Annotated in this window: 53 protein-coding genes (2 of these 53 running past the window's edge); 28 read left to right on the top strand and 25 right to left on the bottom strand. The window is 65.0% G+C overall.

Features of this window, described 5'->3' with window-relative positions; all coding sequences use genetic code 11:
* Positions 1–991 carry the 5' portion of a coiled-coil domain-containing protein gene (locus FOY53_RS13190; RefSeq protein WP_146589564.1) on the bottom strand. 86 nt of this gene lie to the left of the window's left edge, so the window shows 991 of its 1077 coding nt (coding positions 1–991); it begins with the start codon at positions 989–991; its stop codon lies off the left edge, out of view.
* 186 nt (positions 992–1177) lie between these two features.
* Positions 1178–1636, bottom strand: coding sequence for a MarR family winged helix-turn-helix transcriptional regulator (locus tag FOY53_RS13185; protein WP_146589562.1), 459 nt, complete (start codon positions 1634–1636; stop codon positions 1178–1180).
* A 111-nt stretch (positions 1637–1747) separates the two neighbouring features.
* On the opposite strand from FOY53_RS13185, the gene FOY53_RS13180 reads away from it, so the two are divergent.
* Together FOY53_RS13180 and FOY53_RS13175 are read left to right on the top strand one after the other, a co-directional pair.
* Positions 1748–2176, top strand: coding sequence for an Ohr family peroxiredoxin (locus tag FOY53_RS13180; RefSeq protein WP_146589560.1), 429 nt, complete (start codon positions 1748–1750; stop codon positions 2174–2176).
* Positions 2177–2300: 124 nt separating this feature from the next.
* Positions 2301–3116, top strand: coding sequence for a cyclase family protein (locus FOY53_RS13175; protein WP_146589558.1), 816 nt, complete (start codon positions 2301–2303; stop codon positions 3114–3116).
* Positions 3117–3162: 46 nt separating this feature from the next.
* On the opposite strand, the gene FOY53_RS13170 is transcribed toward FOY53_RS13175, so the two are convergent.
* From FOY53_RS13170 to FOY53_RS13150, 5 genes are all read right to left on the bottom strand, one after another.
* Positions 3163–6087 (bottom strand): error-prone DNA polymerase, encoded by a 2925-nt coding sequence (locus tag FOY53_RS13170; RefSeq protein WP_146589556.1) that lies wholly within the window; start codon positions 6085–6087, stop codon positions 3163–3165.
* Positions 6088–6157: 70 nt separating this feature from the next.
* Positions 6158–7066: a metal ABC transporter permease gene (locus FOY53_RS13165; protein ID WP_146589554.1), complete on the bottom strand. Its 909-nt coding sequence runs from the start codon at positions 7064–7066 to the stop codon at positions 6158–6160.
* Positions 7063–8268 (bottom strand): metal ABC transporter permease, encoded by a 1206-nt coding sequence (locus FOY53_RS13160; protein WP_146589552.1) that lies wholly within the window; start codon positions 8266–8268, stop codon positions 7063–7065. Before FOY53_RS13160 ends, FOY53_RS13165 begins: the two co-directional genes overlap by 4 nt.
* A complete protein-coding gene (locus FOY53_RS13155) occupies positions 8269–9063 on the bottom strand; it encodes a metal ABC transporter ATP-binding protein (protein ID WP_146589550.1) in 795 nt (264 codons plus the stop codon).
* A gap of 3 nt (positions 9064–9066) precedes the next feature.
* Positions 9067–10026 (bottom strand): metal ABC transporter solute-binding protein, Zn/Mn family, encoded by a 960-nt coding sequence (locus FOY53_RS13150; RefSeq protein WP_146589548.1) that lies wholly within the window; start codon positions 10024–10026, stop codon positions 9067–9069.
* A 200-nt stretch (positions 10027–10226) separates the two neighbouring features.
* Between FOY53_RS13150 and deoC the strand changes: the two genes are divergently transcribed.
* From deoC to rlmH, 4 genes are all read left to right on the top strand, one after another.
* Positions 10227–11249, top strand: a complete 1023-nt coding sequence (gene deoC, locus FOY53_RS13145; RefSeq protein WP_146589633.1) for a deoxyribose-phosphate aldolase — start codon at positions 10227–10229, stop codon at positions 11247–11249.
* Between the two features lie 50 nt (positions 11250–11299).
* Entirely contained in the window at positions 11300–13639 is a 2340-nt protein-coding gene (locus tag FOY53_RS13140) for an aldehyde dehydrogenase family protein (RefSeq protein ID WP_146589546.1), read from the top strand.
* A gap of 279 nt (positions 13640–13918) precedes the next feature.
* Positions 13919–14293, top strand: a complete 375-nt coding sequence (rsfS, locus tag FOY53_RS13135) for a ribosome silencing factor (protein ID WP_146589544.1) — start codon at positions 13919–13921, stop codon at positions 14291–14293.
* Complete coding sequence (gene rlmH, locus FOY53_RS13130; RefSeq protein WP_146589541.1) at positions 14294–14764, top strand: 23S rRNA (pseudouridine(1915)-N(3))-methyltransferase RlmH; 471 nt, start codon at positions 14294–14296, stop codon at positions 14762–14764. It begins immediately after the preceding gene.
* 85 nt (positions 14765–14849) lie between these two features.
* Here rlmH and FOY53_RS13125 read toward each other — a convergent pair whose 3' ends face one another.
* Positions 14850–15653, bottom strand: a complete 804-nt coding sequence (locus tag FOY53_RS13125; protein WP_146589539.1) for an undecaprenyl-diphosphate phosphatase — start codon at positions 15651–15653, stop codon at positions 14850–14852.
* A gap of 215 nt (positions 15654–15868) precedes the next feature.
* Here FOY53_RS13125 and FOY53_RS13120 point away from each other — a divergent pair, with 215 nt between their 5' ends.
* From FOY53_RS13120 to FOY53_RS13060, 13 genes are all read left to right on the top strand, one after another.
* On the top strand, positions 15869–17302 hold the full coding sequence (locus FOY53_RS13120; RefSeq protein ID WP_146589537.1) for an NAD(P)-dependent oxidoreductase: 1434 nt from the start codon (positions 15869–15871) through the stop codon (positions 17300–17302).
* A gap of 94 nt (positions 17303–17396) precedes the next feature.
* Entirely contained in the window at positions 17397–17831 is a 435-nt protein-coding gene (locus FOY53_RS13115) for a GFA family protein (RefSeq protein ID WP_372835939.1), read from the top strand.
* A gap of 2 nt (positions 17832–17833) precedes the next feature.
* Positions 17834–18259 carry a GFA family protein gene (locus FOY53_RS13110; protein ID WP_186766602.1) on the top strand — a complete coding sequence of 142 codons (426 nt, stop codon included), beginning with the start codon at positions 17834–17836 and terminating at the stop codon, positions 18257–18259.
* Positions 18256–18819, top strand: a complete 564-nt coding sequence (locus FOY53_RS13105) for a hypothetical protein (protein ID WP_146589535.1) — start codon at positions 18256–18258, stop codon at positions 18817–18819. The genes FOY53_RS13110 and FOY53_RS13105 overlap by 4 nt, the downstream gene beginning before the upstream one ends.
* Positions 18820–18833: 14 nt before the next feature.
* The gene (gene gltB / locus FOY53_RS13100; RefSeq protein ID WP_146589534.1) at positions 18834–23369 is read left to right on the top strand and encodes a glutamate synthase large subunit; all 4536 of its coding nucleotides are present in this window, start codon (positions 18834–18836) and stop codon (positions 23367–23369) included.
* Positions 23370–23527: 158 nt separating this feature from the next.
* A complete protein-coding gene (gene mtgA / locus FOY53_RS13095) occupies positions 23528–24274 on the top strand; it encodes a monofunctional biosynthetic peptidoglycan transglycosylase (protein ID WP_146589533.1) in 747 nt (248 codons plus the stop codon).
* A gap of 208 nt (positions 24275–24482) precedes the next feature.
* On the top strand, positions 24483–25148 hold the full coding sequence (gene fzlA, locus FOY53_RS13090) for an FtsZ-binding protein FzlA (RefSeq protein ID WP_146589532.1): 666 nt from the start codon (positions 24483–24485) through the stop codon (positions 25146–25148).
* Between the two features lie 75 nt (positions 25149–25223).
* The gene (queG, locus tag FOY53_RS13085; protein ID WP_146589531.1) at positions 25224–26252 is read left to right on the top strand and encodes a tRNA epoxyqueuosine(34) reductase QueG; all 1029 of its coding nucleotides are present in this window, start codon (positions 25224–25226) and stop codon (positions 26250–26252) included.
* The gene (locus tag FOY53_RS13080) at positions 26249–28234 is read left to right on the top strand and encodes a hydantoinase/oxoprolinase N-terminal domain-containing protein (protein ID WP_146589530.1); all 1986 of its coding nucleotides are present in this window, start codon (positions 26249–26251) and stop codon (positions 28232–28234) included. Before queG ends, FOY53_RS13080 begins: the two co-directional genes overlap by 4 nt.
* A 142-nt stretch (positions 28235–28376) precedes the next feature.
* Positions 28377–28826, top strand: a complete 450-nt coding sequence (gene msrB / locus FOY53_RS13075) for a peptide-methionine (R)-S-oxide reductase MsrB (protein WP_146589528.1) — start codon at positions 28377–28379, stop codon at positions 28824–28826.
* On the top strand, positions 28823–29329 hold the full coding sequence (gene msrA / locus FOY53_RS13070) for a peptide-methionine (S)-S-oxide reductase MsrA (RefSeq protein WP_146589526.1): 507 nt from the start codon (positions 28823–28825) through the stop codon (positions 29327–29329). The genes msrB and msrA overlap by 4 nt, the downstream gene beginning before the upstream one ends.
* Before the next feature lie 441 nt (positions 29330–29770).
* Positions 29771–30115 carry a hypothetical protein gene (locus tag FOY53_RS13065; protein WP_146589524.1) on the top strand — a complete coding sequence of 115 codons (345 nt, stop codon included), beginning with the start codon at positions 29771–29773 and terminating at the stop codon, positions 30113–30115.
* A 331-nt stretch (positions 30116–30446) separates the two neighbouring features.
* Entirely contained in the window at positions 30447–31352 is a 906-nt protein-coding gene (locus FOY53_RS13060) for an SH3 domain-containing protein (RefSeq protein ID WP_146589523.1), read from the top strand.
* A 158-nt stretch (positions 31353–31510) separates the two neighbouring features.
* Here the strand turns inward: FOY53_RS13060 and FOY53_RS13055 are convergent, their stop codons facing one another.
* Positions 31511–32887: a hypothetical protein gene (locus FOY53_RS13055; protein WP_146589521.1), complete on the bottom strand. Its 1377-nt coding sequence runs from the start codon at positions 32885–32887 to the stop codon at positions 31511–31513.
* Between the two features lie 488 nt (positions 32888–33375).
* Between FOY53_RS13055 and pnp the strand changes: the two genes are divergently transcribed.
* Positions 33376–35520: a polyribonucleotide nucleotidyltransferase gene (pnp, locus tag FOY53_RS13050; RefSeq protein WP_146589519.1), complete on the top strand. Its 2145-nt coding sequence runs from the start codon at positions 33376–33378 to the stop codon at positions 35518–35520.
* Positions 35521–35686: 166 nt separating this feature from the next.
* Here pnp and FOY53_RS13045 read toward each other — a convergent pair whose 3' ends face one another.
* Entirely contained in the window at positions 35687–35902 is a 216-nt protein-coding gene (locus tag FOY53_RS13045; protein WP_146589517.1) for a hypothetical protein, read from the bottom strand.
* A 95-nt stretch (positions 35903–35997) separates the two neighbouring features.
* Here FOY53_RS13045 and FOY53_RS13040 point away from each other — a divergent pair, with 95 nt between their 5' ends.
* A complete protein-coding gene (locus FOY53_RS13040; RefSeq protein WP_186766600.1) occupies positions 35998–36909 on the top strand; it encodes a LysR family transcriptional regulator in 912 nt (303 codons plus the stop codon).
* A gap of 200 nt (positions 36910–37109) precedes the next feature.
* Here FOY53_RS13040 and FOY53_RS13035 read toward each other — a convergent pair whose 3' ends face one another.
* Positions 37110–37796, bottom strand: a complete 687-nt coding sequence (locus FOY53_RS13035; RefSeq protein WP_146589513.1) for a response regulator transcription factor — start codon at positions 37794–37796, stop codon at positions 37110–37112.
* 154 nt (positions 37797–37950) lie between these two features.
* Between FOY53_RS13035 and ribA the strand changes: the two genes are divergently transcribed.
* The 3 genes from ribA to FOY53_RS13020 all read left to right on the top strand — a co-directional run bounded on the left by ribA (position 37951) and on the right by FOY53_RS13020 (position 40643).
* On the top strand, positions 37951–39042 hold the full coding sequence (ribA, locus tag FOY53_RS13030; protein ID WP_146589511.1) for a GTP cyclohydrolase II: 1092 nt from the start codon (positions 37951–37953) through the stop codon (positions 39040–39042).
* Between the two features lie 84 nt (positions 39043–39126).
* Complete coding sequence (locus FOY53_RS13025) at positions 39127–40128, top strand: LLM class flavin-dependent oxidoreductase (RefSeq protein ID WP_146589509.1); 1002 nt, start codon at positions 39127–39129, stop codon at positions 40126–40128.
* Positions 40125–40643: a L,D-transpeptidase family protein gene (locus FOY53_RS13020; RefSeq protein ID WP_146589507.1), complete on the top strand. Its 519-nt coding sequence runs from the start codon at positions 40125–40127 to the stop codon at positions 40641–40643. The genes FOY53_RS13025 and FOY53_RS13020 overlap by 4 nt, the downstream gene beginning before the upstream one ends.
* On the opposite strand, the gene FOY53_RS13015 is transcribed toward FOY53_RS13020, so the two are convergent.
* The 10 genes from FOY53_RS13015 to FOY53_RS12970 all read right to left on the bottom strand — a co-directional run bounded on the left by FOY53_RS13015 (position 40631) and on the right by FOY53_RS12970 (position 48512).
* Positions 40631–41017, bottom strand: coding sequence for a YbhB/YbcL family Raf kinase inhibitor-like protein (locus FOY53_RS13015; protein WP_146589505.1), 387 nt, complete (start codon positions 41015–41017; stop codon positions 40631–40633). The genes FOY53_RS13020 and FOY53_RS13015 overlap by 13 nt on opposite strands.
* A 73-nt stretch (positions 41018–41090) precedes the next feature.
* Positions 41091–42116 carry a permease gene (locus tag FOY53_RS13010; protein WP_146589503.1) on the bottom strand — a complete coding sequence of 342 codons (1026 nt, stop codon included), beginning with the start codon at positions 42114–42116 and terminating at the stop codon, positions 41091–41093.
* Entirely contained in the window at positions 42109–42480 is a 372-nt protein-coding gene (locus FOY53_RS13005; protein ID WP_146589501.1) for an ArsR/SmtB family transcription factor, read from the bottom strand. The genes FOY53_RS13010 and FOY53_RS13005 overlap by 8 nt, the downstream gene beginning before the upstream one ends.
* A gap of 98 nt (positions 42481–42578) precedes the next feature.
* Complete coding sequence (locus FOY53_RS13000) at positions 42579–43775, bottom strand: BatD family protein (protein WP_146589499.1); 1197 nt, start codon at positions 43773–43775, stop codon at positions 42579–42581.
* Entirely contained in the window at positions 43769–44419 is a 651-nt protein-coding gene (locus tag FOY53_RS12995; RefSeq protein WP_146589497.1) for a hypothetical protein, read from the bottom strand. Before FOY53_RS12995 ends, FOY53_RS13000 begins: the two co-directional genes overlap by 7 nt.
* Positions 44419–45354, bottom strand: coding sequence for a vWA domain-containing protein (locus tag FOY53_RS12990; protein ID WP_146589495.1), 936 nt, complete (start codon positions 45352–45354; stop codon positions 44419–44421). The genes FOY53_RS12995 and FOY53_RS12990 overlap by 1 nt, the downstream gene beginning before the upstream one ends.
* Entirely contained in the window at positions 45351–46304 is a 954-nt protein-coding gene (locus tag FOY53_RS12985; RefSeq protein WP_146589493.1) for a VWA domain-containing protein, read from the bottom strand. Before FOY53_RS12985 ends, FOY53_RS12990 begins: the two co-directional genes overlap by 4 nt.
* Entirely contained in the window at positions 46301–46678 is a 378-nt protein-coding gene (locus FOY53_RS12980) for a hypothetical protein (RefSeq protein ID WP_146589491.1), read from the bottom strand. The genes FOY53_RS12985 and FOY53_RS12980 overlap by 4 nt, the downstream gene beginning before the upstream one ends.
* The gene (locus tag FOY53_RS12975; protein ID WP_186766599.1) at positions 46675–47520 is read right to left on the bottom strand and encodes a DUF58 domain-containing protein; all 846 of its coding nucleotides are present in this window, start codon (positions 47518–47520) and stop codon (positions 46675–46677) included. The genes FOY53_RS12980 and FOY53_RS12975 overlap by 4 nt, the downstream gene beginning before the upstream one ends.
* Positions 47517–48512 carry an AAA family ATPase gene (locus FOY53_RS12970; protein ID WP_146589487.1) on the bottom strand — a complete coding sequence of 332 codons (996 nt, stop codon included), beginning with the start codon at positions 48510–48512 and terminating at the stop codon, positions 47517–47519. The genes FOY53_RS12975 and FOY53_RS12970 overlap by 4 nt, the downstream gene beginning before the upstream one ends.
* Before the next feature lie 197 nt (positions 48513–48709).
* On the opposite strand from FOY53_RS12970, the gene gph reads away from it, so the two are divergent.
* Both gph and FOY53_RS12960 read left to right on the top strand, forming a co-directional pair.
* Positions 48710–49369, top strand: a complete 660-nt coding sequence (gene gph / locus FOY53_RS12965; protein WP_186766598.1) for a phosphoglycolate phosphatase — start codon at positions 48710–48712, stop codon at positions 49367–49369.
* A 146-nt stretch (positions 49370–49515) separates the two neighbouring features.
* Complete coding sequence (locus tag FOY53_RS12960; protein WP_246107386.1) at positions 49516–49938, top strand: NUDIX hydrolase; 423 nt, start codon at positions 49516–49518, stop codon at positions 49936–49938.
* Positions 49939–50105: 167 nt separating this feature from the next.
* Here FOY53_RS12960 and FOY53_RS12955 read toward each other — a convergent pair whose 3' ends face one another.
* Positions 50106–51341 (bottom strand): cytochrome-c peroxidase, encoded by a 1236-nt coding sequence (locus FOY53_RS12955; RefSeq protein WP_246107385.1) that lies wholly within the window; start codon positions 51339–51341, stop codon positions 50106–50108.
* Positions 51342–51410: 69 nt separating this feature from the next.
* On the opposite strand from FOY53_RS12955, the gene FOY53_RS12950 reads away from it, so the two are divergent.
* Positions 51411–51920: a tetratricopeptide repeat protein gene (locus tag FOY53_RS12950; RefSeq protein WP_146589625.1), complete on the top strand. Its 510-nt coding sequence runs from the start codon at positions 51411–51413 to the stop codon at positions 51918–51920.
* A 145-nt stretch (positions 51921–52065) separates the two neighbouring features.
* Here FOY53_RS12950 and FOY53_RS12945 read toward each other — a convergent pair whose 3' ends face one another.
* Complete coding sequence (locus FOY53_RS12945) at positions 52066–52416, bottom strand: hypothetical protein (RefSeq protein ID WP_146589481.1); 351 nt, start codon at positions 52414–52416, stop codon at positions 52066–52068.
* Positions 52417–52546: 130 nt separating this feature from the next.
* On the opposite strand from FOY53_RS12945, the gene FOY53_RS12940 reads away from it, so the two are divergent.
* On the top strand, positions 52547–53275 hold the full coding sequence (locus tag FOY53_RS12940; RefSeq protein ID WP_146589479.1) for a Crp/Fnr family transcriptional regulator: 729 nt from the start codon (positions 52547–52549) through the stop codon (positions 53273–53275).
* Between the two features lie 46 nt (positions 53276–53321).
* On the opposite strand, the gene FOY53_RS12935 is transcribed toward FOY53_RS12940, so the two are convergent.
* Together FOY53_RS12935 and FOY53_RS12930 are read right to left on the bottom strand one after the other, a co-directional pair.
* Positions 53322–55598, bottom strand: coding sequence for a DEAD/DEAH box helicase (locus FOY53_RS12935; RefSeq protein ID WP_146589477.1), 2277 nt, complete (start codon positions 55596–55598; stop codon positions 53322–53324).
* A gap of 148 nt (positions 55599–55746) precedes the next feature.
* A protein-coding gene (locus FOY53_RS12930) for an ABC transporter permease family protein (protein ID WP_246107384.1) crosses the window boundary here: on the bottom strand, positions 55747–56028 show its final stretch. Its footprint extends 1044 nt past the window's final position; 282 of the gene's 1326 nt are visible here — the last part of the coding sequence; the start codon falls outside the window, past its right edge; the stop codon is at positions 55747–55749.

Raw genomic sequence — 56028 nt, 5'->3', positions numbered from 1 at the left:
CGAGCACTTCGCGGGCAAAGACCATGTGATCCTCGTGCTTTTCCATCATGTCGGCCATGCGCTGGTTGGTGGCGGTGCCGATCGCGGCCATGGCGCTTTGCGCCTCCTGATCGGTCTGCACACCGATTTCGTTGATCCGGTGCGCCACGTCCTGCTGCTGTGCCGTCTTCAGCGACTTGGACAGGGCATCATACAGCACCACGCGCTGCTTGGTGTCGGTCTGCAGCTTGTTGATCAGCACCATCTGTGTGGCCGCCTGGTTCTGCAGGGAATCGATCCAGGTCTTGCCCTTTTCGATATAGCGTTCAAGCGTCTGGGATTTTGCCAGTTTCACCTGTTCGTCCTGCACCATCGCGTTGTAGGTGCGGTTCAGATCGGCCAGTTCGGTTTCCAGCTTGGTGCGCGCGGCGGCGTCCTGCTCCATGGAAATGCGGCTCTCGAGGTCGATGATCCTCGGATCCAGCGCCAATATCTGCGCCTTCACCGATTCAAGCGCGCCGACAGTGCTTTCGCGCTCGTCGAGGGTTTCACTCAGATTGCTTTCCACCCGGTCTTTCTGCTGGTTCAGCAGCTGCAACTGACCTTCGAGCAATCTGACGATCACATCCGACTTGCCGATCAGGTCCTGAAGCTTGTCGTCGATGCTGGCCATGCGGATGCGGTCCTGCCGCATGGAATCCGACTTGCCCTTGGAAAAGATGCCGACAAAACTTTCCCAGCCGGTCTTGTTGCGCATCTCGTCAAAATCGCGGGAAAAGGCCGAGGTCACATCGTCCAGTCCCATGATCAGCTCGGCGATATTGGCGTTCATCACGTTGGTGTGGCTGTGCACATCGTCCAGCGTGGCATTTTCAATATCTATCGTGACATCGTCGCCGGTCTTCATTTTCGCACGTGTCGTTTCGATCCGGCTGGTCAGCTCGGAAATCTTGGCCTGGGCCTCGGCGACCTGGGCCTGACTCTCGCGGACCTGGGCTTCAAAATCTGACATGGCTGGGGTCTCCTCCTGGGGCAGTCGCAGCGGGCGCGTCGGGCCGCGCCGGACTGACATGGGTAATGTTATGTCGATTTACATCTGGCGCGGTCTAAAAATTCTTATTGCGATCCTGCCCTGAAACAAAATCGCATCGCAATGTATTTTATGGGTCGGGCGACGCCACCGGCCGACTGCACGGGGCTATGTCTGTGTCAGCCCCAGCCGCAACTTGCGCAGCTGTACCTGCAGGTTGTGCAATTCACTGAGGCTCAGTCCGGTGGCGGCAGCGGCGCAGTCGGGCACATGCGCGGCCTGCTCCTGTTGTGCGCGCCCCGCAGCGGTCAACCCGACCGAGACCCGCCGTTCGTCCGTGCTGTCACGGAGGCGCTGCAAAAGCCCCCGGCCTTCCAGACGCTTGAGCACAGGCGTCAGCGTGTTGGAATCAAGCCCCAGCCTTTGCCCGATCTGGCCAACCGTCAGCGGCGTTTCAGCCCAGAGAGTCACCATCACCAGATATTGTGGATAGGTCAGGCCGAGCGGCTCAAGCAGGGGCGTGTAGACCCGACCAAACGCGTTGTTCGCGGCATAAAGGTCAAAGCACATCATATGCTCCAGCCTTTGGGGCGCTCTCCTGCCGGTGCTGGTGGGGGGGGTGCTCATGGTTCAGAAATATATCCTGTGCGATGCATCCGCAATCCTTGACCTTTGTCGTCGACGTGTCATCTCTGTCGTGTGCGATATAAACGTACACGATCTAATTGAGGAGGCATCATGCCGACCAAAATCATCTACAGTACCGCTGCCACGGCGACAGGCGGCGGCCGCGACGGACATTCGCAGACGGACGACGGCACATTTTCGGTGGATCTGACGGTGCCCAAGGAAATGGGCGGCCCCGGTGGCGATGGCCCGAACCCGGAAAAGCTGTTTGCGACCGGCTATGCCGGCTGCTTCCTTGGAGCGATGCGGTTCTATGCGGCACAGAAAAAGCTGACGGTTCCGGACGATGCCAAAGTGCATGTCGAAGTTGGAATCGGCCCGCGCGAAGATCTGGGCTTTGGCCTGGATGTGAAGATCAAGGTCGAGCTGCCCGGTGTCGATCCGGAAACCGCCAAAGACATTATCGCGGGAGGCCACGGTGTCTGCCCCTATTCCAATGCCGTCACCAAAGGCCTGAGCGTCACGCCCGAACTGGTCTGACGTCACGCGGTATGGTGACTGCTGTTCCCCCGCCCGCCATTGCGCCGGGCGGGGTTTTTTTATCGAATCCCCGGTTTCTGGTTTAAGCTGGTTGCAGGTTCAACCAACCTCGGGAGGAAATCCGATGTGTGACGCCTGTGTGATGTCTGCCGTGAAAGAGCGTATGCTGTCGCGGCGCAGTTTCTTCCAGAATGCCGGACTGGCCGGTGCGGCGGCGGCGCTGGGTGCGGTCGGCGCGCCGACGGCGGCCCGGGCGGCGGCCCACTCAGGGCTGACCGATCTGACCCATACGCTGTCGGCGGAATTTCCAACCTTCTTCGGCACCCCCGGCTTTGCGGCGGAACAACTCTACAAGTTTGAAAAGGACGGTTTCAACCTGTTCAACCTGACAGTGAACGAGCACACCGGCACCCACGTCGATGCGCCACTGCATTTTTCGGCCGACGGCATCTCGGTGGACGAGATTCCGGTGATGTCGCTGATGGCGCCGCTCTGTGTCATCGACATTTCGGCCCGCGCGTCCGAGGACGCCGACACCACCTTGACGCCGGACGATCTGCAGGCCTGGATCGACGCGAACGGTCCGATCCCCGATCAGGCCTGCGTGGCGCTGTATTCCGGCTGGGGCGCCAAGGTGAAAACCGAAGGATTCCGCAATTTCGACGGCACCGCGATGCATTTTCCCGGCTTCCACGTCGAAGCGGCGCAGATGCTGCTCGAAACCGGTGCCGCGTCGATCGCTTCGGACACGCTGTCGCTGGACCCGGGAATTTCGCCGGATTTTGCCACCCATTATGCCTGGTTGCCGCAGGGCCGGTTCGGCATCGAATGCATCGCCAACCTGGACAGGGTGCCGACGGCGGGCGCGACGGTGTTCATCGGTGCGTCCAAACATGCAGGCGGCAGCGGTGGCCCGGCTCGGATCCTGGCGGTGGTCTGATCGCGGCGCCGGACGGGGGCGTCGGGCCTGACGCCCGCCTGCGGGTTCACTCCGGGGTCCAGGGCGCTGCGCCGTCCTCTGGGGTCAGCAGGTGCCGCAGCAGGGCCAGCGGATGGCGGCGCAGGGTCAGGCGCATGGCGACGTAATCCTCGACCACCTGTTCGCCCTCGGTCATTTCGGGCAACAGCGCGGCAGGCTCGTTCATCATCTCGCCGCCCATATCCCCGGCAAAAAGCGGCAGCGGGGCATCGCCGACAAGCGCCCTGGCCTCCCACAATGCCTCGCGGCGGGTGAGGCCGATGTCGGCGAACACATCCGCCTCGGCCAGCCGGGCCAGCACCGGCGGGGTCAGGCCCGCCCGGCGCCAGACGTCACGCACGGTGAGATACCCGTTGCCGCGCGCCGCCGTCAGCCAGGCGGCATCCTCCTCGCGCAGTCCCTTGATCTGGCGGAAACCCAGCCGCAGCGCCAGCCCGCCGCGCCCGTCGGGTTCCATCGCATTGTCCCAATAGCTGTCGTTGACGCTGACGGGGCGCACCTCGACGCCGTGTTCGCGGGCGTCCCGCACGATCTGCGCCGGGGCATAGAACCCCATCGGCTGCGCGTTCAGCAGGGCGCAGGCGAACAGTTCGGGATGGTGGCACTTGAGCCAGGCCGAGGCATAGACCAGCAGCGCAAAGCTCGCCGCGTGGCTTTCCGGAAAGCCATAGGAGCCAAAGCCCTCGATCTGGGAAAAGCAGCGCTCGGCAAAATCGGCCTCGTAGCCGTTGGCGCGCATCCCGCGCAGGAACCGGTCGCGGAATTCGCTGACGCTGCCGTGTTTCTTGAAGGTGGCCAGAGAGCGGCGCAAGCGGTCCGCCTCGGTCGGGGTAAAGTTGGCGCCGATGATGGCGATCTGCATCGCCTGTTCCTGAAACAGCGGCACGCCCAGCGTCTTGCCCAGCACCTGCCCCAGCGCGTCCGAGGGGAACGAGACGGCCTCTTCTCCGTTGCGCCGCCGGATGTAGGGATGCACCATGTCGCCCTGGATCGGGCCGGGGCGGATGATCGCCACCTCGATCACCAGATCGTAGAAGTTGCGCGGCCGCATGCGGGGAAGAAAGTTCATCTGGGCCCGGGATTCGACCTGGAACACCCCCACGGAATCGGCGCGGCACAGCATGTCATAGACCTCGGGGTCCTCCGGCGGCAGAGTGGCAAGGGTGTAGGTCTTGCCATAGTGCCGGCTCATCAGGGCAAAGGCCTTGCGGATGCAGGTGAGCATGCCAAGCGACAGCACATCGACCTTGAGGATGCCGAGGCTGTCGATGTCGTCCTTGTCCCAGCAGATGACGGTGCGGTCCTCCATCGTGGCATTCTCGATCGGCACCAGTTCGTCGAGCCGCCCTTCGGTGATGATGAAGCCACCGACATGCTGGCTCAGATGCCGGGGGAAGCCGATGATCTCGTGGATCAGCTGCATCGTCAGTTGCAGCCGCCGGTCGGTGGGGTCCAGCCCGATTTCGCGCATCCGCTGGTCTTCGAGCCCCCGGCTCGAGAAGAAGCCCCAGAGCTGGGAGGAAAGCGCACCAACGGTGTCCCGGCTCAGACCCATGGCCGCGCCGACCTCGCGGATGGCGCGTTTGCCGCGATAATGGATCACCGTGGCGCAGAGGCCGGCGCGGTGGCGGCCATAGCGCTCGTAGATGTGCTGGATCACCTCTTCGCGGCGCTCGTGTTCGAAATCGACGTCGATGTCGGGCGGCTCGTCCCGTGCCTCGGAGACAAAGCGTTCAAACACCATGGTGCCGATTTCGGGGCTGACAGAGGTCACGCCAAGGCAGTAGCAGACCACCGAATTCGCCGCCGAGCCGCGGCCCTGACACAGGATGCCGCGGTCGCGGGCAAAGGCGACGATGTCACGCACGGTGAGAAAGTAGGGCTCGTATTTCAGCCTGGCGATCAGGTCGAGCTCGTGGGCGAGCATGGCCTGGACCTTGTCGGGGGCACCGTAGGGATACCGCCATTTCAGCCCGGCCCGGGCGAGACGTGCCAGCCGCTGCTGCGCGGTTTCGCCCTTGGCGACCTCGCTGGGGTATTCATAGCGCAGGGCGCCAAGATCGAAGTCACAGCGCTCGGCAAGGGCGTCGGCGCGGCTGACGGCATCGCAGTGGATCCCGAGAAGGGTGCGCATTTCGGCCTCGCTGCGCAGCCGCAGTTCGCTGTTGGCGAGGGCGGCCCGGCCCAGCTGTTCGACGCGGCAGCCCAGCCGGATGGCGCATAGCACATCCGCCAGACGGCGGCGGCGGCCATGGTGCATGCGCGGACAGGCCGAAGCGACGGTGGGCAGGCCCAGATCCGCGGCGAGTGCGGCGAGGCTGTCGAAGCGCGCGCGGTCCTGCCCGTCGTACTGCGGGCTCAGCACAAGGTGCATCTGCTTGCCAAGGCGGCGCGTCAGCCGTTCCGCCTGTGTCCGCCATCCAACCGCGCCGGGCTGCAGGGTTCGCGGCTGTGGCGGGCCGTGCAGCAGCAGCTCGAGCCCCTCGGCTCCGTCCAGAAGGTCCGGCAGGCGCAGATCGCAGTGTCCCTTCTGTGCCCGCAGCCGCCCCTGCGAGATCAGGCGGCAGAGCCGGGCCCAGCCGCTGCGGGAGGCGGCAAGCGCGGTGATTTCGATGCCTTCGGCAAAGACCAGCCGGGCAGCGGGGATCAGCCGGGGGATGTTGTAAACCGGCGCCGAGGCGGGCGCGGGCAGGTGCGGTGGCGCGGGCGGGCCAACCAGGCCCTGTGCGGCGTCAAAGGCCTGCCGTTCGGCGACCTGGCGGGCAATCTCGCGCCCTGCGGTAAAGGCACGCACAATGCCGGCGACAGAGTTCTCGTCGGCGATGGCGATGGCCTTGAGACCCAGCAGGGCGGCGCGCTGCATGTATTCCTCGGGGTGAGAGGCCCCGGTGAGAAAGGTGAAGTTCGAAGTGATGGACAGTTCTGCGGTCATGGTGAGTCGCAGTATGTTCTATTTTTGTTCCGGATTTGAGTCCCGATTTTCGCGTGCGCTTCGGCCGCGCTCAGGCGGTGCGGTGGGGTCCGATCGCGGCGACCACGGCCAGCATCAGGCCAGACACCGTGGCGATCATGCCCGCCGCCGAGACCGCATTGCTGCCACCGAACCACAGCGGTCCATATCCGGCCAGCACATATCCCAGCACAGCCGAGAGCACCGCAAAGGCCACGCTCCACCAGATCTGCGCCGCCAGACGGTTGGTCATCATCCGGGCGGTGGCGGGCGGGCAGATGAACATGGCGATCACGATAATCGAGCCAACCGCGTCAAAGGCGGCAACGGCGGCGATGGCGGCGGTGACGACAAGGCCGAGGCTGATCAGCTGCACCGGGATGCCCAGGGTGCGGGCAAAGCCCTCGTCGAAGGTGGCGAGCTTCAGCGGCCGCCAGAAGCCCCAGGTGAACAGGCTGACCACCAGCAGGGTCAGGGCCATGCGCGTCAGTTCCGGCGGCAGCGCCCGCAGCGCCACCGGATCGAGCAACGACCCCCAGCCCGAGGCTTCGAGCCAGATCAGGCTTTCGAGATTGCCGTAAAGCGCGTGTTCCACATCGAGGTGCACCGAAGAGGTGTCGGATTGTTCCAGCAGCAGCACGCCGGCGGCGAACATCGAGGTGAAGATGACGCCCATCGCCGCGCCGGCATCGACCCGGCCGAGACGGCGGATGGTTTCGATCAGCACCACCGAGACAAGGGCGGCTCCGGCGGCGCCGAGCATCATCGGCCAGGTGGTGCTGTGGCCGGTCACCAGAAAGGCGACGACGATACCGGGCAGGACCACATGACTGATGGCGTCGCCGATCAGCGACTGGCGCCGCAGCAGCAGGAAATTGCCGGGCAGGGCACAGGCAACGGCGGCGAAGGTGCCGATCAGCAGTGGCGCCAGCGAGAGGATGACAAATTCAGCGCCCATCACGACACCACCTTTGGCTGGGCGCTGATGCGGTTGTCCAACTCGGCGATCTGGTCTGGTGTCAGCACATCCAGGATCAGGGTCAGCCCGTCGTCCCGGGCCGAAAGTTCCGACAGATGCGCACTGGAACGCAGGGCCTGCCAGCGGTTTTCGTCGCGCAGGGCGGCGGCGGCATGGCTGTGGCCGGACGACGTGGGCACACCGTCTGCGCGCATCAATCCGGCGCGGCGCAGAATGCGGCGGGTGCGCGCCTCGTAGACCGGATGGCTCTGGGCCAGCGCCAGCAGGCCCTGACGCAGGTGCACCTGACGCTGGTAGGCCCTGTGGCGCAGCGCGGCCGAGAGCAAGCCGCGCCCGGGCGCCAGCAGCAGCGAGGCCACGAAGAAGGCGAAACTCACCAGCACGATGATCGGCCCGGTGGGCAGGCCCGGGGCGGTGGCCGAGATCGCCGCGCCGATATAGCCCGACAGGCCGCCGAACAGGCCCGCCAGCAGCACCACCCGGTCGGCCCGGTTGGACCAGAACCGCGCGGTGGCGGCGGGAATGATCAGCAGCGCGACGATCAGGATCAGACCCACCACCTTGAGCCCGACAACGGTGATCGCCATCACCAGCGTCATGATCGCAAGGTCCATGCGATGCACGTTGATGCCCTGGGTTTCGGCATAGCCCGAGTCGAAGGCCACCAGCAGCAGCGGGCGGCGCAGCGCGAGGGCGCAGGCCAGCACGGCAAGGCCGCCGCTTGCGATCAGCAGCGCGTCGCTGAACAGCATGCCTGCGGTGGAGCCGAGCAAAAAGCTCTCCAACCCCGCCTGGCGGCCCGCGGACAGGGTCTGCACCACTGTCAGCAGCACGATTCCGAAACCGAAGAACACCGACAGGACCGCGCCGATGGCGGCGTCTTCGGCAAGCCGGGTGTGGCGGGTGAGCCAGGACACACTGAGCAGGCCGAGCCAGGCCGAGAGCGCGGATCCCGCCATGAGGCCGGCCAGGCTGCGCCCGTCGCCGCCCAGGGCCACCATCAGCATGAAGGCCAGCGCGAGGCCGGGCAGGGTGGCATGACTGACCGCATCGGCGACCAGCGCGCGTTTGCGCAGGAACAGGAAGGTGCCGGTCGCCCCGGCGGCAAGCCCGAGGGCGGCAGATCCCAGGGCCACCAGAGTGGCGTTGTAGCCAAGTTGCAGGAGCAGGGCCTGGGCGAGCATTCAGGCGTCCTGCGTCAGCTGGGTGATCTGACCGTCCGCAAGGCGACCGCCATAGGTGGCCTGCACGGTCTCCGGGGTAAAGGCGGTCGCGATCGGACCCTCGCCCATCTTGCGGCGGTTGATCAGGAAGACAGTGTCGAAATAGGCGCGCACGGTCGACAGATCATGGTGCACGGCGACCACGGTCTTGCCCTCGTCCTTGAGGCTTTTGAGCACATCGATGATGGCGCGTTCGGTGGCGGCATCCACCCCGGCAAAGGGCTCGTCGAGCAGGTAGAGGTCGGCTTTCTGCGCCAGGGCCCGCGCCAGAAAGACCCGCTGCTGCTGCCCGCCCGAAAGCTGCCCGATCTGGCGGTCGGCAAAGTCCTCCATGCCCACACGGGCGAGGCAGTCCTTGGCGTGCTTGATGTGATGCGCCCGGACCCGGCGCAGCAGACCGAGGTCGCGGTAGAGGCCCATCAGCACGACGTCGAGTGCCTCGGTCGGGAAATCCCAGTCAACGCTGGCGCGCTGAGGGACATAGGCGATCCGGTGCGCCTGTTCGGCCAGCGGACGGCCATAGACGCTGACTCGGCCGGCCAGCGGCTTGACGATATTCAGCGCCGCCTTGAGCAGGGTGGATTTGCCGGCGCCGTTGGGGCCGATGATCGCGGTCATGGCGCCGTCCTGCACGGTCATGTCGACCGAGAACACCACCGGCTGCTGACCGTAAGACACGGTCAGGCCGCGGATGGCCAGGGGGCTTTGTGCCGGATCGGTCCGGGGCAGGCTGGCGGCGGGGGCGGGAGCGGTCATGGCTCAGGCCCCTCCGGTCAGCTTGCCGGACATGCCGGCGACAGGGATTTCGGCCCCCAGGGCACGGGCGATGACGGTCACGTTGTGGTCGATCATGCCGATATAGGTGCCCTCATAGGTGCCCGGTTCACCCATCGCGTCGGAATAAAGCTCTCCGCCGATGCGCACGGTATGGCCCTGCGCGGCGGCGCCTTCGATCAGGGCCCGGATGTTGCGGTCAGAAACCGATGTTTCGACAAAGACCGCTTCGATCCGGCGGCTGACGAGGGTGTCCACGAGGGCACCGATACGCTGCAGGCCGGCCTCGGATTCGGTCGAGATGCCCTGGATGCCAAGCACTTCAAAGCCGAACTGGCGGCCGAAATAACTAAAGGCGTCGTGGGCGGTGACCAGTACGCGGGTGTCTTCGGGGACTTTCTCCAGTGCTTTGGACGCATAGGTCGACAAGGCGTCGATCTCGGCCAGGTAGGCGGTGGCATTGGCCTCAAAGGCGGCCGAAAGGTCGGGGCGGGCGGCGGTCATCGCCGCCTGTGCCGCTGTCACCGCGTGCCGCCAGATATCGGGCACCATCCAGATATGCGGATCCGGGCGGCCTTCGTATTCGGCGTGGTGCAACAATTTGTCCTTTGGCACCGATTCGCCGATGGCGACCACCTGCGACCCCTTGCCAAGGCGCAGCAGGAAATCCTCCATCTGCGCCTCGAGGTACAGGCCGTTCCACAGCACGAGGTCGGCGCGGGTCAGGGCGACAATATCGGTGCGGGTCTGCCGGTAGCTGTGCGGATCGATGCCGGCCCCCATGAGCGCCGTCACATCCACCAGGTCACCGCCGATACGGCGGGCGGCGTCCGCGATCATGCCGGTGGTGGCCGTGATGGCAAGCCTGTCCTGAGCCACCGCGGCGGCGGGCATCAGGGATGTTGCGGCGAGGCCAAGTAGAAGCGAGCGACGGTCGGTGTTCATGGTGTTCGGTTTCCTTTTGCTTGCGTTGAATATGCGAGTCATTCGCAATTGGTCAAGGGAATTGCGAATAATTCGCAACAAGACGGCAGAGATTGGCCGGAATGACGCCAGATCGGGCACAGGGTGGCGTGGCGTTGCGCTTGAAATTGCGGGCGCAGGCCGCCACAGTTGCGGAAAATCGCGCCAGAGCGGAGGATGACATGCCGGAACACGCGCCGACAGCGGCGGCAACCGGGCAGGAGGCTGCCGCAGGAGAGACCGGGTTGCTGCCGCAGACCGTCGAGAACCGGAATCCGGGGATGGCGCTGGATCTGGACTGGGTGATGCGGGCCACGGCCAACCGCTCGGCCATCGAGCGTCGGGCGGCATCGCTGCCTGGACGGCGCTCGGTCAAGAAAGACTATCAGGCGGCCTGGCTGGCGCGGGCGATTTCCTGCATCGACCTCACCACTCTGGCCGGGGATGACACTGTGGGCCGGGTACAGCGTCTGTGTGCCAAGGCGCGCCAACCGGTGCGGGCGGATATCCTCGAGGCGCTGGGCCTGCCGGGGCTGACCGTCGGGGCCGTCTGTGTCTATCACGACATGATTGCGCCTGCGGTGGCGGCGCTGGCCGGTTCGGGAATCCCGGTGGCAGCGGTCAGCACCGGGTTTCCGGCCGGGCTGTCGCCGTTCCACCTGCGCGTGGCCGAGATCGGCGAAAGCGTGGCCGCAGGCGCGGCCGAGATCGACATCGTGATTTCGCGACGCCATGTGCTGAGCGGAAACTGGCAGGCGCTCTATGACGAGATGTGCGCCTTTCGCGCCGCCTGCGGCGCGGCGCATGTCAAGGCGATCCTCGCGACCGGAGAGTTGGGCACGCTGCAGAACGTGGCACGCGCCTCGCTGGTCTGCATGATGGCGGGGGCGGATTTCATCAAGACCTCGACCGGCAAGGAGCCGGTCAATGCCACATTGCCGGTGACGCTGGTGATGCTGCGGGCGATCCGCGACTACCACGAGGCGACCGGGATTCGGGTGGGTTACAAGCCCGCCGGCGGGATTTCCAAGGCCAAGGATGCGGTCACCTACCTGGCGCTGATCAAGGACGAACTGGGAGACCGGTGGCTGCGGCCTGACCTGTTCCGCTTTGGCGCGTCGTCCCTGCTGGGCGATATCGAACGGCAGCTCGAACATCATGTGACCGGCGCCTATTCCGCAGGCTGGCGCCACGCCATGAGCTGACTGTCCCTGCCGAGGTGTCGGAACATGCGAATTTGGAAAGAGAAGAAGACATGGGCGTGAGCGAGATATTCGAAAGCATGGCATATGGACCCGCGCCCGAAAGTGCGGCGGACGCACTGGCCTGGCTGGTGGATCAGGGCAGCCGGTTCGGGCATTTCATCGATGGTGAGATGACCGCACCCGGCGACGAATTCGAAAGCCGCAATCCGGCAACCGGCGAGGTGCTGGCGCTTGTTTCCCAGGCCACGCAGGGCGATGTCGATGCCGCGGTTGCGGCGGCGCGGCGGGCGCAGGGCCAATGGGCCAAGCTGGGCGGCCCGGGGCGGGCGCGGTTCCTCTATGCGCTGGCGCGGTTGCTGCAAAAGCATTCCCGGTTGTTTGCGGTGCTCGAGACGCTGGACAACGGCAAGCCGATCCGCGAGAGCCGGGATATAGATATCCCTCTGGCGCAGCGGCATTTCTATTACCACGCCGGGATGGCACAGCTGATGGAGACCGAATTGCCGGGGCGCGAAGCGCTGGGCGTCTGCGGGCAGATCATTCCGTGGAACTTCCCGCTGCTGATGCTGGCCTGGAAGGTCGCGCCGGCTCTGGCGATGGGCAATACCGTGGTGCTGAAACCTGCGGAATACACCTCGCTCACCGCATTGCTGTTTGCGGATATCTGCCGCCAGGCGGGGCTGCCCAAGGGGGTCGTGAACATCGTGACCGGCGATGGTGCCGTCGGCGAGATGATCGTGGGCGCACCGGTCGACAAGATCGCCTTTACCGGGTCGACCGAGGTGGGCCGGCGCATCCGTACGGCGACGGCGGGAACCGGCAAGGCGCTGACGCTGGAGCTGGGCGGGAAGAGCCCGTACATCGTCTTTGAGGATGCTGACCTGGATTCGGCCATCGAGGGTCTGGTGGATGCGATCTGGTTCAATCAGGGACAGGTCTGCTGTGCCGGCTCGCGTCTTCTGGTGCAGGAAGGCATTGCCGAGCGGTTTTACGCCAAATTGCGGGTCCGGATGGACGGTCTGCGGATCGGTGATCCGCTGGACAAGTGCATCGACGTGGGTGCGATCGTCGATCCGGTACAGCTCGAGCGGATTCGCGGGCTGGTCGGCGGCAATACCGAGGGCGAGACCTATCAGGCGGCGACACCCTGTCCCGAGGGCTGTTTCTACCCGCCGACACTGATCACCGGGCTCAGCCCCGCCTCGGCATTGATGCAGGAGGAGATCTTTGGACCGGTGCTGGTGGCGACAACCTTCCGCACGCCGTCGGAGGCCGTGGAGATCGCCAACAACACCCGCTACGGGCTGGCGGCGACGCTCTGGAGCGAGAACATCAATGTCGCCCTGGACGTGGCGCCAAGGCTGATGGCGGGGGTTGTCTGGATCAACGGCACAAACATGTTCGACGCGTCGGCCCCCTTTGGCGGGGTGCGCGAATCCGGTTTCGGACGCGAAGGCGGCTGGGACGGATTGCTGGCCTACACCCGCGCAGGCAAAACAGCGCAACCGGTAAAGCCGCTGACGCCCTTCGCGGGGGCCGAAGCGGAACCGCAGCCCGTGGACCGGACCGCAAAACTATATATCGGTGGCAAGCAGGCGCGACCCGACGGCGGCTATGCGCGCAATGTCTATGACAAGGCGGGCAGGCTGATCGGGCAGGCGCCGCTGGCCAATCGCAAGGATCTGCGCAACGCGGTCGAGGCGGCGCGGGGCGCAGTGGCCTGGGGTGGTTCGACGGCACATCTTCGGGCGCAGATCCTGTATTACCTCGGCGAGAACCTGTCGGCCCGGTCGGAAGAATTCGCCAGATCCATAGACCGGATGACCGGGGCGCGCGACGGCGCGAAAGAGGTCGGCGCGGCGGTCAACCGTCTGTTCACCTACGCAGCCTGGGCCGATAAATTCGAAGGCCGGGTGACCCAGGTGCCGCTGCGCGGCGTGGCGATGGCGCTGCGCGAACCCTGCGGGGTGATCGGCGCCCTGTGTCCGGACAGCGCTCCGCTGCTGGGACTGGTGTCGCTGCTGGGGCCGGCGCTTGCGATGGGCAACCGGGTCGTGCTGGTGGCCTCCGAGGCGTTTCCGTTGATTGCGGCGGATCTGTATCAGGTGATCGAGACTTCGGACGTTCCGGCGGGGGTCGTCAACCTGCTGACCGGCAGCCATGCCGAGCTGGCGCCGACGCTGGCGACCCACATGGATATCGAGGCTGTCTGGAGCTTTTCGTCCTCGGATGTGTCGGCGGAGATCGAACGGGGCGCGGCGGGCACGCTGAAACGGACCTGGGTCAATCACGGCATGGCGCGCGACTGGTCAGGGGCCGACGGCGAGGGGCGGGCCTTTCTCGACGCGGCAACCGAGGTCAAGACGGTCTGGGTGCCCTACGGCGCGTGATCCGGGCAGGTCTGATGCCCCCGGACGACAGACCACAGAAGCGATCTGGTCCCGGTTGTACGAAAGGGTACGAAAACCGGGGCTGGTGATTGCTGCAGAATCAGCCTAATGGCAGCCTCTTGTGCCGCTGCGATGTCACCTGACATTGAGATTTTACATCTGCAGTGTTATATTTAAAACACCCCAGCGCCGGGGACGTGGTCGGCGCATAGAAACCAGGAGGACAATGTCCTGTCATTTAATACCGATGCGGCCCGTGCCGCTCACCCGGGGGTGCCCATGTCGGGCGTAACCCATCTGGATGTGACCAGCGAAAAAATTCTCGCGTCGATCCTCGCCAGCCTCGATGACAACAAGGCCGAAGAAGTCGTGCAGATTGACCTGCGCGGCAAGACCGCCATTGGCGACTATATGGTGATCTGTTCGGGGCGCTCGTCCCGTCAGGTGGCGTCGCTGTCGGAAAAGGTCGTTGACGACCTGAAGGAACAGTTTGGCGTCCTGTCTAAGGTCGAAGGCAAGGAAACCGGCGACTGGGTGCTGATCGACACCGGCGACGTGATCGTGCACGTCTTCCGTCCCGAGGTCCGCGAATTCTATCAGCTGGAAAAGATGTGGTTGCCTGCGGGCGCTGTGGTCAAAGCCACCACCCAGTAGATGCGGGTGCACCTCTGCGTAGTGGGCCGGTTGCGGACCGGTCCCGAACGCGAATTGATCGACGACTACCTGCAGCGGTTCGACCGCGGTGGCAGGGCGCTGGGTCTCGGACCAGTGACCGTGCATGAAGTCGAAGACCGCAAGGGCGGGGGCATGGCGGCCGAAGCGGCCTTGTTGCACAAGGCCGTGCCTGCGGGCAGCCTTCTCTGTACACTGGATGAGCGCGGCACCGTGATGTCGTCGCCCGAATTCGCGGACAGGCTCGGCGGATGGCGCGACAGTGGCACCAGTGATCTGGCATTTGTGATCGGCGGGGCAGACGGGATCGATCCGGAACTGCGCAGCCGCGCGCAGGCGTCGCTGTCCTTTGGCAAAATGGTCTGGCCCCATATGCTGGTCCGCGTGATGCTGGCCGAGCAACTGTATCGCGCCGCGTCGATCCTGGCGGGCAGCCCCTATCACCGGATCTAGTGACGCGGCGATGGGGATGAGGTCCGTTTCCGGGCCCTGACGCGGGCAGCGCCGACCACCGGAGCGGCGCCGCCCGTCTTGCGGTTCAGCTGTAGGCGTAGGCCAGCAGCGCCAGCCCCAGAATCACCCGGTAGATCACATACGGGGTAAAGCTTACCGAGCGCAGCAGCCGCATCATCAGCGCGAGCGCCATCAGTGCCGAGAAAAAGGCCAGCACCGCGGCGATACCGCCATCGCGGGCGGCTGCCATGTCCGCGTCGCGCACGACTTCGAGCCCCAGCAGCAGACCCGATGCCGCGATGGTCGGGATCGACATCAGCATCGACAGCTTGGCCGCATCGGGGCGCGCATACCCCATCTGCCGCGCCGCCGTGATGGTGATGCCGGATCGCGAGGTGCCGGGAATCAGGGCGATGGCCTGCCACAGGCCCATCTTGAAGGCATCACGCAGGGTCCAGTCGCTGTCTTTCCTGACCTCGGCGCCGCGCTGATCCGCCCAGTACAGGACAATCCCGAAGATCAGCATTGTCCAGCCGATCACCGCCACGGATCGCAGCATGTCATCCAGCCCGGTCAGTTTCAACGCCAGCCCTGCCAGCACCACCGGGACTGTCGCGACCAGCAGGCAAAGCGCCAGAAAGGCGCCCGGTGTGTCGACCTTGCCGCGCAGCAGGCGCAGGGTTCCGATTGCCGCGATGCGCACATCACTCCAGAAATACAGGATGACCGCCAGCAGGGTGCCGATATGCACAGCGACGTCGATGACCTGCCCCTGATCCGGAATGCCCGTCAGTTTCGGCAGAAGAATCAGGTGCCCGGACGACGAAATCGGCAAGAATTCAGTTATGCCCTGAATTAAGGCAAGTATCAGCAGATGGGTCAGTGGCATGGGAGCCCTCGTGATTGGTGGTAGCCATCGGTATAAGCCTATATAATTAAAAGGAAAGCTTGAAATTAGGTCCGGATTGTAACCTAATTTTTCATGCCGGAGCCCTTTTTGCGCCCGGGCTGGCCGAATTAATTGACATATAGGTCAGCACTTCTGACTTTTCTTTCGTTTTGTCGTTGAGTAAAGAGAAAATCCAGACGAAATGGGAGCGGTCTATGGCGAAGCAGCCGATGTTGAAGTTCGTGAAAGTTGAGCGGGACATGCCTGCCAAGCGCGATGCAAGCGTGCGCAACAAGGACTTTCAAGAGATTTATGCGGAATACGCCAGGGCAAAAGCCGAAGAGCAGTCCGGGCGCTGTTCTCAGTGCGGTGTGCCGTATTGCCAGTCGCATTGTCCGCTGCACAACAATATTCCCGACTGGCTGCGCCTCACGGCCGAGGGCCGGTTGAAAGAGGCCTATGAAGTCAGCCAGGCCACCAATACCTTTCCCGAGATCTGCGGCCGCATCTGCCCGCAGGACCGGCTGTGCGAAGGCAATTGCGTGATCGAGCAGTCGGGCCACGGCACCGTCACCATCGGGTCGGTGGAAAAGTTCATCACGGACACCGCCTGGGAAGAAGGCTGGGTCGAGCCGATCAAGCCGCGCAGCGAGCGCACCGAGAGTGTGGGCATCATCGGCGCGGGTCCCGGTGGTCTGGCTGCGGCTGACGTGCTGCGCCGTCAGGGTGTGCAGGTCACGATCTATGACCGCTATGACCGGGCCGGTGGCCTGCTGACCTATGGCATCCCCGGCTTCAAGCTGGAAAAGCCCGTCGTCATCCGCCGCAACGAGCAGCTCGAGGCCGGCGGCGTGACGTTCAAGCTGAACTGCACCGTGGGCGAAGATATTTCGTTCCAGCAGATCCGCGATACCCATGACGCGGTGATCATCGCCACCGGTGTCTACAAGACCCGCGATCTGCAGGGGCCGGGCTCCGGCGCCAAAGGCATCGTGCGGGCGATCGACTATCTGACCGCCAGCAATCGCAAGAGCTTTGGTGACGACGTGCCCGAGTTCGACAATGGCGAGCTGAATGCCGAGGGCAAGAAGATCGTGGTCATCGGCGGCGGCGACACCGCCATGGACTGTGTGCGGACCGCAGTGCGGCAGGGTGCCACGAGCGTCAAATGCCTCTACCGCCGCGACCGCGCCAACATGCCGGGCAGCCAGCGCGAAGTGCAGAACGCCGAGGAAGAAGGCGTTGTCTTCGAGTGGCTGACCGCGCCCAAGGGGTTCAAGGGTGACAGCGTGACGGGAGTCATCGTCGAGCGGATGCGTCTCGGCCTGCCGGATGCCACCGGACGACAAAGCCCCGAAGTGATCGAGGGGTCGGACTACGTCGAGGACGCCGACATCGTCATCAAGGCGCTGGGCTTCGAACCCGAGGATCTGCCGACGCTGTGGGATCAGCCCGAACTGGGTGTGACCCGCTGGGGCACGGTCAAGGCGGAATTCACCACCGGGGCGACCGACATGCCGGGCGTCTATGCGGTGGGTGACATCGTGCGCGGGGCGTCGCTTGTCGTCTGGGCGATCCGCGACGGCAGAGATTGCGCGACGGCGATTCTGGAGCAGTTCAACAGCGCGGGCGTGGTCGCGGCCGAATAGGGTCGCCTCCGGCCCGGCGTCGGGCTGATCTGAGGGTGCGTAGCTGCCGTGCCGCAAGGTACTGCGGCAGGGCGTTTGAAAGAGGGGATGAATCTTGGCGGCGCGGACAGGGCAATGCCTGTGCGGAAAGGTGGCGTTCTCGGCAAAGCTGCCGGGCGCCGCTTATGGCGTGTGCCACTGCAAGATGTGTCAGCGATGGACGGGGTCCGCCCTGTTCGCGATCACCGTTCCGGAAGAGGACATCACCTTTACCGGCAAGCATGAGATCCGGCGGTTTCAGTCTTCGGGCTGGGCAGAGCGGGCCTGGTGCGGCACCTGTGGCGCCGGTCTGTGGTACAGGGTGACCGAGGCGGGGCCGCATTACGGCGGTTACGAGATTCCCATCGGTCTGTTTGACGATGCGGGCGGGCTGGAGATCCAGCACGAGATCTTTGTCGACTGCAAGCCGGATTCCTTTGGTCTTGTCGGCGATCATCCCCGGCTGAACCAGGCGGAAACGTTGCAACGACTTGGACTTACGGAGGACTGAACATGCTGGGACACTGCCTGTGCGGCGCCGTGACGGTGACGTTCGAGCCGACCGAGAACAAGCTGGGCGCCTGCCATTGCGAGATGTGCCGGCGCTGGACCGGTTCCGCATTGCTCGAGATCGACGCCAAGCCGGGAACGGTGCACTACGAGGGACCGGTCAAATCCTATGCTTCGTCCGACTGGGCGGAACGGGCATGGTGTGACAGCTGCGGCACAACCCTGTGGTATCATCTGACATTGCCCGGGCATGACTATTACAGCATCTCGGCCGGTCTGGTGGACAAGGCCGGAGGCCTGACGCTGAAGACCGAGATCTACATAGACGTGAAGCCCGCAGGATATGCCTTTGCAGGCAACCACGAACGGAAGACCAAGGCAGAAATCGAAGCCGGTTTCGCCGCTTTTCTGGAAAGGATCGAAACATGACAGCTTTCCTTGCGACCTGCCGATGCAGTCTGAAAGCGCTGGTCGCGGCGGGTGCCGTCGGTACGGCCGGCATGGTTCTTGCGGACACATCGCCCTACGCCGGGCAGGATCAGCGACCGATCGCGGCACTGTCGTCGCAGGATATCGAGGCCTTGCTGGCCGGGCAGGGCTGGGGCTTTGCCAAACCGGCAGAGCTCAACGGCTATCCCGGCCCGTCACACGTGCTCGACCTGGCCGAAGACCTCGACCTGAGCGCGCAGCAGCGGGCGCAGGTGCAGCGGATTTTTGACCGGATGCAGACCGAAGCGCAGGCCCTGGGCGCGCAGTACGTCGCGGCGGAATCGGCGCTGGACGCCGCGTTTGCCGCCAATGCGATCACCGCAGAGCAGCTGACGGTTCTGACCGGGCAGGCCGCCATGATCGAGGCGCAGTTGCGCAGGGTGCATCTGGCGGCACATCTCGAAACGGCGCCGGTTCTGACGCGCCACCAGACAATGATTTACAACAAAGCGCGCGGCTACGGCGAAGGTGCCGGACCGTCGCAGCATGACGGCCACTGAAGAGGACCTCTGACATGACAAAGTATGATGCAGACTGGGTGCGGGCCGAAGAAGCCAAGCGCAAGTGGATGGCCGAGAATGGCCTGTATTCCGAAGCGGAAGAGCATTCTTCCTGCGGGGTTGGCCTTGTGGTCTCGGTCGATGGCAAGGCCAGCCGACGGGTTGTCGACGCGGGAATTTCCGCGCTCAAGGCGATCTGGCACCGGGGTGCCGTGGACGCGGATGGCAAGACCGGTGACGGGGCCGGCATCCACGTGCAGATCCCGGTCGCGTTCTTTTATGACCAGATCGACCGCACCGGCCACACCCCGCGCAAGAACGAGCTGATGGCCGTGGGTCAGGTGTTCCTGCCGCGCACCGACTTTGGCGCGCAGGAGACCTGCCGGACCATCGTGGAAACCGAAGTCCTGCGCATGGGCCATTACATCTACGGCTGGCGGCATGTGCCGGTGAATGTCGACTGTCTGGGTGAAAAGGCCAACGCGACCCGCCCCGAGATCGAACAGATCCTGATCTCCAACGCCAAGGGTGTGGACGAAGAGACGTTCGAGCGTGAACTCTACGTGATCCGTCGCCGGATCGAAAAGGCCGCCGCCGCCGCCGGCGTGGGGCAGCTTTACATCGCGTCGCTGTCCTGCCGGTCCATCATCTACAAGGGCATGATGCTGGCGCAGGACGTGGCAGAATTCTATCCCGACCTGATGGACGAGCGTTTTGAATCCGCCTTTGCGATCTATCACCAGCGCTATTCCACCAATACCTTCCCGCAGTGGTGGCTGGCACAGCCGTTCCGGATGCTGGCCCACAATGGCGAGATCAACACGCTGAAGGGCAACATCAACTGGATGAAGTCCCACGAAATCCGCATGGCATCCGCCACTTTCGGAGAGATGGCCGACGACATCAAGCCGATCATCGCCAACGGCGCGTCGGATTCCGCTGCGCTGGATGCGGTGTTCGAGGTTCTGGTGCGGGCGGGGCGCAACGCGCCGATGGCCAAGACCATGCTGGTGCCCGAGAGCTGGTCCAAGCAGGCGCTGGAACTGCCGGAGGCCTGGCGCGACATGTATTCCTACTGCAACTCGGTGATGGAACCCTGGGACGGCCCCGCCGCGCTGGCGATGACCGATGGCCGCTGGGTCTGCGGCGGTCTTGACCGCAACGGGTTGCGGCCGATGCGCTATGTGGTGACGGGCGACGGCCTGCTGATCGCGGGCTCCGAAGCGGGAATGGTGCCGGTCGACGAAGGCACCGTGCGTGAAAAGGGCGCGCTTGGTCCGGGGCAGCTGCTGGCCGTCGACATGAAAGAGGGCAGGCTGTACCACGACGTCGAGATCAAGGACAAACTGGCCGCAAGCCAGCCGTTCGGCGAATGGGTCGGCAAGATCACCGAACTGGATGACGAACTCGGGTCGGTCAGCGAAAAGGCCATGTACAGCGGCGCCGAACTGCGGCGCCGCCAGATCGCGGCTGGCTACAGCGTCGAAGAGATCGAGCAGATCCTGGCGCCGATGGCGGAGGACGGCAAGGAGACGGTTGTCAGCATGGGTGACGACACCCCAAGCGCCGTTCTGTCGAAAAAGTACCGTCCGCTGAGCCATTTCTTCCGGCAGAACTTCAGCCAGGTCACCAACCCGCCGATCGATTCACTGCGTGAATTCCGGGTGATGAGCCTGAAGACCCGGTTCGGCAACCTCAAGAACGTGCTGGACGAAAGTTCCGCACAGACCGAGATCCTGGTACTGGACAGCCCGTTTGTTGGCAATGCGCAGTTCGATGACCTGAAACGGCATTTCAATGCCGACAGCGTCGAGATCGACTGCACCTTCGAAGTCAACGGCGGCAAGGACACCCTGCGCAAGGGGCTGGACCGGATCCGCGCCGAGGCCGAGGATGCGGTGCGCTCCGGCGCCGGGCACCTGACACTGACCGACCACCTGGCCAGCGAGGAAAAGATCGGTATGCCGATGATCCTCGCCACCTCGGCGGTGCACAGCCATCTGACCCGCAAGGGCCTGCGGACCTTCTGTTCGCTGAACGTCCGGTCCGCCGAATGTATCGACCCGCATTACTTTGCGGTGTTGATCGGTGCGGGCGCGACGGTGGTGAACCCGTATCTGGCCGAGGACACCCTGGCCGACCGGGTCGAGCGCGGCCTGCTGGACATGTCGCTGACCCAGGCGGTGCGCAAGTACCGCGAGGCAATCGACCAGGGCATGCTCAAGATCATGTCAAAGATGGGGATCTCGGTGATTTCCTCGTATCGTGGCGGTCTGAACTTCGAGGCGGTGGGCCTGTCCCGCGCCATGTGCGCCGAATTCTTCCCCGGTATGGTCAGCCGGATCAGCGGCATCGGTGTCAGCGGCATCCAGACCAAGGCCGAGCAGATCCACGCGCTGGGGTTCCTCGGCGGTCAGGACGTGCTGCCCATTGGCGGTTTCTACAAGGCACGCAAGTCGGGCGAGACCCATGCCTGGGGCGCGCAGAACATGCATCTGTTGCAGGCAGCCTGCGACAAGGCGAGCTATGAGCTGTGGAAGACCTATGCCAAGGCGATCCAGGCCAACCCGCCGATCCATCTGCGTGATCTGCTGGCGATGAAGCCCATCGGTCCGGCCATCCCGCTGGAGCAGGTTGAATCGATCACCAGCATCCGCAAGCGCTTTGTCACTCCCGGCATGTCGCTGGGCGCGTTGGGCCCGGAAGCGCACAAGACGCTGAATGTCGCGATGAACCGCATCGGCGCCAAGTCGGATTCCGGAGAGGGTGGCGAAGATCCGGCACACTTTGTGCCCGAATCCAATGGCGACAACCCGTCGGCCAAGATCAAGCAGGTGGCCTCGGGGCGGTTCGGCGTCACCGCGGAATACCTCAACCAGTGCGAAGAGCTCGAGATCAAGGTCGCGCAGGGCGCCAAGCCCGGCGAGGGCGGCCAGCTTCCCGGCATGAAGGTGACCAAGCTGATCGCGCGCCTGCGGCATTCGACCGAAGGCGTGACGCTGATCTCGCCGCCGCCGCACCACGACATCTACTCGATCGAGGATCTGGCGCAGCTGATCTATGACCTCAAGCAGATCAACCCGCGCTGCAAGGTGACGGTGAAGCTGGTGGCGTCCTCGGGTGTGGGCACGATCGCCGCCGGGGTCGCCAAGGCCAAGGCCGACGTGATCCTGATCTCGGGCCACAATGGCGGCACCGGCGCGTCGCCCGCGACCTCGATCAAATATGCCGGCCTGCCGTGGGAAATGGGTCTGACCGAGGCGCATCAGGTGTTGTCGATGAACAACCTGCGGTCGCGGGTGACCCTGCGCACCGACGGCGGTCTGCGCACCGGGCGCGACATCGTCATGGCGGCGATGCTGGGGGCCGAGGAATACGGCATCGGCACCGCAGCGCTGATCGCGATGGGCTGCATCATGGTGCGCCAGTGCCAGTCCAACACCTGCCCGGTGGGGGTCTGCACCCAGGACGAAAGCCTGCGGGCCAAGTTCACGGGCACGGCGGACAAGGTGGTCAACCTGATCACTTTCTACGCCACGGAGGTGCGCGAAATCCTTGCCAGCATCGGCGCACGCAGCCTTGCGGATGTGATCGGGCGGGCAGATCTTCTGCGCCAGGTCAGCCGCGGGTCGGATCATCTTGACGATCTTGACCTCAACCCGCTGCTGATCCGTGTCGATGGCTCGGATGACATCGTCTACGACCGTGACCGTCCGCGCAACGCGGTGCCGGACACGCTGGACGCGGAGATCGTGCGCGATGCCGCCCGGTTCCTGGAGGACGGCGAGAAGATGCAGCTGTCCTATGCGGTTCAGAACACCCACCGCACCGTGGGGACCCGGACGTCGTCGCATATCGTGCGCAAATTCGGGATGCGCAACGCGTTGCAGCCGGATCACCTGACGGTGAAGCTGACCGGGTCGGCCGGGCAATCCCTGGGCGCCTTTGCCGCACCGGGGCTCAAACTGGAAGTGTCGGGGGATGCCAACGACTATGTCGGCAAAGGTCTGTCGGGGGGCACCATCGTGGTGCGTCCGCCGATGCACTCGCCGCTGGTCGCCTCCGAGAATACGATCATCGGCAACACCGTGCTTTATGGTGCGACCGAAGGCTTCCTGTTTGCGGCGGGCCGGGCAGGCGAGCGATTCGCCGTGCGCAACTCGGGCGCGTCGGTGGTGGTCGAAGGCTGCGGATCGAACGGCTGTGAATACATGACCGGCGGCGTCGCGGTCATTCTGGGCAGTGTCGGGGCCAACTTCGGTGCGGGCATGACCGGTGGGATGGCTTATCTCTATGATCCGGAGGGCACGGCAACGGCTCTGATGAACATGGAGGGCATCGTGACCTGCCCGGTCACGGTCAAGCCGTGGCAGAACGAGCTACACGCCCTGGTCCAGCGCCATGCGAAAGAGACCGGCAGCCGCAAGGCACTGGATCTGTTGCAGCACTGGGACGAAGAACTGCCGAATTTCCTGCAGGTCTGCCCGAAAGAGATGCTGAACAAGATCGCCCATCCGCTGACCGAAACCGGTGCGGCCGTTACAGCCTGATCGTTTCGCGGGCAATCTTACCACGGGGGGGCTGCGCCATGGCGTGGCCCCCTTTTCGTTGCACGGGGCTCGGTGCGCGCGGCGCGCGGAACACGGTCCCTGACCCAAGTCCGCGCAAAGGCTTTCACGACCGGTCCGGGCTGCGTAAGGATGGCGCCATGGCGACAACCCGTAAAACCATTCCGAAAAAGCCGCTGAGGGAGGATGCCAGATCCACCCCGCGACGGCGCTTTCGCCCGGTGCGCTGGATGCTGCGCTGGGTCTTTCGTCTGGCCTTCGTGGCGGTCTCGTTGGTTGTGCTGATGGTGCTGTTGTACAAGGTGGTGAACCCGCCGACGACGATTTACATGGTCAGCGAGGCGCGCCGTCTGGGCGCGGAGGTGACACACACCTGGGTCAGAGCGGACGACATTGCGCCGGTGATGCTTCGCTCGGTGGTGGCGGCCGAGGATGCGAACTATTGCAACCACTGGGGCTTTGACATGGGGGCCATCCGCGATGCGATCGAGGCCGGAGGCAACCGGGGGGCGTCGACCATCAGCCAGCAGGTGGTGAAGAACACGTTCCTGTGGCACGGACGCAATTACACCCGCAAGGCGCTTGAGGCACTGATCACGCCGCTGATGGAAGCGCTGTGGAGCAAGCGGCGGATCCTCGAAGTCTATCTCAACGTTGCGGAGTTCGACGAAGGCGTGTTCGGGGTCGCGGCCGCCTCGCAGCATTATTTCGGCCTCGGTCCCGGCGCGCTGAACGCCACACAGGCCGCACGGCTGGCGGCCATCTTGCCGGACCCCAAGGACCGTTCGGCTTCGAGGCCCTCAAAGTATGTGCAGCGTCGCGCTGCCGGCATCCGGGACGGTGCCGCGACCATCGCCAGGGACGGTCGCGCGGCCTGTTTCGAGTAGCCGGACGTCGACAGGGCCGCATCAGGCAGATGCCGCCACAATGACCCGGGCCGGGATCTTCACCGGCCTGGTCCGGCATCAAATACGCAGGTTCCCGCCCGCGGCGCAGGCCACAGAAACCTGTATCTGGTGATCAGCAGTTGAACTGAGCCTGCTTTCACGGCAAGTAGGGGGATATCCACCAAAAATCCCGGATGCGCATCCCACCATGGCCAAACTCTATCACGTGCCGCTGTCCCCGTTCTGCCGCAAGGTGCGGCTGAGCCTCGCAGAGAAGAAGATCGAGTGTGATCTGATCGAGGAACGGTACTGGGAAAAGGATGCGGACTTTCTGCGCCGCAACCCGGCGGCAAAGGTGCCGGTGTTGAAGATCGACACCAAGATCATGGCCGAGAGCGGCGCGATCTGCGAATACCTCGAAGAAATGCATCCCGAGCCGCCGCTGATGCCGCGCAGCGCCGAGAACCGCTACGAGGTGCGCCGACTGGTCGGCTGGTTCGATGACAAGTTCCACAACGAAGTGACCAGCAAGCTGCTGTACGAACGGGTCAACAAGAAGGTCATGGGCAAGGGCTATCCTGACAGCCAGAACGTCAAGGCCGGGGCCAAGGCGATCAAGTATCACCTCGATTACATGGCCTGGTTGCTGGATCACCGGCGCTGGCTCGCGGGGGATTCGATGACGCTGGCCGATTTCGCCGCCGCGGCGCATCTGTCGTCGCTGGATTATATCTCGGATGTGGACTGGAACCGGTCGGATGTGGTCAAGGACTGGTATGCCAAGATCAAATCGCGTCCGGCCTTCCGGTCCATCCTTGCGGACCAGATTCCCGGCTTTCCGCCGCCGGCGCATTATGCCGATCTGGATTTCTGATCTGATGCGGGTCAGGGCGGCGGTCCGCCCCCTGTGCCCGAGCGAGCCCGGGGACTTGTCGTCGGTGGATGCTTCGTGGACGCGCTGAAGACCAGTCTTGCCGCCGAGGCCCGGGACATCGGGTTCGATCTGTGCCGGATCTGCCGACCCTGGGACGTGCCCCAGGTGCCCGGACGGCTGTCGGCGTTTCTGGAGCAGGGGTATCACGGGCAGATGTCCTGGCTGGCCGAACGGTCGCACTGGCGCGGCGCGCCGCAGGTTCTGTGGCCCGAGGCGCGGTCGGTGATCATGTTGGGCGAAAGCTATACGCCTGAACATGACCCGCTGGAGGTGCTGGCGCAGCCCGAGCGCGGGGCGGTATCGGTCTATGCGCAGAACCGCGACTACCACGACGTGGTCAAAAAACGGCTCAAGCGGCTGGCGCGCTGGCTGATCGCCGAGGCGGGCGGTGAGGTCAAGGTGTTCGTCGACACCGCGCCGGTGCCGGAAAAGCCGCTGGGGCAGGCTGCGGGACTGGGCTGGCAGGGCAAACATACCAATCTGGTCAGCCGGGACCTGGGGTCGTGGTTTTTCCTGGGTTCGGTGTTCAGCACGCTCGAATTGCCGGTGGACGCGACAGAGGTGGACCATTGCGGATCCTGCCGGGCCTGTCTGGATGTCTGTCCGACGCGGGCCTTTCCGGCGCCCTACCAACTGGATGCACGCCGCTGCATCTCTTATCTGACAATCGAGCACCACGGCCCGGTTGACCCGGAGCTGCGACCGTTGATGGGAAACAGGATCTATGGCTGCGACGACTGTCTTGCGGTGTGCCCGTGGAACAAGTTCGCGCGCACCGCGCGCGAAGTGAAATACCATGCGCGGGCCGAACTGGTGGCGCCGCGTCTGCAGGATCTGGCGCGCCTGGACGACGCGGGATTCCGGGCACATTTTTCCGGATCGCCGATCAAGCGGATCGGACGCGGGCGGTTCGTGCGCAACGTGCTCTACGCCATCGGCAATTCCGGCACGCCAGGTTTGCGGCCCGTGGCACAGGACCTGTGCGCGGACGCGGATCCGGTGGTGGCGGATGCGGCACGCTGGGCGGTGGAGCGACTGGCATGAGCGTGGTTCTGGGGGTCGACACCGGCGGAACCTACACCGATGCGGTGCTGATCCGGGATGAGGCTCAGGTCATCGCCAAGGCCAAGGCGCTGACCACGCGCGGTGATCTGGCGCTGGGAATCGGCGCGGCGGTCACGGCGGTGCTGGCGCAGGCCGGAATCGCGGCGGCGGAAATTGCCATGGCGTCACTCTCGACCACTCTGGCAACCAATGCGCTGGTCGAGGGGCAGGGCGGCCGGGTCGGGCTGGTGTACATCGGCTTCAGCGAGCGGGATCTGGAAACGCACGGGCTGTCCGAGGCACTGGGCGGTGATCCGGTGCTGGTGCTTGCGGGCGGGCACAGCCATGCCGGCGGCGCGGTGGTGGCACTGGATCTGGCGGCGCTTGAGGTGTGGGCCCGGGCGCAGGAGGTGTCGGCCTTTGCGGTCGCGGCGCAGTTCGCCACCCGCAACCCGGAGCATGAGCTGGAGGCCCGGGAGCTGCTGCGCCGCATCACCGGTCGGCCGGTGTCCTGTTCGCACGAGCTTTCCGCCAGGCTTGGTGGGCCCAAGCGGGCGCTCACGGCCGTTTTGAACGCGCGGCTGATCGGGTTGACGCACCGGCTGATCGCGCGGGCCGAGGAAACCCTGCACGGTCTGGGTGTGCATGCGCCGATGATGGTGGTGCGCGGCGACGGCGCACTGATTTCTGCGGCGCAGGCGCAGGAGCGCCCGATCGAGACCATTCTCAGCGGCCCGGCTGCTAGCCTTGTCGGGGCGCGCTGGCTGACCGGGGCCAGCGATGCGCTGGTTTCGGACATTGGCGGGACCACGACGGATATTGCCCTGCTGCGCGGCGGCGTCCCGGCAATTGATCCCGGCGGGGCGCAGGTGGGCCGGTTCCGCACCATGGTCGAGGCGGTGGCGATGCGCACCCACGGGCTTGGCGGCGACTCCGAAGTGCATGTCGGCGAAGGGCTGGACGGCGCGCTGAGCCTCGGGCCGCGCCGCGTGGTGCCGGTGGCGCTGATCGGGTTCGAACATGGCGACGTGGTGCGGCAGGAGCTGGAGCGGCAGGTGCGCAGCGCGGTGCCGGGCGACCACGACGGGCGCTTTGTGCGGCGGGTTGCCGGCCAGGACGTCGCCGGTCTGAGCGCGCGAGAGGCCGGGCTTCTGGAGCGGATCGACGGGCTGATGCCGCTCGGCGCGGTCCTGCGCACCCGGCTCGAAGGTCAGGCGCTGCAACGGCTGGTCGGGCGCGGTCTGGTGCAGGTCGCCGGGGTGACTCCGACGGATGCGGTCCATGTCCTCGGACAGCAGTCGGATTGGGACGCCGAGGCGGCACGGCTGGCGCTCGAGGTTCTGGCGCGGCGCAGGGTCGGGTCGGGCGAGCGTCTGGCGACGGACGCCAAGGCGTTGGCCGGGCGGATTGTCGACGCGGTGACGCGGACAACGGCGCGGGCCTTGCTTGAAACGGCCTTTGCCGAAGAAGGCTGGGATTTGCCATCGGTGGATCTGGCGCGGCACCCGCTGCTTGAGGCCGGATTGCGGCGGCAAAGCGGGATACTCGCGTTCGAGACGCGGATGGCCCTGCCGGTCGTCGGGCTGGGGGCCTCGGCAGGATGTTATTACCCTGCGGTGGGGAGAATGCTGAATGGCACTGTTGATCTGCCGGCACATGGCGATGTGGCAAATGCCATCGGCGCTGTGGTCGGGCAGGTGACAATGCGCCGCTCGGGCATTGTCACCGCGCCGGCCGAAGGGCGGTTCCGGGTGCATCTGACAACCGGGCCGCAGGATTTCGGCGCCTCCGAAGACGCAATGGCCTGTCTTGAGAACGCGCTGGGCAGCGAGGCGCGGGCGGCAGCAGAGGCGGCGGGGGCGGTCGATATCGCGCTGAAGCTGCGCCGCGACGTGAAGGTGGTCGAGGCCGAGGCGCGCGAGGTGTTTCTGGAGGCGGTGGTCACGGCAGAGGCTTCGGGTCGGCCCCGTATTGCCGTGTGAATTCCGGCGGCAGCGGCGTCAGTCCGTGACCGCCAGCATCTGCCGGGCACAGATCACGTCATTCTGAGGCATGTGTAACAGAGCTTTGCTTTCGCGGTCTCAGACCCCATCTTGAGGCAGATCAGCAAGAGAGGGAAATCGTATGGCCCGATACACCAAAGACCCCGACGTGATTGCGACGCTCACACCCGAGCAGTTCCGCGTCACCCAGCAAAGCGGCACGGAGCGGCCCGGAACCGGCGCCTATCTCGATAACAAGGCGGCGGGTATCTATGTCGATATTGTCAGTGGCGAGCCGCTGTTCGCCAGTTCCGACAAATATGAATCAGGCTGCGGCTGGCCCAGTTTCACCAAGCCGATCACGCCCGCACATGTGAACGAACTGCGCGATGTGTCTCACGGCATGATCCGCACCGAGGTGCGTTCGACCCACGGCGATTCACATTTGGGACATGTCTTTCCCGACGGACCACAGGATCGCGGCGGGCTGCGCTATTGCATCAACGGCGCCGCACTGCGGTTCATTGCCCGCGCTGACATGGAGGCCGAAGGCTACGGCGACTATCTCGATCAGGTGGAGGACGTGGCATGAGCGCGCGTGCAGTTCTGGCAGGAGGATGTTTCTGGGGCATGCAGGATCTGATCCGGCGGCTGCCGGGCGTCCTGGGCACCCGTGTCGGGTATACCGGCGGCGATGTGCCGAATGCCACCTATCGCAATCACGGCACCCATGCCGAGGGGATCGAGATCCGGTACGACCCCGAAAAGATTTCCTACCGTCGCCTTCTCGAGGTGTTCTTTCAGATCCACGATCCGACGACTTTGAACCGGCAGGGCAACGACATCGGGCTCAGCTACCGTTCGGCGATCTACTACGTCGACGAGGATCAAAAGGCGGTGGCAGAGGATACCATCGCCGATGTCGATGCGTCCGGGCTCTGGCCCGGCAAGGTGGTGACCGAGGTGGCGCCGGTCGGGGACTTCTGGGTCGCCGAAGAGGATCATCAGGACTATCTCGAGAAGTTTCCGAACGGCTACACCTGTCACTTTCCGCGCCCCGACTGGGTCTTGCCGGAACGCGACGCCGCAGAGTGATGTGACCCCGGAACGCCCCACCTGACGAGCGGGGCGTTTTATTGTGGCGACCAGTTGCCGGAAATCGTGTTCCAGAGTCCGGTCCCGGATAGGGGACAATTTCGCAACTCGGGCGCAGCGGCACCCATCAGGCTGCGCCGCACGACCCCCTGAGAACCGCCGTCGCGCGGTCGGCAGGTGCGGGTGACACGTCGCCCGGTAGCGGCAGGGCCCGGTGGTGCCTGTCCCCGAGGTGGGTCACCCATCCCCTTGATCAGACGTATCTTTTGTGTGCCGTCGGATACCGCGACGGGTGGGAATGGCTACCCGCGCTGAGTTCATGGCGGCTATGTCCAACCATGCGTGGTGCGCGGCTGCCAAAGCCATATATGCTGCAATGCAGAAACAGCGGGCATGGCAGTGCCCCGGACATTTCAAGAAATATGGAAAGCGAGACCCACAATGAAATTTGCACCTATCTTTGCCGCACTGGCCCTGACAGCGACACCGGTTCTGGCTGATGAGATCACCTTGAGCACACCGATGTCTGCAGGCACCCTGCACGAAGGCGGGCTCGACATGAGCGTTTATTGGATCGAAGTGGACGGCGGTCACGAAGTCGTCGGCACCTATACACCGCGTATCGGCGCCTATGCTCCGGTGCGTATCCAGATGTTGATGCAGGACGGCGACACCGTTGCCTTTGGCATGCCGGGCGCACGCGACGTGCTCTACAGCTTTGCCCGGACCGGTGACACTCTGCACGTGAGCGCGGAAAACACAGGTCTTCAGTACGCCAGCAACTGAGCTGCATTCTGACGGACAGGGCGCGCCGCAAGGTCCGCTGACACCCTGTGCTCTCACCCGTCGCGCGCTGCGCGGCGGGTGCACTGTTTTTCGGCGTAGAAGCGGACCCGCGCGGGTCACCTCCCCGGTGCCCGGTGCCCGGCACCTCCGTGACGTCGGCCAAGCGGTGCCGTTGCCCGGATGAGGAAATCCCGCTCCCGGACCTCCATTGAAGAAAACCACGCAAATTCATCGCGATGCTGGACAGGTGCCCGAATAGACCGTTGAGTGCGGTCAGGCCGCCCGCTCGCTCGGAGTGCCGGGCCGCCACCCATGATCCGGAGATCAGACCTTGACCAAATGGTATCTTGCTGCCGCAGTGATCGCGGTGTCGTTGCTCGGACCGACCAGGTCCGCGCATGCACAGGAATTGCAGCCGCAGTGCCAGCAGAACGTCAAGGAGCTGTGTGGGCGCGTCGGTGTCGGAACCTGTTTCGCAGATGGCGCGCTGTGGCCCCTGGTTGCCGATGAATGTGTCGGCGACATCCAGACGATGATCGAAATGGAACGCGAATTCCATGCCGAGCAGAACCGTCCGGCGTCGGCGGACCAACCGATGCGAATGGATGTGCTGGGGTATTCCTACGGCGGCACGCTGCGGGCAGGTCCGGGCACCAATTACAAAAAGATCGGAAGCCTCGCAGAGGGCGAACAGCTCTCTGGCCTCGAAGATACCGGCGTGGCCTTTGACGGATACAACTGGTTCAGGGTCAGCACCGGCATCGGTGAGGGTTATCACTGGGGGGGGATCTTCTGCACCGAAGGAACTTCGCCGGTGCGGGGCGTGTTCGCGGCCTGCAACGCCTCTGTGGTGCCGATGACCGTGTTCAGCTGTGATACCGGTGGAAAAACCGTGTCGGTCACCAGTGACAACAACAGTCTGACCTACAGCTACGGCGCGACCGGACGGATCGAAAAGTCGATCACCGGCGACGCGCGGTCAGGAAATCTCCACTGGATGCAAATGCGCTATGCCGGGCTGGTCAGCCAACTGCGTTTCTCCAGCGGAGAATACAGCTATATCCTGTTCCATGCAGAAGGGAACGCCAACACCGGGGCGCAGACGCACTCGGGGCTGGTTGTCATGCAGGGTACACGGGTGATCTCGGAAAAAACCTGCACGTCCCCGACAGCCTTCTCACCGTCGTTTGATTACGATGCTCTGCCGCGCGACTCGGAACGTTATTCGGCGATGTAACTGCCCGGTCGTTGCGGGTTGCCTCGGGCCGGACCCGCGGCGGGCATCCTTCACAGGTCAAAAGCCGAAAAGAGGCCGGGTTGGCGGGCGACAGGCAAGATGCGCCGGGCCAACCCGAAATTCCTGGTCCACGGTCGGCCGCGGCGGGGCCAGGGCCGTCAGCTGGATTTGCGACGACGCAGGCCGATGAGCGAGGCCACTGCCCCCACCAGAACCAGAAGCGAGGCGGGCAGGGGAACCGGCGACATGACCAACGTGCTGCCGGTGTCGTAAACCGGATCAATGCTCTTCGAGATCACTGGCTTGGTAAAGGGGGACCACGGCTGGACCGGCGTCACGGGGGCCGGATTCGTTATGATGATCTTTTCGCCGGTCGGGCTGTTGCTCAGCACCGGTGGGGCCGCAGGTCCACCCTCGGGGAGGCGGGGGGTGCCGGTTGTCGGCAGGCGCGGCGCGGTTCCCGGGCCACCTGTTCCGGTCAGCCCGGTGACAGGGTCGTCCCGCAGGCTGCGTTTGGGGTCATGGCCCGGATCTTCGGGATACATTGCCAACAAGTCCCCGCCCAGACACGGGCCGATCCGGTACTGGCCGTCCTCGGGGCCATAGCTGCAGACCCGGATTTCGGCAGAGCCAAGGCAGCCTTTGACTTGGTTCGCGCTGGTTGGCACATTGGCATCCGCCGCGCGGCTGAGCCGGGCCGACCGCCGGTCGCGGCTGAAATCGCCGTCAAAGACCCCGGGCACATAGGCGCGGGCCAGTGTTCCGTCTGGCTGAAAGGTCACAAAGATCTGGTCGGTCTGGGAAAAGAAGCCATCCACCGAATCGAGTGTCGCAAGGTACAGCTCGCCCGGCGCGTCCTTCATGCGGCAGGCCTGCAATTGCGGCAGGGTGGCCAGCGGTGTCGTTTCCGGGTCGGCGCGAAAGGTGACGCGCACGTTGTTCTCGACCTGCGGCGCTGCTGCGGTCTCTGTTCCCAGGCCCTGTGTGCAGGCGTCCAGCGCAGCCAGATCCGGTGCCGAAATGGCATCGACAACGTAGTGACCGGTGTCCATCGATACCGCCGCCAGGGTTGGCACGACGCCGTCCCGCAGCGCCGCATCCAGGCGCGCTGCTGTCTCTCCGGTCAGCATCAGGCTGTCGGTGCTGTTTTCCAGTGACCCCTGCACGTCCACCACGTAATCACCGATCCGCAAGGCGATCGGCCGACCGAACGCGATGCTGTATTTCAACTGCACCCGAAAGGTGACCTCACCCGGGATGCTCGATATGGCCTGCAGTGACGTCGCCGGACTGCGGATGATGCTGTCAAAGGGAATGTCGCGGCCATCAAAGCCCCGATACACGGAATTCTCGATTTCCACACGGCGGCTGGCGACGCAGGACACGCTGTTGCGCGTTGTCACCACAGACACCCCGCCCGGCAGAAATTCCTGGTGCACCGGCACCCCCGGAAGCCCGGAAAGAACGTCTGTATCGCTCAGAACCGCGGCCTGGGCGGCGACTGTGCCCAAAAGCAGGGCGATCTGTGAAACCATAAGGAAAGTGGGACGGCTGGGGATGCGCATGTGACTATGTTCCCGGTGATTCTGGGTGGTTCTGAATTCTGTGCCGACTCCGGACGGTTCTCTGCTGCACGGCGGTGTGCAGTCAGGTGCGCCACGAGGCGCAGGGTCGTCCGGGTGGGGCAATTTCGCTGTCATGTGTCAGTACTGACAGGGAAAAGTGGTCAAAAAACGGCAGTCTGCGGGATTCTCGACAAATTAGTCATTCCATGCAGCATCTTGGCACGATTTCGGGGCGGGCGGGGACCGGCGCGTGCCGCTTGAACCGCCGCAAGATGCAGGCACTGGCCGGCGTCACGACGGGTTTCCAAACGCGCCGGTTTCGTATAAGGGCGATGCATCTGAGACGTGACGCCCCGACTCCGGCGCATGACATGATGAAAGGGGTCGGCGGCAATGGGGCCGCCATTTGCATCGGGAGACCCGGAGGGCCGGGAGTGCTCCCTTACAGGATACGCTAGATGTTCAACGTTACGACGAAATCGATGCAGTGGGGCGAAGAGACGCTCACACTGGAAACGGGCAAGGTTGCCCGTCAGGCCGACGGTTCGGTCATCGCCACTCTGGGCGAGACATCCGTCATGGCCAACGTGACCTTTGCCAAAAAGGCAAAGGAAGGTCAGGACTTTTTCCCGCTGACCGTCCACTACCAGGAAAAATACTATGCCGCAGGCAAGGTGCCGGGCGGTTTCTTCAAGCGCGAAGCGCGCCCGACCGAGAAAGAGACGCTGACCGCGCGTCTGATCGACCGTCCGATCCGCCCGCTGTTCGTGCCCGGCTTCAAGAACGAAGTTCTGGTGATGTGTACCGTGCTGAGCCACGACCTTGTCAACGATCCCGACATGGTTGCGATGATCGCCGCGTCCGCAGCGCTGACGATCTCGGGGGCGCCGTTCATGGGCCCGATCGCAGGCTGCCGCGTGGGTTATGTGGACGGCGACTATGTCCTGAACCCCGAAATCGACGACATGCACAAGCTCAAGGACAACCCCGAGCAGCGTCTCGACCTGGTTGTCGCCGGCACCAAAGACGCCGTGATGATGGTCGAATCCGAGGCCTATGAGCTGACCGAAGAGGAAATGCTCGGCGCGGTTGCCTTTGCGCACGAGCAGATCCAGCCGGTTGTCGACCTGATCATCTCGCTCGCCGAAGCCTGCGCGAAAGAGCCGTTCGATTTCCAGCCCGCCGATTATTCGGACCTCTACGCGGCTGTGAAAGCGGCTGGCGAGGACAAGATCCGTGCCGCTTACGCGATCACCGACAAGCAGGAACGCACAACGGCGGTTTCCGACGCCAAGGCAGCCATCAAGGAAGCCCTGTCCGAAGAGCAGCTTGCCGATGAGAACCTTGGCACCGCGCTGAAGAAGCTCGAAGCAAGCGTTCTGCGCGGCGATGTCGTGAAAACCGGCAAGCGGATCGACGGCCGTGCGCTGGACACCGTGCGCCCGATCGTCTGCGAAACCGGCCTGCTGCCGCGCACGCACGGCTCGGCCCTGTTCACCCGCGGCGAAACCCAGGGTCTGGTTGTGACCACGCTGGGCACCGGCGATGACGAGCAGATGATCGACAGCCTGCAGGGCATGTACAAGTCGAACTTCCTGCTGCACTACAACTTCCCCCCGTATTCGGTTGGTGAAGCCGGGCGCGTGGGCCCTCCGGGTCGTCGTGAAATCGGCCATGGCAAGCTCGCCTGGCGTGCGCTTCAGGCGGTTCTGCCGGCGGCCACGGATTTCCCCTACACCATCCGCGTCGTCTCCGAGATCACCGAATCCAACGGCTCGTCCTCGATGGCGTCGGTCTGCGGCGGGTCGTTGTCGATGATGGATGCGGGCGTGCCGCTGAAATCGGCTGTGGCCGGTGTGGCCATGGGTCTGATCCTCGAGGAAGACGGTTCCTACGCGGTGCTGACCGACATCCTGGGTGACGAAGATCACCTTGGTGACATGGACTTCAAGGTCGCGGGCACCGAAAACGGCATCACCTCGCTGCAGATGGACATCAAGGTCGCCGGCATCACGCAGGAGATCATGCAAAAGGCACTGGCGCAGGCCAAGGCCGGTCGTCTGCACATCCTGGGCGAGATGGGCAAGGCCCTGTCCGGTGCGCAGGAATTCAGCGTGCACGCGCCGCGCATCGAGACCATGCAGATCCCCACCGACAAGATCCGTGAAGTCATCGGATCGGGCGGCAAGGTCATCCGCGAGATCGTCGAGGTTTCCGGCGCGAAGGTCGACATCAACGACGAAGGCATCATCAAGATCGCATCGCCCAACGGCGAAGCCATCAAGAAGGCCTACGACATGATCTGGTCGATCGTGGCCGAGCCGGAAGAGGGCCAGGTCTATGACGGCAAGGTCGTGAAGATCGTCGATTTCGGCGCCTTCGTGAACTTCTTTGGCAAGCGCGACGGTCTGGTGCACGTGTCCCAGATCGAGAATCGTCGCCTGAACCACCCGTCCGATGTACTGAAAGAAGGACAGGACGTGAAGGTCAAGCTTCTCGGCTTTGACGATCGTGGCAAGGTCCGCCTGTCGATGAAGGTCGTGAACCAGGAAACTGGCGAAGAGATGACGGCCGAGCAGCAGAAAGAAGCTGCGGAAAGCTGATTTCGCCGCAACGCGAAACAGGAAAGCCCCCGCCATGTGCGGGGGCTTTTGCGTTGTTGTGGTCAGTCCGGCGCGGCCTCCGGGCCCGGGTTCCGCAGGCTGTACCCGCTGGGTCCGGTCCGCCGGGCAAGTCTGGCCCGGGCGCGCATGCGGGCGGTTGGCATGGTCAGAACTGGTGGTGATACACCTGCATCATGTTCTGGACATCCAGGTCGCTTGAAAATGCATCCGGGTTGTTCCAGATCATTTCCCGGATAAACCTGCGTCGCGCGCATGCCTCCTCGACCTCCGGCTGGCCCTGACCTGTCCCGGGTGCCGCCAGGCGGCCGAGACTTCCGGCAAAGATCTTCCAGACGTTGAGCGGTGTGAAAAGTTGTTCCATCATTACAATCCTTTCCCGAAGTGGGGCCCTGTTCGGATCCTGCACCCATCCGTTTTGTTGTGGAATTCTCTGAAACGATGTGTTGCTCTTCAAAAATGAAGAGCGATTTTCGCAACTGGTCAGACATCAGGGTGTTCCTGGAGGTGATCCGCACTGGTTCGACGCTTGCGGCGTCGAAAGTCCTGGGGATTGCCCAGCCGACCGTGGCCCGGCGGATGGATACGCTGGAGCACGACCTTGGCCTGCGGCTGTTCGAACGGGACACGCGTGGCTTCCGGCCGACGGCGCAGGCGCAGGCGCTGATTCCGTTTGCGGAATCGATGGAACAGTGTGCGGCCGATCTGGCAGGTGAGGCGCGACACCAACGTTCCGATGTGGCGCCCATCCGGATCACAGCAGCAGCGTTCAATTTCGCCACGACATTCAAGGCGATACTGGCCGAGTTCCAGGGAACCCATCCGGAAACCCGGTTTGAATTCATCGCGACTGACAGGATACTTGACCTGTCAGCCGGAGAAGCCGACATCGCGATCCGTCACGGCCGGGTGTTCGACGACAAGAACCTGATCTGCCGCAAGCTGAGCGAAGGCACCTTTGCGCTGTACGCCTCGCGTGACTATGTCCGGGCACATGGGTGTCCCACCTCGGCGCAGGACCTTCGCAATCATTCGGTGATCGTGCCCGAAGGGGATGGTATGCCGCGTCAACTGCGGGACTGGGGGGCGGACCAGATCGATCCCGCGCGAACCGTCATGGCATGCTCGGATTGGCCGTCGCTGCTCACCACCATTGAAACCGGCGCCGGGATCGGGCCGATCGCGACTTCTCTGGGCGACGGCATGGACGACCTTGTGCGGTGTCTGGACCTTCCCGACAGCACGTCCTTCCTGACAATGCTGCTGGTGAGCCCGCAGGCCTACAGTCGCAAGGACGTCAAAGCGTTCACCGCCTTTTTTGCACCGCGCTATGCGGCGTTTGCCCGGGCCGAACGATTGGCGCGTAAATGAAGGCGGGAGTGGGGCCTGTGTCTGCGATGTGTCGACGACCGGGTTTCCCGGATTGGCCAACGTCAAAAAAAGGCCCGGGCAAAGCCCGGGCCAGTCCAACAGGGAGGGTGCATGTGAGAACCCGCACATGCAACGGGATCAGAAAAATCAAACGCGTCCTGACGGTATAGGTTCCATTCCGCGGAAGAAAAAGTACGACCTTAGGAGACGAGCCGGTAACCGCCGGATTCGGTGACCAGCAGCCGGGCGTTCGAGGGATCGGGCTCGATCTTCTGGCGCAGGCGGTAGATGTGGGTTTCCAGCGTGTGTGTGGTGACCCCGGCATTGTAGCCCCAGACCTCATGCAGCAGCACATCGCGGGCCACGATGCCGTCGGTCGATCGGTACAGGAACTTGAGAATGTTGGTCTCTTTCTCGGTCAGACGAATCTTCTTGTCGTCATCGGTAACCAGCATCTTCATCGACGGCTTGAAGGTGTACGGCCCGAGAGTGAACACCGCGTCCTCGGACTGCTCGTGCTGGCGCAACTGGGCGCGGATGCGGGCCAGAAGCACGGGAAACTTGAACGGTTTGGTGACGTAGTCATTGGCCCCGGCATCCAGACCCAGAATGGTGTCTGCATCGGAATCGTGCCCGGTCAGCATCAGGATCGGCGCCTTGATGCCCTGCTTGCGCAGCAGGCGGCACAGCTCGCGCCCGTCGGTATCGGGCAGGCCGACATCCAGAATGATCAGATCGTAGTTCTGTTCCTTGGCACGGCTCATGGCGCCAATGCCGTTCTCAGCCTCGAAGACCTCGAAGTCCTCGGTCATGACCAGCTGTTCAGCGAGCGCCTCGCGCAGATCGTCATCGTCATCGACCAGCAGGATATTCTTGAGTTGCGCCATGTTGCCTTCTCCTTGTGTTGTGAGGCAGATGTGATGCGCAGGCGCAGAGGACAAGTTTTGCTGCAACGCTGTCACGGCCTCGTGTATCAGGGGGCCAAATGTTACAGATTTTCGGCCCCGTGTTGCAATTCGGGGCATGAACCAGAGGACCAGGATGACCTTCCGACCGGATCTGACCGAAGGATTGGCCCGCGCCCGCGCCGACCTGCGCATGGGGGTGCCGGTGGTTTTGTGCGACGCGCGGGCCAGCGTACTGATACTGGCGGCCGAAACGCTGTCGGCGCAGCGCCTGCGCGATGTGCAGGATCTGGGGGGGATGGCAGATCTCGCCCTGACCCGCTGGCGCGCCGAGACACTGAAGGCGCGGGCCTATGACGGCGATCTGGCCCGGGTGGCCCTGCCTGCCGGGGCCGAACTGGCCTGGGTGCAGGGGTTGGCGGACCCTGCGAACGATCTTTCGGTGCCGATGAAAGGCCCGCTGCAAAGCCGGCGCGACGGGGACGCCGGGCTGCATCGTCTGGCGCTGACGCTGGTGAAAAGTGCGCGGTTGCTGCCGGCGGCAGTGGTGGTGCCGCTCGAGGATGGCGCAGCTTTTGCCGCCGCCCATGATCTGGGGGTGATCGACGCCGCCGCCGCCTCGCCACACCTGCTGACCCTCAGCGGGCTCGAGCAGGTGATTTCCGCCCGCGTGCCCCTGCGGGCGGCAAAGAACGCCCGGTTGCACATCTTCCGCCCCGAGGACGGCTCGGACGAACATTACGCCATCGAAATCGGACGCCCCGACCGGCAGGCGCCGGTCCTTGCCCGCCTGCATTCGGCCTGTTTCACCGGAGACCTGCTGGGATCGCTGAAATGCGACTGCGGCCCGCAGCTGAACGCGGCGCTGGCCCAGATGGGCGAGGAGGGCGCAGGGGTGCTGTTGTATCTCAACCAGGAAGGGCGCGGGATCGGGCTTGCCAACAAGATGCGGGCCTATTCCCTGCAGGACCAGGGCTTTGACACGGTCGAGGCCAATCACCGGCTGGGGTTCGAGGATGACGAGCGGGATTTTCGCCTTGGCGCGCAGATCCTGCGGCGGATGGGGTTTGCACAGGTTCGGCTGCTGACCAACAACCCCCGCAAGATCGAGATGATGCGGGCCTGCGACATCACTGTGACCGAACGGGTGCCGCTGAAAGTGGGCGCAAACCCGCATAACGCCGCCTATCTGGCGACCAAGGCGGCAAAGTCGGGGCATCTGCTTTAGCGCGTCTTTCGATCAGGCGGTCCCCGGGGCTTGCATGACGGCGCCATGTGCTTAGGTGGATGTGACACCACAAGGATGCTGCGCATGAAATTTTCCGTTCTCGACCTCGCCCCGGTGCCGGAAGGGGCCGACACCGCCGAGGCACTGCGCAACACCGGTGCGCTGGCGCGGCACGCCGAGGCGCTGGGGTATCACCGCTATTGGCTGGCCGAGCATCACAACATGAAGGGCATCGCCTCTGCGGCGACGTCGGTGCTGATTGGCCATGTGGCGGGGCTGACCCGCACCATGCGGGTCGGGGCAGGGGGCATCATGCTGCCCAACCACGCACCGCTGGCCATTGCAGAACAGTTCGGCACGCTGGCGACGCTGTATCCCGACCGCATCGATCTGGGTCTGGGCCGCGCGCCTGGCGGTGACATGGCGGTGATGCGCGCCTTGCGTCTGCGACAAGAATCCAGCGACCGCTTTCCCGAGGATGTGGCTGAATTGCTGACATATTTTGGCCCCGAACTGCCCGGCGCGGCAGTGGCGGCGCACCCCGGGCAGGGCACAGGGGTGCCGCTGTGGATCCTGGGCTCGTCCCTCTATGGCGCGCAGGTGGCCGCGCATTTCGGGCTTCCGTATGCCTTTGCCTCGCATTTCGCACCTGCCGCACTGGAGCAGGCGTCGGAAATCTATCGCGCGAGGTTCCAGCCGTCACAGACGCTGGACAGGCCGCATTTCATGCTTGCGGTCAACGTCTTTGCCGCCGACAGCGATGCCGAAGGCATCCGGCTGCGCACCTCGATGCAGCAGGCGTTTTACCGGCTGCGCACAGGTGGTTCCGGCAAACTTCCGCACCCGGTGGACCGGATCGGGGATGTGATCCCGGAACACGCCCGTCCGATGGTGGACGAAGCCCTGCGGATCACCGCCGTCGGCGGGCCGGAGACCGTGCGCGACCAGCTGCGCGCGCTGGTGGCGCAGTACCGACCCGACGAGGTGATCCTCACCGGGCAGATTCACGACCACACGGCGCGGATGCGGTCGTTCGAAATTGCGGCCGGGGCGCTGCGCGAGCTGAACGAAAGCCTTGCGGCATGAGCCGCGGTGACCTAGTCCTGACCCGCACCGGGCTGCGGTTCAACGGTCGGCTCTGGCCCTGCAGCATCGGTCGGGGTGGTGTGTCGGCCCACAAGCGCGAAGGCGACGGGGCAACCCCGACCGGGGTGCACCACATCGTCGGAATGCTTTACCGGCCAGACCGGGTGGCGCCGCCCGCCAACTGGGCCGAGCCGATTCTTCCCGGCGATCTGTGGTCGGACGATCCGGACCATCGGGATTACAATCAGATGGTCCGCGCGCCCTACGCCCACAGCCATGAACGGCTGCGGCGGGCCGATCCGCTGTACGATCTGGTGCTGCTGACCGACTGGAACTGGCCCGACGCCGTTGCCGGGCGCGGCTCGGCGATCTTTCTGCACCAGCAGCGCCGCAAGGGGTTTCCGACCGAGGGCTGCATCGCCGTCTCACGCAGCGATCTGTGGCGGATCGCCGGTGCCATCGACCTCGGCAGCCGGTTGATCGTGCCCCCGGCGCTGGCGGATCACTCGGGGTAGGTGCGGCGCGCCTTGGTTGTGGCCAGCACCCGGTTTCCGCTGCGCGCGGTGGCCGTCCATTCGTAGGTGTGCGCGCCGTCCGGAGGGCAGGGGCTGTTGTACCTGAAGGTGCCGAACGGGATCATGCCGCTGCCCGAGATGCGCAGTTTGCCGCCGCCGTGGTTGAACTTCGGCCGGTCTAGATCCTTGAGGCGCAGTTCCAGCGTGTCGGTTCCCGGCGGCACATCGCGCACAACGAACTGCGGCGAGGCGACCTTGCGTGACTTGCCATTGGTGCAAAGCGGGATGTCGCCCCAGGTGAAGGCAAGGGAAAATTCGGCGCTGGCGCTGGTGGCCGAAACAACAAGCGCGGCGCACAGGATTGCAATTTTCACAATAAAACTCCTCTCGCAAAATGTGAGAGCGATTGTAGCTGCGGACGGTCCGTTGTGGCTACAGCTTTATCCGTCAGGCCAATGCCCCCCAGGCCAGACCTGCGAGGATGGCGCCCGTCATTGCAAATCCGAGATAGGCCACGAAGATCCGGGGTTTCACCAGTGCCCAGACCGCCAGGGCCGCCGGGATGCAACTGACGCCGCCAGCAATGACAAAGCTCATTGCGGCGCCCTGTGCCATGCCCTGCGCCAGAAGCGCATCGACCAGCGGCACGGCGGCATAGCCGTTCAGATAGGCCGGCGCCCCGACCAGTGCCCCCAGCAGGATCGGCGTGACCCCGGTGCCGCCCAGCACCCCGGCGATCCAGTCAGCGGGCACATAGGTGATCATCACCGCCTCGACCGCATAGGCCAGGGTCAGCCACTTTACCAGGAACAGCGCATTGCTCCGGCCGGTGTCGCGAAACGTCCGGCGGCGCCCGGCATCGTTCCAGAAGCGCCAGACCGGGGCGCCGCGAAACGGTTTGCGCGCGCCAAAGCAGCTGCCCGACGGCGCCTCGGCGCGCAGCGGGTCGCGAAAGACCGGGCTTTGGGCAAAGACCATGGTGCCAAGCCCGCCCATCAGGCCGATTCCAACGGCGGCGATGGTCTTGGCGAGGGCAAAATCCCAGCCCAGCGTGCCACTGGTGATCAGGAACATCGCCGGGTCCATCAGTGGCGACGCCAGCCAGAACGCCATCACCGCGCTCAATGGCGCCCCGACCGCCAGCAAGGCCGCGATAAAGGGGATCACTTCGCAGGAACAGAAGGGTGACAGCCCGCCCAGCAGGGCAGCGAACAGGATCATCCGCGTCTCGCGGCCTTCGAATGCGCGCGCCAGCAGGGTCTCGGCGCCACTGGCCTTGAGGTAGGCAACGGCCAGAACCGCGAACAGGATGAACGGTGCGGTGTGCCAGAGGGCGGTCAGGGTAAAGCCGAACGTGGGCCAGAACTGTGCCCGGTCAAGCAGGGCGATCAGGGCGAGGATGACTGCGGTGGCCAGCCAGGGCTTGCCGGGTCGCGGCAGGCCGCGCGGTGCAAGTGCGGTGCTGTCAGTCATGTGTATGGTCCTTTGGCGGCGCATCGGGGGCCGCGGGATCGGTGCAGTCAGGGCAGTCGGCGCAGCAGTTGCGCAGCAGGAATTCCGACAGATCCCGCAGGGTGCCATAGGATACGGCCGCACAGATGATGCTGCGTCCCTGCCGCTCCTGGGTGATCAGACCGGCCTGACTGAGGATGCGCAGATGGTGTGTCAGGGTCGATCCGGTCACACCCGAACGACTGCCAAGCGCGCCGATGCTCAGGCCCTTGGGACCGGCGCGAACCAGGGTCTGCAGGACACCGAGGCGCTGTTCCGAGCCGAGCGCGGCAAAGGTGGAAGCGGCGACTTCAAGGGCGGGTGCATTGGGTGATTCTATTTTCATATTTTTAGAATTATAGAAATGATCTTTCCTGGCAAGTTTTATTTCGAAACCTATCGAAGTATGGCTGCCAGGCGCTGTGACCCCCGCGTTGCGCAGGCTCAGGAGCGGAGGAGTCCGAGAACCGCCTTGCGCAGGGCCCTGAGATCCACGCCGGACCGCGGTCCTGGGCGACCGAAGACCTGGGCGTCCAGCGGGGCAAGCACGGCGTGTTCATCCTGCGGACCCTCGCCGCCATGGTGGCGCAACAACGCCACGGCGGTTGTGCGGAATGCTTCGGCGTCCTGCGCCCGGACCTGACGGCGCAACGCGCGGCGCAGACGCCAGCGGATCAGCGCGCGCCGTGCCGTGTCCCGCGGCACCCCGACGATTGCACGCCCTGCCGCCAGCACCGACAGGGCGAGTGTGACGGTCAGCCCCCAGACAGCCACCGCCAGCCAGCCACCCGCGAAACCCGTGCGCCAGCTGGCGGCGGAGTTATCGGCAAAACTGAGATAGCCGATCGGCGCCGCAGGAATGGTTAGCGTACGGGCCTGGCCGGCGTCGGTGTCAAACCACGGGATCGTCACGGCAGGCAGCACGCCCAGTTCGCCGGTGGTGGGGCGCAGGGTCCAGCGCCAGATCACGGTTGTGACCGGCCCCTGCGGCGTCAGTTGCTGGCTGCGGTGCTCGGGCGGGCTGAAGGTGATCAGCCAGGGCGCCCGCATCGGTGGCTGTGTGGGCAACATCTCGGGTGTGGCGCCGAACACCCGAAGGATCACCCGCCGCTCGGCGCTTTCGCCGTCTTTCAGTTGCGCGGCATCGGTGCTCCATTCGTCAGAGAGTTCCACCGCGCGGGCCGGCAGCCATGCCGCGCCGTCCCTCTCGGGCGCGGGCCGCACCGTCAGGGTGACGGGCGCCGAGCGGATGATCGTCCGACGGCGCGCGCCGGCATCCAGATACTCCAACTCATGCGCGACCGGCAGCAGCGTCAGCGACCCGGTGGCCTTGGGATACAGCGCGATGCGGCGCTCCATCACCCGCAGGCTGCGCCCGTCGATCCGCTGTTGTGACCAGACATCCTGTCCCAGACGAATCCAGTCCACGCCGTTCATGCGCCGCAGTTTCAGCTCTTCGCGGGTGATGTTCACCGCATAGATCCCGCGGATCGTCGCCAGCACCATCTGACCGGCCAGCGGTTGCGCCCCGGGATCGTCCAGCACCAGCTCCAACCGGGCCTGATCAGCGGGCAGTTCCACGCCCTGCGCCAGCGCCGGTGCGGCCAGAAAGGTGAACACCAGGAGCAGGCACCTTACCATTTGTCCCGCTCCTCGGCGGCGGCTGTCCCCGTGGCGCGACGGCGCTCCATCTCGGCGGCAAGGCGGTTTTGCAGATAGGTGCCGGGGGCATCCGCCAGGGCATCGAGCCAGGCGTCGCTGGCGGCCAGGGTCCGCTCGTCTTCCACGCCACGCTTGATGTTGCGGCGCAGCGGGTCGTGTTCGGAACTCAGCAGTGCCATTCCGGGATTTTCCGGATCAAACGCCTCGGTCGCAAGCCCCGAGGCGTTCAGCACCGCCCGGATGCGGCCATGTCCCCTGGCCTCGCCAACCACCGGATCAATCAGCCGGGCGACGGCATCGCGGCTGCGCTGCGCGCCCGCGTCAAAGCGGTTGGCGAACAGATAGGCATCGAAATAGGCGACCGACAGCGCATAATCGCCAGTCATCGCCAGCGACAGGCCGCGGTCAAAGGTTGCACTGCGTCCGGCGGCGACGAAGGCGGCATCAGCCTCGGCATAGCGGCCCAGTTCATAAAGCGCGGCGCCGCGGGTGGCGGCGTCCTCCAGCAGCGGCAGGGCCAGCCCCGGTGCGCCGACGCGCCACAGCAGACGGGCCCAGGCCTCGGGACCGGCAGCGATGGCCAGCAGCAGGGTCAGCGCCACGAGGACTGAGCGGCGTCGCATCACACCGCCCTTCGCCGCCGGAACAGCCCCAGCAGGGCAAGGCAGGCCAGCGCGGCGGCCCAGCGGCCGTGGTCGTGAAACAGCACCGACCGGCGTGAACGCTCGCCCGCCGTCAGATCGCGCTGTCCGGTCAACCTGACGATCAGAGGGTTAAGGTCGTCCGGTGTGGCCACGATGCCGCCGCCGGCGGCGGTCAGACGGACCAGCCCGGCGGTATCGGTGGGCGGCATCCCGTAGGGGGCAGTCCGGGGCGCGATTGCCACCGCCGAGACCCGCACCCCGGTGGCGCGCAGCCGTTCCGCCTCGCTCAGGGCTGCGGGTCCGAGCGCGCCGCCGTCGGTGACCAGCACCACATCCGCCCGCTCGGAGGCGGCGTCGGCCAGTGTCATGCGCGCCAGGGCCAGTGCCCGGTCCGGGCGGCTGCCGGCAACAGGCATGGTGTCGGCGCCGATCGCGCCGATGGCGGTCTGCAGGCTTGCGGTTTCCTCGATCGGCACACTGACCAGAAAGCTTTCTCCGGCATAGACCGCCAGAGCCACGGGCCTGGCGCCATGATGGTCAAGCAACCGCGATACCGAGGCCCGGGCATCGTCCAGACCGCCGCCCATCACCACAGAGGGTGACAGGTCCATCAGGATCATGATCACGTCGAGATTGCGGAACGCGGGCGCGTCCGCGCGCCGCGTCGCCGGTCCTGACAGCCCGACCGCCAGCAACGCAGCGGCCAGACCCAGCAGCCAGGGCCGCAGGCTGCGCGAAGCCGGATCCACCGCGCCGCGGGACTGCAGGAAAGCCAGCAGGTGCGGGTCGATCACCCCGCGCCAGCGCGCACCGCCGTTGGAGCGATGGGCCAGGCCCCAGGCCGCGATCAGTGCCAGCGGCACCCCGACAAGCCAGAACGGGCGCAGGATCAGGATGGCGCCCAGCGGGATCATGCCGCCTGCTCCGGACGTGCACACAGCAGCGCCGCAAGGATCAGAAACGCCGCACCGGCGGGCCAGATCCACAACTCGCGCCAGGCGAGCATCGGCGGGGCCGCGGCGGCGCTGGGTTCGAGCCTGTCGATGGCGGCGGTCACGGCGCGCAGATCGTCGGTTGTGCGCACCCGGAACATCTCGCCGCCAGCGGCCGTCGCGATCTGGCCCAGCGTTGCACTGTCGACCACATCGTCGTCGCGACCCGACGACTGTGCCTTGTCCGGTCCCAGCGCGATGGTGTGGATGCGGATGCCCAGTTCGTCGGCCTTCCGGGCGGCTGCCACAGGGTCGACGACTCCGCTGGTGTCGCGCCCGTCCGAGAGAAGGATGATCACGCGCGACGCAGCGGGGCGGTCACGCAACCGCCGGATGGCAAGCCCAAGTCCGTCCGCTATTGCCGTAGCCTTGCCAGAGACGCCGATCACCGAAGTCTCGACCACATGGGCCACGGCGGCCACGTCATGGGTCGGCGCGGCGGCGACAAAGGCGCGATCCCCGAACACCACCAGGCCGACGCGGTCGCCCGCACGCCCCCGGACGAACCGGGCCGCAACCGACTGCACCGCCGCCAGGCGCGACACGCGATGGCCGTCAAGGTCGAAATCCTCGCGCTCCATCGAACCTGACAGGTCCAGAACCAGCACGATGTCGCGGCCCGTGGCCGGCAGCGTGTCCAGGGTGGTCACGATCCGGGGGCCCGACAGCGCCAGAACCGTCAGGATCCAGGACAGCACCAGCCCGGCCAACCCGAGATGGCGTGTCGCCCGCCCGGTGCCTGCGATCCGCGTCTGAGCCAGGATCGCCGGCGGCAGGGTCACGGCCCCCCAGCGCGGCCGCCGGGGGGGCAGCAACAGCGCCAGCAGCGGCAAAGGCAGCAACAGCAAGGCCAGAGGAGCCGCCAGCGTCATTGTGTCCGCCTGACGCGCGCAGCCGCCAGCACCGCATGTTCCATCGGGCCGAAGTCGGCCGGAATCTGTGGGTTGTACAGGCTGTCATCCGGAAAAGCCCTGGCGGCCGCCGCCGGATCCAGACGCCGCAGCATCCGGGCCAGACCCACCATCCGAGCTTCCGGATCCAGTTGGCGCAGGCGGGCAACTTCGGTCGCGGCCTGTTGGCGCTTCGACGGCCGCCGCGCACTGAACAGGCGCAGCACCGGTGCCAGCAACAGCGCGGTCGCAATGCCAAGCGCCGCGAAGAGCAAGGCATCGCGCCAGCCAAAAGCCGCAAAGCCCGCCGGAATCCGCACCGGGGCAAGCAGTGCCAGCAAGTCTTCGGGAGTCATGCCGACTCGCTTCTGCGCAGCGGGTCATCACTGCAGTACAGAACCTCTGCGGGGACACCGAGACCTTGCAACAGCCCAAGGCCTGTCGACGAACCGAAGCGCACCTGGCGGATGCCGCGTCCCGCGTGCACGGGGAACACCCCGGGGGGCGGGTCTGTCTCAATCCTGTCCTGCACCAGCAGAACGCGCAGCCGACATTTGCGAATCGCCGCTTCGACAACGTTTGCAAAGTCCGCGCCCGGAGTGTCGAGCCCGGTCGCCAGCACGACTTCGCTGCCCGGCATCCCCTGCGCGACGGCATGGTCCAGCAACGTCGCCAGATCCGGGCCGAGGGCGGCAGGCAAAGCCAGCGCTTCGCCGTGCACCCGCACCAGTGCCGCGCAGATGTCCAGCATCGCCGCCGGGCGCGGGCGCGGGGCAGTTGCGGTGCTGGCATCGTCGCGCACGGCATGCAGACCGACCCGCCCGCCCGCAGCGACGGCACGCCAGCCCTCCAGAGCCAGCGCTTCGGCAGCGGCGACCGAGCGCAGGCGCCCGCGTGTGCCCCACAGCATCGGGCTGCGGAAATCGGCGACCAGCAGCAGTGTCCGGTCGACGTCCTCGTGAAAGGTGCGCACCTGCGCCCGGCCGCTGCGGGCTGTGGCGGCCGGGTCCAGCTTGCGCGGGTCATCGCCGTCCTGAAACGGGCGCAGGTCATGGATGTCACTTCCCTGACCGCGCCGCCGCCCGGCGACACTGCCGTTGTGCGAATGGGCATGGCCTCCCCGCGCCGCGTCCGGGGCCAGTCTTCCCAGGGCCACAAGCCGCCCGAGACTCAGGTTTATGCCGTCGGCCGGGGTCACAGCGGGGTCACACCCCGCAGGATTTCGGCAAAGATCGACCGTGCTGTGTCCCCCGCCGCGAGCGCGCGCCAGGTCGGCACCAGCCGGTGGCAGAGCACGTCCGGCGCCAGGGCGGCCACATCCTCGGGCAGGGCATACGCCCGCCCGCGCAGAAAGGCCCGGGCCCGCACGCAGGCGGCAAGGGACAGCGACCCGCGCGGTGACACCGCGTGGCGAATGCGCGGGGTGACATTCAGGCCCTCGGCCTCTTGTCGGGTCGCCATGACCAGCGCGACGATGTATTGCCGCAGCGCCAGTGACAGGTGCACTTGCGCGACCTCGGCCTTCATGTCTGCCAGCGCAGCAGCGGTCAGACAGTCGCCTGGCGGCGATGGAGGCTGTGTCAGCTCGCCTTCGACCAGATCGAGGATTGCCAGTTCCTGGGTGGCATCCGGCAAAGTCAGGATGACGTGCATCAGGAACCGGTCCAGCTGCGCTTCGGGCAGCGGAAAGGTGCCTTCGCTTTCCAGCGGGTTCTGGGTGGCGATCACCATGAATGGGTCCGGCAAGGCGCGTGTTGTGCCCCCCACCGTCACCTGGCCCTCACCCATCGCCTCGAGCAGGGCGGACTGTACCTTGGGCGGGGCGCGGTTGATTTCATCCACCAGAAGCAATTCGTGAAACACCGGACCCGGCAGAAACGTCATGTCGCCGGTTCCGGCGCGAAAGACCTGGGTGCCGGTGATGTCCGACGGCATCAGGTCCGGCGTGCACTGAATGCGGGCAAAGCGCGCCTCCATGCTGTCGGCCAGACGCCGGACGGACCGGGTTTTGGCCAGACCGGGCGCACCTTCGATCAGCAGGTGGCCACCGGTCAGCAGGGCGATCAGCAGACGTTCCACCAAAGCGTCATGCCCGACCAGTCCGGCTTGCAGACGGCGGGCCAGCGCGCGGGCCGGGGCATTGGCGTGGTCGGTTTCGGCCGTCTCCGGAATTGCAGAAGCATCTTCCATGCGGGCTCCTCCCTGTCCGGGGATAAAACCACAGGGGTCAGACGAAAAACACTCCGCCATTGGTCTGACTTTCCGGTGCCGGACAGCCACCGCCGTGCGCCCGGCAAAATGCCTTGAGCGCACAGTTGCAGGGTTCAAGTGCGCCCCACCTCGGCTTAGGGTCGCGGCAAATGATGATCCCTTTCCGGAGTACCCCCATGATCCGCACCGTTGTCTTTGACCTTGATGGCACGCTGGTGCACAGCGCGCCCGACCTGCACGCCGCCGCGAACCGGATGCTTGCCGACCTCGGGCGGGGTCCGCTTGAGCTCGAGACCGTGATCGGTTTTATCGGGCACGGTGTCGAGGCCCTCGTGCGCCGCTGCCTGCGCCATGTCGGTGAGGATCCGGAATCGCTGGCCCGGGCATTGGCGCTGTTTCATGCGCATTATGCCCGCGACCTGACCACATTGACCCGCCCCTATGCCGGTGTCATCGAGTTGCTCACACAACTCGAAGCGGGCGGCATGGCCCTGGGGATTTGCACCAACAAACCCGAAAAGCCGGCGCGGGATCTGTGTCAGGCACTTGATCTGGAAAGATTTTTTCCGGTCATATTCGGCGGGGACACGTTGGAGGTGCGCAAACCCGACCCCGCGCCACTGCGCCATGTCATCGCGTCCCTGCAGGGTACGGCGCCCGAGACCCTGTATGTCGGTGACAGCGAAACCGATTACCTGACCGCCCGCCGCGGCGGCGTGCGCTTTGCCTATTTCGAGGGCGGCTATCAGCGCACCGAGATTGCCGGTTTCAGGCCCGATCTGAAAGTCAGTGCAATGGGCGATCTCGCCGCGCACATTCTGGGGGTGCGGTGCTGAAAACGGCATTCGCTCTTGTATTGAAATGGCAAATTTTAACTATATGTAGATTTTTTGTTAAGGATATGCGAATATTTCTCGGGCAGCAGTGGATTGGAAACGGTACGAATATGCCTCAGATAGGAGAACAGATTGCGGCCCTGCCCATGCGTTGGGACCGGAACGGCGACTTGCAGATCCTGCTCGTCACCTCTCGGGATACAGGCCGCTGGGTGATGCCCAAGGGGTGGACCATGGACGGCCACAAACCCTGGGCCGCAGCCGAGATCGAAGCCTTGGAAGAGGCCGGGGCCACGGGGTACATCTCGCAGGAAGAAATCGGCGTCTACCGCTATCCGAAGATCATGGACAACGGCGCGATCGTGCCCTGCCGGGTGCGCATCTATCCGATGATCGTGGAAAAGCTGAAGCGCGACTGGAAAGAACGCAAAGAGCGCAAGCGCCAGTGGTTCAGCCCAAGATCAGCAGCCAAGAAGGTGGACGAAGAGGACCTGTCGAAACTGCTTCTGACACTGGCAAAAAAGCCCAAGAAGCAGCCGGTTATCCAGAATTTGCTGCGCACGGCCTGACCGGCGGGGCTTGGGGGCGCCGACCCCGAAATCGTTGCCTCGGGGCAGGTGATCGCGCCCGATCATGGCGTTCAGCCGCAACGAGTGTTCGGCTCAGGCCCATCCGTCCAACACCCGGACATCGGAACCGCTGGCCGGATGCCAGCATGCTCTTGCGACCCGAAGCTTCAGTCCACCGGCAGGCCGCTGGGCACTGTATCCGGGCGGCCCAAAGGACGCTTCAACGCCGTTTCGCCGGTCAGGGCTATCAGAAATGCCTCGATCTGCGTGATTTCCCCTTCACTCAGGCGCACCGGGCGGGCGTCCAGCACATTGGCCTGTCGCGCCATTTCAAACCGGTCCGACTGGATCACGAAGTCCGCCATTCTCAGCCAGGGAATATCGGGCAGATGTGCCATCTGCGGCTGCCAGCGCGCAAGGGAACCGACCGGATTGGCCATGTGACGGATCATGTCGCGCAGTGTGGGATACGCGCCATTATGCCCGTAAGGCGCTGTGAGAGCGACATTTCTCAGGCCGGGCGTGCGAAAGCGATAGGCATCTTCCAGCGCATCGGTCGCCCCCATGCGCCCGACATCACGCGGCATCGGATCATAGCCGCGGGTGCGTCCGGGGCCAAAGGCGGGCAGACCCATGGCGTGAAAGTCCTGATCGCTGAACAGCGCCCCGGAGTGGCAGGCGCTGCAGCCGGCCTTGCCAAAAAACAACACGCGCCCCGCTTCCGCCGCGGGTTCAAGCGGCGGGCCGCCCTGCAACCAGCGGTCATAGGGGCTGTCGAAACTCTGCCACTCGGTTCCGATGAAGGCCGCCAGGGCATTGGCGATCTCCACGATGCTGACATCAGCGGGCCGCTGCACGGTGTCAAAGCTGTCCACGAACAGAGCGCCGTATTCGGGCAGGGCGCGGACACGCTGTGCGAGGATCGGCCAGGCGGTGTCGATGCGGTCGTGGATCGCGCCTGCGACCTCGTTCTCGGATGGGTTGCCGGCCATTTCAAACTGCGACGTCAGCGGAAACAGCGCCTGCGCGGCGAGGATCGAATTCAGTCCCCGTGGCAGATACTCTTCGGCCGGAGAGAGAAAACCATTGGCGTAAATGTCTGAAATCTGGAGTCGGCCGTCGTGAAACAGGGTGTGCACCGACCTGTGCCCGAGATTCCACAATGCGGGCGCGTTGCGGGGAATGCGCTTGCCGATCCGGTCGGCCCCGTCGCCGGAGCGGCGTTGCGGGCCCAGACCGATGCCACCTTCGCCGATGCCCAGCGACAGGCCGTCACTGCCGCCGAGGCTGTGGTGATGGCAGGTGCCGCAGCTGATATTCCGGTTGCCGCTGAGGATCTTGTCGTAAAACAGCAGTTGCCCGATACGGGCTTGCGCCGGGTCGAAAGGCAGGAAATCATCCACGGTGACCGGCTGTGCGCGGACCGCCTGCCCGCCAAGGCCAAGGATGAGACAGAGCGAGAGAACCCCGATATGGACCGCCTCCGCAAAACATATGGCGCGCGTCTGGCCACCCCCTGTCTGTGCGCCCTGCTGGCGGTGACGCCCGCAGCCGCCCGCGCCAATATCGAACAGGCGCGTGATATGATGGAAGCGGGCGACTTCACCGGGGCACGCATTGCCCTGGGCCCCGCCGCGCGGTCGGGGAATGCCGATGCAGAAGAGCTGATTGGCGTGATGTATGCGCTGGGGCTGGGGGTCGGTCAGGACTACGTGCGCGCGTTCGAGTGGTATCTGCGCGCCGCGATGAAGGGACATCCGGGCGCGCAGTCCGGTGTGGGTTGGTATTACGAAACCGGTCTGGGCCTGCCCGCGCCGGATCTGGTTCGCGCCTATCTCTGGTACCGCCTGTCCACCATCGGCGGCGATCCGGACGCCGCCGTGTCGGTGACCGAGGTGGAACGGAAATTGACGCCGGAGCAGATTGAACATGCGCATGAGCTGATCGACGACTACCGCGTGTGGATGTATCCCTTTCGCTGAGTTTGGCCCGGAACGCCCGGCCGGGCAAGGGTGTAGCCCACCGCAGGCCCGGGCGGCGGGTTGCACGCATCGTCGGCAACGGCACCCGGACAGGCTGACACAGCACAGATCTGCATGGCGGCCGGAGTGTGCCTGCGGCGCGGGCTCAGGGGTCCGGCCAGGACAGGAAAAGCTCGTCCAGCAAGCCACTTATGGTTTCATTGGTAAACGGCAGTTCGCCTGCGACCGTGCGGCAGGCTGTCGCGCAGCCTTTGGCAGCATCGCTGAGCAGCACCAGCAATGCCCCGTTGCGGTCTCGCAGCAACTTGACCAGCGGGCTGTTCACCAACCCTTCGCGTGGTGCGATGATCAGTGACACGATCAACCCGGGGCTGCGCGTCATCAGCTGGACCGCCTCGTCGAGCGTTGACAGCACGGCCACATCTGCACCCGGTGAATAGGCCCGGATCGCATCAGCGGCGTCTTCTCCGACGAACCGCTCGGAGCTGATCACCATGAACAGGGTCGACTGGGGCTGTAGGGCGGATGAGCTGATGATATTTTGTCCAAAATTCAGTGTAACCATCCGCCATGTGGAACAGGATCCCCGGGTCGCGCATTAAACTGTGACATAGCCGGAGCACTTTATGACCATCAAATGCGTGAACTGTCCGATCCGGAAATCGCCGATGTTCGAGGCAATGGATCGCGATACCCTCGATTTCATGCAGCGCTTCAAGGTGGGAGAGATGGTGGTCGAGCCGGGCACGCCGTTGTTGTCCGAAGGATCGAATGCGCCGCAGCTCTATACCGCGCTCAGCGGTATGGGATTGCGTTACAAGCTGCTCGAGGACGGGCGTCGCCAGGTGATCAGCTTTGTTTTTCCCGGCGATTTTCTCGGGTTGCAGGCCGGGGTCATGCGCGAGATGACCCATTCGGTCGAGGCGACGACCGCGATGCGCCTGTGCGTCTTTGACCGCTCGGAACTGTTCACGATGTTCCGACAGATGCCGGAACGCGGGTTCGACATGACCTGGCTTGCCGCGACGCAGGAAACCTTTCTCGGCGAGGCGATGACCTCGATCGGCCAGAAATCGGCCATCGAACGGATTGCCTGGGCGCTGGCCCGCGTGTTCCGGCGATTGCAGGCGGTGGGGCAGGGCAAGGGCCGGACGGTGCCGTTGCCCTATCGCCAGCAGGATCTTGCGGATGCGCTGGGACTGTCGCTGGTGCACACCAACAAGACACTGGCGCGGATGCGGGAGAAACAGCTGATGAGCTGGAGTGAGGGCATGCTGAACGTGCCGGACATCGAGCAGCTCGAAAAACTGGGAATGGTCGATGACGGCAAGGTGCGCGAGCGGCCCCTGTTCTAGCTGCGGGGCCGCTCTGTGGTGTTAACAGGTTTGCTGGTCCGAAGGATCAGTCCTTGCCGCGGCGGGGCACATCGTTTCCGCCCGGTCTGCCTGCGGGTTTGCCGGTCTTGGGCCCCCGCGGCTTGCCTTTGGCCCCCGGCGGGGTAAACCGTTTTGACGTGTCGCCCGCCTTGGCCGGAGCCGGTTTCGGCTTGGCGTCACCATAGGGTTTTCCAGCCGGTTTTCCGAACTTGCCCGCGGGTTTGCCGCCCCCGTCGGCGGACTTGCCGTAGGGTTTGTCGCCCGGCTTGCCGAACTTGCCTGCCGGTTTGCCACCGGGCTTGGCGAACTTGCCGCCCGGCTTGCCCTTGTAAGGGCCCTTGCCACCGTCTGCCGAATCGTCACGTCCCTTGTAGGGCTTGGCGCGGGGGCGGTCGTCATCATCGCGGTGCGGCTTGTAGGGCTTCGGCTTGCCGGGCGCGTCACCCCGGTCTTCGCGCGGCTTGTATGGCGTGGCACGGGGCCGGTCAGCGGCGTCCGCGCGGGGGGCATAGGGCTTTTTCGCCGGTGCGCGCGGACGCACCGGGGCCTCGGAGGTGTCGTCAAAGGCTGGCGGCGTGACCGGCGCATCTTCGCCTGCCGGCCGGGCGGCCGGGCGCGGTGCTTCTTCCGCGCGCGGCGCGGCGTCCCGCTTCGGCTTGTACTCGGACCTGGGGCGTGCGTCGGGACGCGGGCTGCGCGGTTTGCTGTCGCGGCGCGGAGGGGCGCCGATGTCGGGCGCCTTGTCGAGCTTGTGGATCGTCATGCCGTCCTCAAGCGCACCATCCGGGCCGATTGCGGCCAGAAAGCGGTCGGCATCCGAAGCCAGCAGTTCGACAAAGGATTCCGTCTCCTGCACGCGGATCGCGCCCAGGCTGTCCTTGTCGATGTTGCCGGCCCGGCACAGCAGCGGCAGCAGCCAGCGCGGTTCGGCGTTCTGGTCGCGCCCCGCGGACAGGCGGAACCAGACCGAGGGGCCGAATTCGCGCGGCTTGCGCTCGGCCTTGGTATCGGGGGCCGAGAGATCCTCGGGCGCCGAACGGCGGGCCTGATGCAGCCGCAGAAAGGCGGTGGCGATCTGTTCAGCGCTGTAGCGTTCCGTCAGCTTGGCGGCAAATCCGGCCTCGGACTCGGTGGCCGTCTGGGTCCAGTTCGGATCGTTGAGCAGCCGGTCCTCGTCGCGCGCGACGATGTCGTCCGCCGAAGGCGGCACGGTCCATTCGGCGTTCAGCTTGGCGAACTTGAGCAGGCGCATGGCCTTGCCGCGCACCTTCTGCGGCACGATCAGCGCCGAGACCCCCTTGCGCCCGGCACGTCCGGTGCGGCCCGACCGGTGCAACAGGGTTTCCGAGTTGCTGGGCAGTTCGGCGTGGATCACCAGATCGAGGTTGGGCAGGTCGATGCCGCGCGCGGCGACGTCGGTTGCGACGCAGACCTTGGCCCGGCCGTCGCGCATCGCCTGAAGGGCGTGGGTGCGTTCGGTCTGGGACAATTCACCCGACAGCGACACAACCGCAAAGCCGCGGTTGGACAGCCGCGCGGTGAGGCGGGCGACCATGGCGCGGGTGTTGGCAAATACGATGGCGTTTTCGGCGTCATGGAACAGCAGCAGGTTGATCACCGCGTGTTCGGCATCATGCTGGGCCACCGCCATCGCCTGATACGAGATATCGGCGTGCTGGGTGGCACCGGTGGTGGTGTTCACCCGCTCGGCGTTGTTCTGATACTGTTTTGCCAGTGTTGCGATCATCGCCGGCACGGTGGCCGAGAACATCAGGGTGCGGCGCTCGACCGGGGCTTCGCCCAGCATGAACTCGAGGTCTTCGCGAAAGCCAAGGTCGAGCATCTCGTCGGCTTCGTCCAGCACCACGGCGCGCAGGCCGGACATGTCCAGCGAACCGCGCTTGATGTGATCGACCAAACGGCCGGGGGTTCCGACGACGATATGCGCGCCGCGTTCCAGCGTGCGCTTTTCGGCCCGCATGTCCATGCCGCCGACGCAGGTGGCAACCACGGCGCCGGTGCGGGCATAAAGCCAGGTGATCTCGCGCATGACCTGAAAGGCCAGTTCGCGGGTGGGCGCGACGATCAGCGCCAGAGGAGACCCGGCACGGCCCATCTTTTCGGCACCGTCCAGCAGGGTATCGGCAATGGCCAGGCCAAAGCCCACCGTCTTGCCGGATCCGGTCTGGGCCGAGACCAGCAGGTCGCGTCCGGCAAGGGCGGGGTCGGTGACGGCCTCTTGCACCGGGGTGAGAGTGGTAAAGCCTTTTTCGGCAAGCGCATCGGCGAGGGTCTGGATCATGGCAGCAGGGCGTCCTGGAAACGGGTGGTCCGGACAGCGCCCGGGCAAGGGTCGGTCCCTAATGGTTCTTGGGCGACTTGTATAGGGGGCGCTGCGACGACGCTCCGTTCGGCCCGGGACGTCGCCGGGTCGGTGGTGCGCCCGGATCTTAGCCGCGCAGGTCCGTCAGCGGCGGGCGCAGCATTGCCAGCAGTCCCGGCAGCAGGGCGCAGATCAGCGACAGGCTGAGGAAGGCCGCCGCGAGGTGCAGTTCGGCCCAGCCCGGCGCGGCGCTGATGTGGATCGAGGTGCGGGCTGTCAGGATGCGCGACAGCACCGCCGCCGCGCCGATGCCCAGACCCAGACCGAGCACGGTGCCGAGGGTCAGCAGCGTGGCGGCATAACTCCAGATCACCGCCAGCAGGAACCGCGGCGCGGCCCCCAGCGCCCG

Source organism: Puniceibacterium confluentis, assembly GCF_007923445.1.
Classification (GTDB): Bacteria; Pseudomonadota; Alphaproteobacteria; order Rhodobacterales; family Rhodobacteraceae; genus Puniceibacterium; species Puniceibacterium confluentis.
The sequence above is the reverse complement of the archived record's forward strand: the minus strand, read 5'-3'. Positions and strand labels throughout refer to the sequence as shown.

What these genes read in the sequence shown, in the direction of transcription:
- FOY53_RS13185 (WP_146589562.1), bottom strand. Translation starts at nt 1,636, where the DNA reads ATGAGCACCCCCCCCACCAGCACCGGCAGGAGAGCGCCCCAAAGGCTG.
- FOY53_RS13180 (WP_146589560.1), top strand. Translation starts at nt 1,748, where the DNA reads ATGCCGACCAAAATCATCTACAGTACCGCTGCCACGGCGACAGGCGGC.
- FOY53_RS13175 (WP_146589558.1), top strand. Translation starts at nt 2,301, where the DNA reads ATGTGTGACGCCTGTGTGATGTCTGCCGTGAAAGAGCGTATGCTGTCG.
- FOY53_RS13170 (WP_146589556.1), bottom strand. Translation starts at nt 6,087, where the DNA reads ATGACCGCAGAACTGTCCATCACTTCGAACTTCACCTTTCTCACCGGG.
- FOY53_RS13160 (WP_146589552.1), bottom strand. Translation starts at nt 8,268, where the DNA reads ATGCTCGCCCAGGCCCTGCTCCTGCAACTTGGCTACAACGCCACTCTG.
- FOY53_RS13155 (WP_146589550.1), bottom strand. Translation starts at nt 9,063, where the DNA reads ATGACCGCTCCCGCCCCCGCCGCCAGCCTGCCCCGGACCGATCCGGCA.
- FOY53_RS13150 (WP_146589548.1), bottom strand. Translation starts at nt 10,026, where the DNA reads ATGAACACCGACCGTCGCTCGCTTCTACTTGGCCTCGCCGCAACATCC.
- deoC (WP_146589633.1), top strand. Translation starts at nt 10,227, where the DNA reads ATGCCGGAACACGCGCCGACAGCGGCGGCAACCGGGCAGGAGGCTGCC.
- FOY53_RS13140 (WP_146589546.1), top strand. Translation starts at nt 11,300, where the DNA reads ATGGGCGTGAGCGAGATATTCGAAAGCATGGCATATGGACCCGCGCCC.
- rsfS (WP_146589544.1), top strand. Translation starts at nt 13,919, where the DNA reads ATGTCGGGCGTAACCCATCTGGATGTGACCAGCGAAAAAATTCTCGCG.
- rlmH (WP_146589541.1), top strand. Translation starts at nt 14,294, where the DNA reads ATGCGGGTGCACCTCTGCGTAGTGGGCCGGTTGCGGACCGGTCCCGAA.
- FOY53_RS13125 (WP_146589539.1), bottom strand. Translation starts at nt 15,653, where the DNA reads ATGCCACTGACCCATCTGCTGATACTTGCCTTAATTCAGGGCATAACT.
- FOY53_RS13120 (WP_146589537.1), top strand. Translation starts at nt 15,869, where the DNA reads ATGGCGAAGCAGCCGATGTTGAAGTTCGTGAAAGTTGAGCGGGACATG.
- FOY53_RS13110 (WP_186766602.1), top strand. Translation starts at nt 17,834, where the DNA reads ATGCTGGGACACTGCCTGTGCGGCGCCGTGACGGTGACGTTCGAGCCG.
- FOY53_RS13105 (WP_146589535.1), top strand. Translation starts at nt 18,256, where the DNA reads ATGACAGCTTTCCTTGCGACCTGCCGATGCAGTCTGAAAGCGCTGGTC.
- gltB (WP_146589534.1), top strand. Translation starts at nt 18,834, where the DNA reads ATGACAAAGTATGATGCAGACTGGGTGCGGGCCGAAGAAGCCAAGCGC.
- mtgA (WP_146589533.1), top strand. Translation starts at nt 23,528, where the DNA reads ATGGCGACAACCCGTAAAACCATTCCGAAAAAGCCGCTGAGGGAGGAT.
- fzlA (WP_146589532.1), top strand. Translation starts at nt 24,483, where the DNA reads ATGGCCAAACTCTATCACGTGCCGCTGTCCCCGTTCTGCCGCAAGGTG.
- FOY53_RS13080 (WP_146589530.1), top strand. Translation starts at nt 26,249, where the DNA reads ATGAGCGTGGTTCTGGGGGTCGACACCGGCGGAACCTACACCGATGCG.
- msrB (WP_146589528.1), top strand. Translation starts at nt 28,377, where the DNA reads ATGGCCCGATACACCAAAGACCCCGACGTGATTGCGACGCTCACACCC.
- msrA (WP_146589526.1), top strand. Translation starts at nt 28,823, where the DNA reads ATGAGCGCGCGTGCAGTTCTGGCAGGAGGATGTTTCTGGGGCATGCAG.
- FOY53_RS13065 (WP_146589524.1), top strand. Translation starts at nt 29,771, where the DNA reads ATGAAATTTGCACCTATCTTTGCCGCACTGGCCCTGACAGCGACACCG.
- FOY53_RS13055 (WP_146589521.1), bottom strand. Translation starts at nt 32,887, where the DNA reads ATGGTTTCACAGATCGCCCTGCTTTTGGGCACAGTCGCCGCCCAGGCC.
- pnp (WP_146589519.1), top strand. Translation starts at nt 33,376, where the DNA reads ATGTTCAACGTTACGACGAAATCGATGCAGTGGGGCGAAGAGACGCTC.
- FOY53_RS13045 (WP_146589517.1), bottom strand. Translation starts at nt 35,902, where the DNA reads ATGGAACAACTTTTCACACCGCTCAACGTCTGGAAGATCTTTGCCGGA.
- FOY53_RS13040 (WP_186766600.1), top strand. Translation starts at nt 35,998, where the DNA reads ATGAAGAGCGATTTTCGCAACTGGTCAGACATCAGGGTGTTCCTGGAG.
- FOY53_RS13035 (WP_146589513.1), bottom strand. Translation starts at nt 37,796, where the DNA reads ATGGCGCAACTCAAGAATATCCTGCTGGTCGATGACGATGACGATCTG.
- ribA (WP_146589511.1), top strand. Translation starts at nt 37,951, where the DNA reads ATGACCTTCCGACCGGATCTGACCGAAGGATTGGCCCGCGCCCGCGCC.
- FOY53_RS13025 (WP_146589509.1), top strand. Translation starts at nt 39,127, where the DNA reads ATGAAATTTTCCGTTCTCGACCTCGCCCCGGTGCCGGAAGGGGCCGAC.
- FOY53_RS13020 (WP_146589507.1), top strand. Translation starts at nt 40,125, where the DNA reads ATGAGCCGCGGTGACCTAGTCCTGACCCGCACCGGGCTGCGGTTCAAC.
- FOY53_RS13010 (WP_146589503.1), bottom strand. Translation starts at nt 42,116, where the DNA reads ATGACTGACAGCACCGCACTTGCACCGCGCGGCCTGCCGCGACCCGGC.
- FOY53_RS13005 (WP_146589501.1), bottom strand. Translation starts at nt 42,480, where the DNA reads ATGAAAATAGAATCACCCAATGCACCCGCCCTTGAAGTCGCCGCTTCC.
- FOY53_RS13000 (WP_146589499.1), bottom strand. Translation starts at nt 43,775, where the DNA reads ATGGTAAGGTGCCTGCTCCTGGTGTTCACCTTTCTGGCCGCACCGGCG.
- FOY53_RS12995 (WP_146589497.1), bottom strand. Translation starts at nt 44,419, where the DNA reads ATGCGACGCCGCTCAGTCCTCGTGGCGCTGACCCTGCTGCTGGCCATC.
- FOY53_RS12990 (WP_146589495.1), bottom strand. Translation starts at nt 45,354, where the DNA reads ATGATCCCGCTGGGCGCCATCCTGATCCTGCGCCCGTTCTGGCTTGTC.
- FOY53_RS12985 (WP_146589493.1), bottom strand. Translation starts at nt 46,304, where the DNA reads ATGACGCTGGCGGCTCCTCTGGCCTTGCTGTTGCTGCCTTTGCCGCTG.
- FOY53_RS12980 (WP_146589491.1), bottom strand. Translation starts at nt 46,678, where the DNA reads ATGACTCCCGAAGACTTGCTGGCACTGCTTGCCCCGGTGCGGATTCCG.
- FOY53_RS12970 (WP_146589487.1), bottom strand. Translation starts at nt 48,512, where the DNA reads ATGGAAGATGCTTCTGCAATTCCGGAGACGGCCGAAACCGACCACGCC.
- gph (WP_186766598.1), top strand. Translation starts at nt 48,710, where the DNA reads ATGATCCGCACCGTTGTCTTTGACCTTGATGGCACGCTGGTGCACAGC.
- FOY53_RS12960 (WP_246107386.1), top strand. Translation starts at nt 49,516, where the DNA reads ATGCGTTGGGACCGGAACGGCGACTTGCAGATCCTGCTCGTCACCTCT.
- FOY53_RS12950 (WP_146589625.1), top strand. Translation starts at nt 51,411, where the DNA reads ATGGACCGCCTCCGCAAAACATATGGCGCGCGTCTGGCCACCCCCTGT.
- FOY53_RS12945 (WP_146589481.1), bottom strand. Translation starts at nt 52,416, where the DNA reads ATGGTGATCAGCTCCGAGCGGTTCGTCGGAGAAGACGCCGCTGATGCG.
- FOY53_RS12940 (WP_146589479.1), top strand. Translation starts at nt 52,547, where the DNA reads ATGACCATCAAATGCGTGAACTGTCCGATCCGGAAATCGCCGATGTTC.
- FOY53_RS12935 (WP_146589477.1), bottom strand. Translation starts at nt 55,598, where the DNA reads ATGATCCAGACCCTCGCCGATGCGCTTGCCGAAAAAGGCTTTACCACT.